Annotated in this window: 46 protein-coding genes (1 of these 46 running past the window's edge); 23 read left to right on the forward strand and 23 right to left on the reverse strand. The window is 38.6% G+C overall.

Translation table 11 applies throughout. The features are described from left to right. From C0430_RS08890 to C0430_RS08910, 5 genes are all read left to right on the forward strand, one after another. Positions 1-2415, forward strand: a 2415-nt coding sequence (locus tag C0430_RS08890) for a hypothetical protein (protein WP_290868393.1), incomplete at its 5' end; no start/stop codon positions are given. Between the two features lie 35 nt (positions 2416-2450). After that, positions 2451-6101, forward strand: coding sequence for a hypothetical protein (locus C0430_RS08895; protein ID WP_290868394.1), 3651 nt, complete (start codon positions 2451-2453; stop codon positions 6099-6101). Between the two features lie 62 nt (positions 6102-6163). Beyond that, complete coding sequence (locus C0430_RS08900) at positions 6164-9295, forward strand: DUF11 domain-containing protein (protein WP_290868397.1); 3132 nt, start codon at positions 6164-6166, stop codon at positions 9293-9295. Between the two features lie 416 nt (positions 9296-9711). Further along, positions 9712-10095, forward strand: coding sequence for an HU family DNA-binding protein (locus tag C0430_RS08905; RefSeq protein ID WP_290868400.1), 384 nt, complete (start codon positions 9712-9714; stop codon positions 10093-10095). A 204-nt stretch (positions 10096-10299) separates the two neighbouring features. After that, the gene (locus C0430_RS08910; protein WP_290868529.1) at positions 10300-10785 is read left to right on the forward strand and encodes a glutathione peroxidase; all 486 of its coding nucleotides are present in this window, start codon (positions 10300-10302) and stop codon (positions 10783-10785) included. A gap of 84 nt (positions 10786-10869) precedes the next feature. On the opposite strand, the gene C0430_RS08915 is transcribed toward C0430_RS08910, so the two are convergent. Continuing rightward, positions 10870-11817 (reverse strand): tRNA-dihydrouridine synthase family protein, encoded by a 948-nt coding sequence (locus C0430_RS08915; RefSeq protein WP_290868402.1) that lies wholly within the window; start codon positions 11815-11817, stop codon positions 10870-10872. A 107-nt stretch (positions 11818-11924) separates the two neighbouring features. Between C0430_RS08915 and C0430_RS08920 the strand changes: the two genes are divergently transcribed. Further along, on the forward strand, positions 11925-12797 hold the full coding sequence (locus C0430_RS08920) for an AraC family transcriptional regulator (RefSeq protein ID WP_290868405.1): 873 nt from the start codon (positions 11925-11927) through the stop codon (positions 12795-12797). Between the two features lie 139 nt (positions 12798-12936). Further along, complete coding sequence (locus C0430_RS08925; protein ID WP_290868407.1) at positions 12937-13542, forward strand: NAD(P)H-dependent oxidoreductase; 606 nt, start codon at positions 12937-12939, stop codon at positions 13540-13542. A 76-nt stretch (positions 13543-13618) separates the two neighbouring features. Here C0430_RS08925 and C0430_RS08930 read toward each other — a convergent pair whose 3' ends face one another. Beyond that, a complete protein-coding gene (locus C0430_RS08930; RefSeq protein WP_290868410.1) occupies positions 13619-14116 on the reverse strand; it encodes a GNAT family N-acetyltransferase in 498 nt (165 codons plus the stop codon). Positions 14117-14252: 136 nt separating this feature from the next. On the opposite strand from C0430_RS08930, the gene menD reads away from it, so the two are divergent. The 3 genes from menD to cydB all read left to right on the forward strand — a co-directional run bounded on the left by menD (position 14253) and on the right by cydB (position 18405). Next, entirely contained in the window at positions 14253-15914 is a 1662-nt protein-coding gene (menD, locus tag C0430_RS08935; RefSeq protein WP_290868413.1) for a 2-succinyl-5-enolpyruvyl-6-hydroxy-3-cyclohexene-1-carboxylic-acid synthase, read from the forward strand. A gap of 91 nt (positions 15915-16005) precedes the next feature. Beyond that, positions 16006-17358, forward strand: coding sequence for a cytochrome ubiquinol oxidase subunit I (locus C0430_RS08940; protein ID WP_290868417.1), 1353 nt, complete (start codon positions 16006-16008; stop codon positions 17356-17358). Positions 17359-17367: 9 nt separating this feature from the next. Beyond that, positions 17368-18405, forward strand: a complete 1038-nt coding sequence (gene cydB / locus C0430_RS08945; RefSeq protein WP_290868419.1) for a cytochrome d ubiquinol oxidase subunit II — start codon at positions 17368-17370, stop codon at positions 18403-18405. A 153-nt stretch (positions 18406-18558) separates the two neighbouring features. On the opposite strand, the gene C0430_RS08950 is transcribed toward cydB, so the two are convergent. Next, the gene (locus C0430_RS08950) at positions 18559-19911 is read right to left on the reverse strand and encodes a M28 family metallopeptidase (protein ID WP_290868421.1); all 1353 of its coding nucleotides are present in this window, start codon (positions 19909-19911) and stop codon (positions 18559-18561) included. Positions 19912-20225: 314 nt separating this feature from the next. On the opposite strand from C0430_RS08950, the gene C0430_RS08955 reads away from it, so the two are divergent. Next, positions 20226-21080 (forward strand): S1-like domain-containing RNA-binding protein, encoded by an 855-nt coding sequence (locus tag C0430_RS08955; RefSeq protein WP_290868424.1) that lies wholly within the window; start codon positions 20226-20228, stop codon positions 21078-21080. A gap of 319 nt (positions 21081-21399) precedes the next feature. Here the strand turns inward: C0430_RS08955 and C0430_RS08960 are convergent, their stop codons facing one another. The 4 genes from C0430_RS08960 to C0430_RS08975 all read right to left on the reverse strand — a co-directional run bounded on the left by C0430_RS08960 (position 21400) and on the right by C0430_RS08975 (position 25874). Then, positions 21400-22398, reverse strand: coding sequence for a virulence RhuM family protein (locus C0430_RS08960; RefSeq protein WP_290868431.1), 999 nt, complete (start codon positions 22396-22398; stop codon positions 21400-21402). Between the two features lie 82 nt (positions 22399-22480). Next, a complete protein-coding gene (locus C0430_RS08965) occupies positions 22481-23254 on the reverse strand; it encodes an HNH endonuclease (RefSeq protein WP_290868435.1) in 774 nt (257 codons plus the stop codon). Positions 23255-24116: 862 nt separating this feature from the next. Then, the gene (locus C0430_RS08970; protein ID WP_290868437.1) at positions 24117-24500 is read right to left on the reverse strand and encodes an HU family DNA-binding protein; all 384 of its coding nucleotides are present in this window, start codon (positions 24498-24500) and stop codon (positions 24117-24119) included. 519 nt (positions 24501-25019) lie between these two features. Continuing rightward, positions 25020-25874, reverse strand: coding sequence for a DUF3943 domain-containing protein (locus tag C0430_RS08975; RefSeq protein ID WP_290868439.1), 855 nt, complete (start codon positions 25872-25874; stop codon positions 25020-25022). A gap of 255 nt (positions 25875-26129) precedes the next feature. On the opposite strand from C0430_RS08975, the gene C0430_RS08980 reads away from it, so the two are divergent. From C0430_RS08980 to C0430_RS09010, 7 genes are all read left to right on the forward strand, one after another. Continuing rightward, the gene (locus tag C0430_RS08980; RefSeq protein WP_290868441.1) at positions 26130-26960 is read left to right on the forward strand and encodes a 1,4-dihydroxy-2-naphthoyl-CoA synthase; all 831 of its coding nucleotides are present in this window, start codon (positions 26130-26132) and stop codon (positions 26958-26960) included. A gap of 98 nt (positions 26961-27058) precedes the next feature. Continuing rightward, entirely contained in the window at positions 27059-28018 is a 960-nt protein-coding gene (gene menA, locus C0430_RS08985; protein ID WP_290868444.1) for a 1,4-dihydroxy-2-naphthoate octaprenyltransferase, read from the forward strand. 105 nt (positions 28019-28123) lie between these two features. Next, positions 28124-28801, forward strand: a complete 678-nt coding sequence (locus C0430_RS08990) for a metal-dependent hydrolase (protein ID WP_290868447.1) — start codon at positions 28124-28126, stop codon at positions 28799-28801. 287 nt (positions 28802-29088) lie between these two features. Continuing rightward, complete coding sequence (locus tag C0430_RS08995; protein WP_290868451.1) at positions 29089-30297, forward strand: hypothetical protein; 1209 nt, start codon at positions 29089-29091, stop codon at positions 30295-30297. A 47-nt stretch (positions 30298-30344) separates the two neighbouring features. Further along, positions 30345-30755, forward strand: a complete 411-nt coding sequence (locus tag C0430_RS09000) for a hypothetical protein (protein ID WP_290868454.1) — start codon at positions 30345-30347, stop codon at positions 30753-30755. Positions 30756-30767: 12 nt separating this feature from the next. Continuing rightward, the gene (locus C0430_RS09005; protein ID WP_290868457.1) at positions 30768-31820 is read left to right on the forward strand and encodes an o-succinylbenzoate synthase; all 1053 of its coding nucleotides are present in this window, start codon (positions 30768-30770) and stop codon (positions 31818-31820) included. Between the two features lie 125 nt (positions 31821-31945). Further along, positions 31946-32896: an LD-carboxypeptidase gene (locus C0430_RS09010; RefSeq protein ID WP_290868460.1), complete on the forward strand. Its 951-nt coding sequence runs from the start codon at positions 31946-31948 to the stop codon at positions 32894-32896. A 17-nt stretch (positions 32897-32913) separates the two neighbouring features. Here the strand turns inward: C0430_RS09010 and C0430_RS09015 are convergent, their stop codons facing one another. The 9 genes from C0430_RS09015 to C0430_RS09055 form a co-directional block, all read right to left on the reverse strand. After that, positions 32914-33996 carry an AI-2E family transporter gene (locus C0430_RS09015; RefSeq protein WP_290868463.1) on the reverse strand — a complete coding sequence of 361 codons (1083 nt, stop codon included), beginning with the start codon at positions 33994-33996 and terminating at the stop codon, positions 32914-32916. Between the two features lie 202 nt (positions 33997-34198). Next, positions 34199-39511 carry a PAS domain S-box protein gene (locus C0430_RS09020; RefSeq protein WP_290868466.1) on the reverse strand — a complete coding sequence of 1771 codons (5313 nt, stop codon included), beginning with the start codon at positions 39509-39511 and terminating at the stop codon, positions 34199-34201. 176 nt (positions 39512-39687) lie between these two features. Further along, a complete protein-coding gene (locus tag C0430_RS09025) occupies positions 39688-39984 on the reverse strand; it encodes a hypothetical protein (protein ID WP_290868468.1) in 297 nt (98 codons plus the stop codon). A 295-nt stretch (positions 39985-40279) separates the two neighbouring features. Continuing rightward, positions 40280-40756 carry a nuclear transport factor 2 family protein gene (locus C0430_RS09030; protein WP_290868471.1) on the reverse strand — a complete coding sequence of 159 codons (477 nt, stop codon included), beginning with the start codon at positions 40754-40756 and terminating at the stop codon, positions 40280-40282. Between the two features lie 94 nt (positions 40757-40850). Continuing rightward, a complete protein-coding gene (locus C0430_RS09035) occupies positions 40851-41528 on the reverse strand; it encodes a peptidoglycan DD-metalloendopeptidase family protein (RefSeq protein ID WP_290868474.1) in 678 nt (225 codons plus the stop codon). Between the two features lie 23 nt (positions 41529-41551). Next, positions 41552-43342 carry a chloride channel protein gene (locus tag C0430_RS09040; RefSeq protein ID WP_290868477.1) on the reverse strand — a complete coding sequence of 597 codons (1791 nt, stop codon included), beginning with the start codon at positions 43340-43342 and terminating at the stop codon, positions 41552-41554. Between the two features lie 41 nt (positions 43343-43383). Further along, a complete protein-coding gene (locus C0430_RS09045; protein WP_290868480.1) occupies positions 43384-44052 on the reverse strand; it encodes a DNA alkylation repair protein in 669 nt (222 codons plus the stop codon). Positions 44053-44073: 21 nt separating this feature from the next. Further along, positions 44074-45759 carry a gamma-glutamyltransferase gene (ggt, locus tag C0430_RS09050; protein ID WP_290868482.1) on the reverse strand — a complete coding sequence of 562 codons (1686 nt, stop codon included), beginning with the start codon at positions 45757-45759 and terminating at the stop codon, positions 44074-44076. Then, positions 45756-46340 (reverse strand): acyl carrier protein phosphodiesterase, encoded by a 585-nt coding sequence (locus C0430_RS09055; RefSeq protein WP_290868486.1) that lies wholly within the window; start codon positions 46338-46340, stop codon positions 45756-45758. Before C0430_RS09055 ends, ggt begins: the two co-directional genes overlap by 4 nt. Positions 46341-46574: 234 nt before the next feature. On the opposite strand from C0430_RS09055, the gene glmM reads away from it, so the two are divergent. Together glmM and C0430_RS09065 are read left to right on the forward strand one after the other, a co-directional pair. Further along, positions 46575-47969 (forward strand): phosphoglucosamine mutase, encoded by a 1395-nt coding sequence (glmM, locus tag C0430_RS09060; RefSeq protein ID WP_290868489.1) that lies wholly within the window; start codon positions 46575-46577, stop codon positions 47967-47969. 180 nt (positions 47970-48149) lie between these two features. Beyond that, a complete protein-coding gene (locus C0430_RS09065; RefSeq protein ID WP_290868493.1) occupies positions 48150-48923 on the forward strand; it encodes a membrane metalloprotease in 774 nt (257 codons plus the stop codon). 54 nt (positions 48924-48977) lie between these two features. Here the strand turns inward: C0430_RS09065 and C0430_RS09070 are convergent, their stop codons facing one another. The 3 genes from C0430_RS09070 to C0430_RS09080 all read right to left on the reverse strand — a co-directional run bounded on the left by C0430_RS09070 (position 48978) and on the right by C0430_RS09080 (position 51361). Next, entirely contained in the window at positions 48978-49256 is a 279-nt protein-coding gene (locus C0430_RS09070; protein ID WP_290868496.1) for a hypothetical protein, read from the reverse strand. Positions 49257-49337: 81 nt separating this feature from the next. After that, entirely contained in the window at positions 49338-50816 is a 1479-nt protein-coding gene (locus C0430_RS09075; RefSeq protein WP_290868499.1) for a pyridoxal-dependent decarboxylase, read from the reverse strand. Between the two features lie 338 nt (positions 50817-51154). Then, positions 51155-51361: a hypothetical protein gene (locus C0430_RS09080; protein WP_290868502.1), complete on the reverse strand. Its 207-nt coding sequence runs from the start codon at positions 51359-51361 to the stop codon at positions 51155-51157. A 253-nt stretch (positions 51362-51614) separates the two neighbouring features. Between C0430_RS09080 and C0430_RS09085 the strand changes: the two genes are divergently transcribed. Further along, entirely contained in the window at positions 51615-53099 is a 1485-nt protein-coding gene (locus tag C0430_RS09085) for an aminotransferase class V-fold PLP-dependent enzyme (protein ID WP_290868505.1), read from the forward strand. Between the two features lie 51 nt (positions 53100-53150). On the opposite strand, the gene C0430_RS09090 is transcribed toward C0430_RS09085, so the two are convergent. Continuing rightward, complete coding sequence (locus tag C0430_RS09090; RefSeq protein WP_290868508.1) at positions 53151-54020, reverse strand: lysophospholipid acyltransferase family protein; 870 nt, start codon at positions 54018-54020, stop codon at positions 53151-53153. Positions 54021-54147: 127 nt separating this feature from the next. Here C0430_RS09090 and C0430_RS09095 point away from each other — a divergent pair, with 127 nt between their 5' ends. Beyond that, positions 54148-54789 carry a rhomboid family intramembrane serine protease gene (locus tag C0430_RS09095; protein ID WP_290868511.1) on the forward strand — a complete coding sequence of 214 codons (642 nt, stop codon included), beginning with the start codon at positions 54148-54150 and terminating at the stop codon, positions 54787-54789. 51 nt (positions 54790-54840) lie between these two features. Continuing rightward, positions 54841-55527, forward strand: a complete 687-nt coding sequence (locus C0430_RS09100) for an SIMPL domain-containing protein (protein WP_290868514.1) — start codon at positions 54841-54843, stop codon at positions 55525-55527. Positions 55528-55694: 167 nt separating this feature from the next. Here C0430_RS09100 and C0430_RS09105 read toward each other — a convergent pair whose 3' ends face one another. The 3 genes from C0430_RS09105 to C0430_RS09110 all read right to left on the reverse strand — a co-directional run. After that, complete coding sequence (locus C0430_RS09105) at positions 55695-56804, reverse strand: Fic family protein (RefSeq protein WP_290868518.1); 1110 nt, start codon at positions 56802-56804, stop codon at positions 55695-55697. Between the two features lie 172 nt (positions 56805-56976). Beyond that, positions 56977-57201: a Kiwa anti-phage protein KwaB-like domain-containing protein gene (locus C0430_RS13405; protein WP_366559329.1), complete on the reverse strand. Its 225-nt coding sequence runs from the start codon at positions 57199-57201 to the stop codon at positions 56977-56979. A 441-nt stretch (positions 57202-57642) separates the two neighbouring features. Beyond that, positions 57643-57671, reverse strand: partial view of a hypothetical protein gene (locus C0430_RS09110; protein WP_290868521.1) — the 3' end only. The gene runs 109 nt beyond the window's last position; 29 of the gene's 138 nt are visible here — the last part of the coding sequence; its start codon lies off the right edge, out of view; it ends in the stop codon at positions 57643-57645.

A 57671-nucleotide genomic window follows, 5' to 3' on the forward strand; every position in this document is an offset into this window, starting at 1 on the left:
AGATTGGCAAACGATGCTACATTGGCCACAAGTGTAACAACAGAAAAAAGCAGAGCGATTCTTGCAGAAGGAACTTTGACTACTGGTTTAGCTTCAGAAATTACCAGAGCTACAACAGCCGAAAATGCGAATGCCACTGCCATAACAGCAGAAACCACCAGAGCAACCGCAGCAGAATTAACCAAAGAAAATGCAGCCAACAAGAGCACGGACGGAACATTTGCATTGAATTCAGATGAAAAATTCCCAACAGAGAAAGCCACAAAAACGTATGTTGATAGCAAAGCTACATCAGCTTCGTCAGCTTTAAGTTCTGAAACGGACAGAGCCACTGCAGCAGAAGACGTATTGACTACCGATTTGGCCGCAGAAGCCGCAACAAGATTGGCAAACGATGCTACATTGGCCACAAGTGTAACAACAGAAAAAAGCAGAGCGATTCTTGCAGAAGGAACTTTGACTACTGGTTTAGCTTCAGAAATTACCAGAGCTACAACAGCCGAAAATGCGAATGCCACTGCCATAACAGCAGAAACCACCAGAGCAACCGCAGCAGAATTAACCAAAGAAAATGCAGCCAACAAGAGCACGGACGGAACATTTGCATTGAATTCAGATGAAAAATTTCCAACAGAAAAAGCTACCAAAACTTATGTAGATGGAAAAGCCACGGCAGTTTCAACAGCCTTGACTTCTGAAACGGAAAGAGCTACAGCCGCAGAAGGCGTTTTGACTAGCGATTTGGCCGCAGAAGCCGCAACGAGATTGGCAAATGACACTACCTTGGCCACAAGCATAACAACAGAAAAAGACAGAGCCATTCTAGCCGAAGGAACTTTGACTACCAATTTGAATGCAGAAGCCACAACCAGGGCAGCAGCCGATGTAGTTTTAACAGATGACTTGGCAGCAGAAGTAAGCAGGGCTACAACAGCTGAAGGAACTTTGACCACTAATTTGGCGAACGAAGTTTCCAGAGCAACAGCTGCGGAAGCCACTAAAGAATTATTGGCCAACAAAAGTACCAGTGTGAGCGCAGATGGTTTATCTGACGATAAATATTCAAGTGTTAAATCGGTGAAGACGTATGTTGATGCGAGTACGTCTGCAGCGAGTACGTCCTTGGCATCGGAAACAGCAGCAAGAATAGCCGCTGACAACACATTGACGACTAATTTAAATTCGGAAATTTCAACAAGAACAACAGCAGTCAGCACGGTAACCACCAACTTGGCATCGGAAGCAGCAACACGATTGGCGGCCGACAATACCTTGACCAATAATTTGGCAGCAGAAGTGTTGACTAGAGCATCAGCCGTGTCTTTGTTGACCACAAATCTTGAAAACGAAATTACAAGAGCTACAAATGCAGAAGTTACCTTGACGACAAACCTTGGATTAGAAAAAACTAGAGCGATGGGAGTGGAAGCGACCAAGGAAAATGCTGCAAACAAGAGTGTAGATGGTACTTTGGCATCAAATTCTGATGTGAAATTTCCAACAGAGCAAGCGGTAAAAACTTATGTTGATAATGCCGTGGCTGGTACAACCGATGCTTTGGCGTTGATTGCTGCTGAAACGGCAAGAGCCAAATCAGCCGAGAACACCATTACGTCAAATTTGAATACTGAAAAATCGAATAGAATTCTTGCTGATAATACCTTGACGACAAATTTGCAAACGGAAGTGGATCGTGCAATTGAAGCGGAAGCTACAAAAGAAGATTTAATAAATAAAAGTTACAGTGTTACTACTGACGGTGCTTCAAATATAAAATACCCAACGGTTAAATCGGTTAAAACTTATGTTGATACTGAAATTGCAGTTATCAATGCCTTGGCAGACGGAAAAATCTATTTAGGAAACGCCAGTGGCGTGGCCACGGAAGTTGCTTTGTCAGGAGAAGCCACAATGAATAACTCGGGAAGCGTTACTTTAAATAACGCGGCAGTCATCAATAAAGTATTGACTGGTTTTACGACTGCAACAGGAGCAGTTGTTGCCACTGATTCTGTTTTGGGAGCGATTCAAAAAATAGAAGGAAATAAATCTACCGATGTTTTTGCAGATAAACTTTCGGATATAAAATACCCAAGTGCAAAAGCGGTGAAGACGTATGTAGATACCTACTCAACAATAAACGCCATAAGTACGATAACGGCTAATTATACAGCATTAATAACGGATTACACTATTTTATCTAATGGTACTGCAGGTGGATTTACCCTAACATTGCCAAACGCTTCTACAGCTACCGGTAAAGTTTATGTTATTCGCAAAACGGATGAGACAACCAATTTGTTAAGTTTTAGTCCTGCTTTAAAGCTGACGGAAACCACAACGATTTCTTCCATAAACTATCCCAAAACAATCAGAGTTCAGTCCAACGGTACTTCATGGTACGTAATTGACTAATTAGATTATATTTTAAAAAATAAAAACAAAATAATATGAGTCCTAATACATTTTTAAAAAGCGTAGTCTTCACATTAATTCTTTGGTTTTCCACAGATATTGTTTCAGCGCAAGTGACCCAGAAAATAGGGGGGAATCCTTATAGTATAGACCCTAAAGCTGTTTTGGAATTAGAAAGTACCACCAAGGGATTTTTGCTTCCTCGAATGACAAATGCACAAATGACGGCCATAACAACACCCACGGAAGGTATGATGGTGTATTGCACCGATTGTGGCGTGGGAACTGATGGTGAGTTGAGAATAGCATACAATAGCGTCTGGCAAACTTTTAAAGGAAATTTGACGGGAAATATAACGGGTAATGCTGCCACAGTTACGACTAATTCAAATTTAACAGGACCAATTACAAGTACAGGAAATACCACGGCCGTGGCTTCTCAAACAGGAACGGGATCTAAATTTGTAATGGATACGGCACCTACTTTGGTCACGCCAGTATTGGGAGTGGCAACAGCAACGAGCGTTAATGGCACTTCTATTCCAACCTCAAAAACGCTAGTGGTAACTACTGATAAATTGAGTGCGCTGTCAGCGACTACATCAGCTGAATTAGCCGGGGTTGTTTCGGACGAAACAGGAACAGGATCGGTAGTTTTAGCAGTATCACCGGCCTTGACGGGAACTCCAACTGCTCCAACAGCAACAGTAGGAACTAATACAACACAACTTGCCACTACAGCTTTTGTAGCTGCAGCAAATGCAACCAATGCCAATTTAACTGGGCCAATTACAAGTATTGGCAATGCGACATCCGTAGCTTCTCAAACAGGAACGGGATCTAAATTTGTTATGGATACGGCTCCAACTTTGGTTACACCAGATTTGGGTGTGGCAACAGCTACTTCAATTAATAAAGTGACTATAACCGCTCCTACAACCAGTGCCACTTTAACATTGGCAAATGGAAGTACTTTAGCAACATCAGGAGCTTTTTCGCAAACATTAACGGCAACGGGAGCTACCAATGTTACCTTACCTACAACAGGAACTTTAGCTACTTTGGCTGGAACAGAAACATTGACCAATAAAACCTTAACAGCACCTGTAATGACAACACCTGTTCTCGGTACACCGGCTTCTGGAACTTTAACTAATGCCACTGGATTGCCTCTTACATCTGGAGTAGTTGGAATTTTGCCAATTGCAAATGGTGGAACAGGTTCTGCCACTCAGAACTTTGTGGATTTGACCACTGCACAAACTATTGCTGGCACTAAAACATTTAGCAGTGATGCCATTGTTCATGGAATAACTGTTGGTACTGGTACTGACACAGCTGATAGTACAGTTTTAGGTAATTTAGCTCTTTCTAGCAATACCACAGGTACTCGTAATACAGCTATTGGATTAGGTGCTCTTAAGTCAAATACCACAGGTACGCAAAATACAGCAAATGGGTTTTTAGCCCTTAATTCGAATACTACTGGTATTAATAATGCGGCTTTTGGTGCACAATCTATCCAATTGAATACCATTGGCTCCAATAACGCGGCAAATGGATATTTATCTCTTAGTAAAAATACATCAGGTGGTTTTAACACAGCTGTGGGGACTAAATCTCTTTTTGAAAGTTTAACGGGAAGCTATAATGCAGCTATTGGTAACAATGCTTTATTGTCAAACACCTCTGGAATAGGAAATTCTGCTTTAGGGTCTGGAGCCGATGTAGATTCTGGAGATTTAACCAATGCTACCGCCATTGGATATAATTCTTTAGTTTTAGCCAGTAACACCATTCAATTGGGAAGTACGAGTGTAACAAATGTGAATACAAGCGGAACTTTGACTGCAAAAGACGTTACCTATCCAAATACTCACGGAACTAGCGGACAGGTATTATCGACTACGGGAATTGGAACATTGACTTGGATAACACCTAGTACTACTGCTACGGCTTATAGTGGTGTTTTGCCAGTGGCAAACGGAGGTACTGGAGTCACTACTTCAACAGGAACAGGGAATGTGGTATTATCGAATTCGCCTACTCTTGTTACACCAACATTAGGGGCAGCTTCAGCTTCAAGTATTTCTTTCGTTGGAAGTACTTATGGTACAACAACATTAGTTGCCAATGCCAATGCCGGAAACTCAACCTTGACACTACCAAATGATGGCGTATTGGCGACCATTGAGGGTGCTGAAAAACTTACAAGCAAAACCATCAATGGTGTAACCCCTACAGCTTTAATAGATGGATTTACCTTGGCAGGAGGAACTACTTCCAAATTACTTACAGTTAGTGATGATGCAACTGTTTCTGGTATCAATTCTGGCGATCAGACGATTACATTGACTGGAGATGTTACAGGTAGTGGCAAAGGAAGCTTTCCTGCGACCTTGTCTAATTCAGGTGTAACGGCAGCAACTTATGGTAGCGCCACAAGCGTGCCGGTATTTACTGTTGACGCCAAGGGAAGGGTAACTGGCGTGACCAATACCACAATATCAGGTGCTACGCCAATTGGATCCGCACTAACCAGCGCACAAATTATAGTTGGTAATGGTTCAAACCTTGCTGCAGCCGTGGCGATGAGCGGCGATGTAACCATCAACAATGCTGGAGTAACAACTATTGGGGCTGGTAAAGTAAGCAATGCGATGTTGGCAGGAGGTATAGACCTTACAACAAAAGTTACGGGAGTTTTACCTGTAGCCAATGGAGGTACAGGTGCAAGCAATGCAACTGATGCAAGAGCCAATCTAGGTTTAGGAACAGCAGCAATTTTAAATACAGGAACTTCTTCTGGAAATATTCCAGTTTTGGATATTAATGGTAAAATTCCAAATACTCTGATAAATGTGTCTGGACTTACCTATAAAGGAAGTATAAGTTTGTCTGGGGGTGTTGCTGTACCTTATTTACCGGCAGGTAGCTACTATATTATTTCAGGTGCAGGAAAAGAAACACAAACTAATACAGATTTCAATGTTGGAGACTGGATGATTTCTTCTACTACTACTGAACCATTAACTACTTGGCAAAAAATATCACAAACTTCAACTGTTTCAAGTGTGGCAGGAAAAACGGGTATCGTAACATTAGCCACTTCTGATCTTACGGATGTTACTTTAACAGGTATTGCAACAGGAAAGGTTTTGACATGGAACGGAACCCAATGGGCACCTGCCAACGTGAGTGCAGGAACTATCACTAGTGTAACGGCAGCATCTCCTCTTCTTAGTTCAGGAGGATCAACACCACAAATCTCGATGCCTGTTGCTACAACTTCTGCCGATGGTTATTTGTCTTCTACTGATTGGACTACTTTTAACAACAAGGCAGCAGTAGCTTCGCCAACTTTTACTGGTGTACCAGCTGCTCCCACTGCTTCGGCAGGAACTAATACCACTCAAATAGCCACGACAGCTTTTGTAACAACGGCTTTATCTACTGCTGGTGTTAGAGATGTAACAGATGAATTTACGGCTACTGTTTCTCAAACAGTGTTTACTTTAACACAAACAAAATCAGTAAACAGTAAAGTGAAAATGTATATCAATGGTGTCCGCATCAGTAATACGGCATACAGTGTTAGTGGGACAACATTAACTTATGTACCAGCAAACAATACGGCGTACACTTTAACCGCGGGTGATAGAATTCAATTTGACTATTTTTATTAATCTAAGTAGTATAATAAATTATTGAGATGAGAATATCCAAGATTATAATTTTTTCGTTCTTTATGGCTCTCTGTTCAATCCGGGGTTTTGCACAATTAAGTGATTTGCATTATCTACCACCGTTGAAGCAGAGTTCAGGTTCAATTTCAGGAGCAAGTGCTGCAATCGTCGAACAAGTAATTTACGTGTCGACACCAGAAACTAGCCCATTTACCGTAAATGTATATCGAGGAAACAGTACTTCGATATTGACCACATTAACCGTTTCAAAAGCTGCAAGTACAAGCTATACTTTACCTTCTGGAGAAAATGATATTGCTATAGTTTCGTCCGTAAATACGGGTATTGTGTTAAGTAACAGTGGATTGCGATTTGTTTCGCCAGGAGGTCAAAAATTTTATGTAAACTATCGCGGTAAATCAGCCAATCAAGCTTCTTCCCTGACTTCTAAGGGAAGGGCTGCTCTTGGAAAAGCTTTTAAATGGGGTGGTGTTCCAAATAAAGGGACAAACTATGCCATACTCAATTCGACTTTGGGAATAATGGCCACAGAAGACAATACTACTTTTAGGATATTTGGATATAATCCGAATTGTACTTTTAGGTTGGGTACAAATGCTACAGGCATAACAGATGATGCCTTGACAATTACCTTAAATGCGGGCCAATCGTATGTTCTAGAAGCTACCATTGCTGCGGCAAATTCCCCAAATGTGGATGGTTGGCTCGGAGCATCCATTACTTCTGATAAAAATATTGCTGTCAGTTTTGGAGAACTCCATTATCAGCCATCAACTCTTGCGAACCAGGACTGTGCCATCGACCAGATTATTCCAGAAAACACCTTGGGAAGAGAGTATGTCTTCGTAAGAGGAAACGGAGTGGATTTACTTGAGTTTCCTGTAATTGTGGCCACTCAAAACGACACAAAAATATATGTTAATGGAGGGGAAACTCCCATAGCAACAATAAACAATGGGGATTATTACAGTATTCCGTCGACTTATTATTCCTCCTCGTCAACCACTTCATCGGTACCTGGTGCTAATATGTATGTGTATACTTCAAAAGAGGCTTATGCATTCCAATCTTTGGCGGGAAGTAATGGAACTCAAACCGGTGACATCAATTTTATTGCTCCGGTAAACTGTTTGTTAAGTAGTCAGGTAGACGGTATTCCGGATATCACTAATATGGCTGGAGTCACTATTTCGGGAGGTGTTACAATCATTGCTTCCACTGCAGTTGCAGATGCAGACATTATCGTTAAATACGGTGCTAATCAGGTTAGTTATGCCACAATACTGGCAGCCAAAAAAACAGTGTCCGGGAGTACTAATTGGAAAACCTATTTTTTACCCGGTTTATCAGGTAACGTTTCGGTATCAGCCAATGGTCCAATTGCTGTTGGTTTTTTTGGATATAATGGAGCTCTTGGTGCCTCAGGTTATTTCTCGGGCTTTGAAACCATTCCAACCATCCAGTTGACTAAAGTAGGAGACGGCTGTTTGCCTTCTACCATCTTGACAGCTACTCCAGGTTTTACCTCTTATGACTGGTACAAAGACGGAATATTAATTCCAGGGGTAACTTCTAATTCATACACTCCAACAACTGTAGGTAATTTCAAAGTTGTAGTGTCACAAGGCACATGTACTTATGAATCTTCATTTGAACCAGTGAACGACTGCCATCCAGAATTAGTGTTTAGCGTAACTGCAGATAACAATACCGTGGCGAGCAATTCAACTGTCACTTTCAAGGTCAAGGTAAAATATTACGGTTATGATAAAGTGGATAATGTGTTAATTAGCAACACATTACCTGGCGTGGTTACACTCGCCAATGCAACGCCAACTTTTGGAAGCTGGAATGCAACCACCAAACAATGGACTATTGGAACGATGTATCCTGGAGAAGAACATATTCTAACAGTACAGGCAACTGTAAATTCGGTGGTTACGCCAACAAATGGGACTTATACTATTTCAAGTACCCAAACTTTCTCAGGAACTGAAGGAAATTCAATTCCAGATGATTTGTCAGAAACCATTACTGCCGTGGCTGCATTGACAAGTCCAGGATTGAGTAATTTTTCATTTCAGAATAAAAAATATTTTGATAATGATTTTACCATCCCTCCACCAACATCCAATAGTTCCGGTGCGATTACCTATACTAGCAGCAATCCAAGCGTGGCAACCGTTAAAGGGAACGTTATTTCGATACATGGATCCGGAACATCTTCCATAGTGGCAAGTCAAGCGGCAAATGGCAGTTATTATTCAGGAACCATTGCGGCAACACTTACGGTAACAGATGTAAGCGTATTGACTAGTTTTGGCAGGATCGTAAATAATTTACCTAATTATGTAAACAAAAACGGTGCCATAGGCGCCAGTCAAATGGTTGATTCTAAAGGAAAGACTATTTCTTTGAAATCAAATGATGGCTCATCGTCATCATCAGCTGGAACAAGCGCACTACAAATAAAGACAGATTTTCCATCCTCTGTTGATGGGGTTTATTGGATTGATTTACCAAATGTTGGTCCCACCCAAATTTATTGTATAATGGACAGTAATTATGATGGAGGTGGATGGATGCTTGCAATGAAAGCTGCTGCTGCCGGAACCACTTTTAATTACAGTGCAACTTATTGGACAACGGCAAACACCTTAAATCCAACCGATGTTACCAGAAATGCAGGAGATGCTAAATACGAAACGATGAATAATTTTCAATCTAAAGATTTGATGGCTATTTGGCCAGATATTTCAAACATTGCTACAGAAAGTGGAAGTATTGATGGTTTGACTAAATGGACCTGGCTTCAAAATAATTTTCATGGTAGCGGATTGAGAACTACACTTATTTCAAAGTTCGCAGGAAGCCAAGATACTTATTATACTTCAAACAATGGAACGATGACTTTCTCAGGTTTTAATACCAGTGTTTTCACTGCACAACAAGGTTTTACTTTCTATGGAATCAATTATTCAGGATATGCAAGTGCTAAAGTTCGATGGGGATTTGGATGGAACAATGAAGCAGATCAACTTTCGAACGATGTTTCTGGAGGTATTGGATTATCTTCTAATTATGGTAATTATTCTGCAGGAGATTATTATTGGACTGGAGCTTCTTCCACAGGGATTAGTAGATCAGCAAGAGTGGAGATTTATATAAGATAACCAGCTTTATGTTAAAGAGTCACAAGTAGGATTAAACCCTGATAGGAGTCGCTAATAATTTATAGAATATAAAAGAAAATTTTATACCAATATCAAATAGGATATTACATTCATTTTCATAGTTTATCTACACCATCAAACAAAGACTTCACTTAAATGCTGAAGTCTTTGTTGTTTTATAAGGACCCGCAAACAGGTTTGTCATTGCCCTGTTTTTATCGAGTAAGTTTGAAGCAATAAAAAGATATATATGTTTGTTTATAAAACATATATATCTTTTTATTAAAACATATTTAAATTTATTTAACTTTGTAAGTGCTGGATTGGAACACAATGACTTTCGGCGCTAAATTCAATACCGATTTTGTAAAATACCAACAAAGCCTTTATTTAAATAATTCAATAATAGTAGTAGTATGGCCGTACAATTTAAAATGGTGCCCAAGAAAAACATCTTGGTTTCACCTCCCCAAATCAAATATTATCCTTGTGCGATCCATAAAGGCGAAGAAGATTTATATAGTCTTGCCGAAATGGTCGCTTCGCGGTCCACGGTCAGCAAAGCTGATTGTTACGCCGTAATCATAGGGCTTACAGAAGTAATCTCCGAAACATTGGCCGCTGGAAGTATAGCGCGAATTGACAATTTGGGTTCGTTTCAAATAACAGTCCAAGGCACTCCTGCCGATACACTGGAAGAATTGGGAACAGCCAACATAAAAGGGGCCAAAATTAAATTTAATCCCTCCAAAAGGATGAAATCAAAACTCAAAAATCTGGTTTTTAAAAGAGTGAGATAAACTACGCATTCTTTAAAAATCGATTCTTGATGCAACAAAACCAATATTATAAAAACTTTAGGAATCGTTCCAGCGTTTAAAAAATCATTTTGACTAATTTTATAAAAAATTAAACCAATGAAAAACCTATTGATGTGTGCCTTTGCAATGTTTCTTTTTTGGAGTTGCCAAGGCCAAAACAAACAAGTTAAAACCGAAACCACTATGCCAAAACTAACCATTTACCAATTCAAGGTGGAAGACTTATCAGGAAAAGAATTTGATTTTGCTTCCTTGAAAGGCAAAAAAATCATGATTGTCAACACGGCATCCAAATGTGGATTGACGCCACAATACAAGGAATTGGAAGCCTTGTACAAAGAATACGCTTCAAAAGGTTTCGTGATCGTGGGCTTTCCAGCCAATAATTTTGCGGGTCAAGAACCGGGAACCAACGAAGAAATTGCCGCTTTCTGCCAATTGAATTACGGCGTAACTTTTCCGATGATGGACAAAGTTTCCGTAAAAGGGGATGATATGTGTGCAGTGTACCAATTCCTGACCCAAAAATCCAAAAACGGATTGCAGGACAGTCAAGTGGAATGGAATTTCCAGAAATACCTTCTGAACGAAAAAGGCGAATTGGAAAAAGTAATTTCTCCAAGAACTTTGCCCAACGACCCGGAAGTCTTGAATTGGATTAAGGGGTAATATTTTTTAGTTTTTTACCAAATAAGGCATATAAGTTCATATAAGAGTATTGCTTAAATGAACTTATATGCCTTATTTGGTTAATTATTTCTCGTTTTTGAAAATGGCTTCCACGGCGGCTTCATAATTGCGGATACTCTGCGCTTTCTTGATTTGTTTCAACACCTTGTGCGGATTCGAAAAAGTGACTGAAAAGTACTCCCATAAATGATACATCTTCAACAAAATATGGGTTTGACCCGATAGCGATTCACTGTAAATGGCATATAAAGTGTCGTGAAATTCACGGAACAAATCCATTTTGTTTTCGGGATATTCTGGGCTGTTGTTTCGTATCATGCTGGGCAAAAAAGGATCGGAAATCAATCCGCGTCCTATCATCCAATGGTCTATTGTCGGGAAACGTTCCTGCATTTCCTTGAATTTGGCCACCGAAGTAATGTCGCCATTGTAATAGAGTTTATGTTTGGTATTGTCGATGCAGTGTTGGAATGCATCCAAGTGGACGCCGCCTTTGTACAATTGTTTGCCAATTCGGGCGTGAATGGCGATATTTTTTAATGGATAGTGGTCCAAAATAGGCAAAACATCCAGAATTTCTTCGGTCGTATCATAACCCAAACGCATTTTCATCGAAACCAGAATATCGGTCTCGGAATGTGCCCTTTCCAGAATATGGTTGATTTTTTCGGTGTTCTTGATCAAGCCGGAACCCATCCCGGATTTGGTCACCATAGGATACGGACAACCCAAATTCCAGTTCAATTCTTTGTAACCCAGTTCCCGAACATATTTGGCAACGAACAAAAACTCCTCGGCATCATTCGTGATTACTTGCGGTATGACTTCTAAATCCAGATTGTTTTCAGGCAGTAAATCTCGCTCATACGAAGCTTTGATTTCCAGTTTTCCATTCAACCGAATATAAGGCGAATAGAAAGTGTCGATTCCGCCAAAAAGCCTGTTTTGGGCATTCCTGAAACGAAAATCGGTAAATCCTTGTAGGGGAGAAGAAAGAAGGGTAAAGTCCATATTGTTTGTAAAGTTGCAAATATAAGTCATTCGATTTTAGAAATTGTCGTCTGCTACTTTACAAATGGAAGGAAATTATAAAAAAGATAAATGTGTAACTTTGTCAAATGAAAAATTTCTCGGATTTTAAAACGTATAATGAATATCTTGGGTTGGACAAACCATTGGACAATGATATTGATGTTGGTTATTACGACCCACCAAATATGTTGTCTTCATCTGAACCGATTACGGTTGACTTTTACAGAATTTCCATAAAAATAAATGTTGTAAATAGGACAATACCCAAAAGTGAACCGATTACGGCCGTGTTTTTCAACAGTCCAAATTTAATTGTTCCGACAGGCTGGGATGTGGAACCCAATTATAAAGGAATGTATCTGCAACTTTCAAAAAAAATCATTGAAGAAAATCGGTACTTGTTCAAAACCTATCTCGATTACGGGCAACACGAAGCCTTGTATTTAACGGATGAAGAGGTGGAAGAAATAGAAGCTGTTTTCAAATTGATGATGAAATATTATCAAAACGAAAGACGAAATTTCAATGTGTTGTTGTCGTACGTAAATGTGCTGGTTTCTTTGGTGGAAGCATTTTATAAAAGACGGTTTTCAACTGACCCAAAAGAATACAATCGTATTGTATTGGATTTTCAACAAAGTTTAAACGATTATTATAGTCAACCGGTACGCCAACTTCCAAGTGTTCAGTATTTTGCAGACAAATTGGGTTTGACCGCCAATTATTTGGGCGACATTGTAAAACATTTTACCAACAAATCAGCTCTTGAAAATATCCACGATTTTGTGATTAAAAAAGCCAAAGAATTATTGGTGGAAAACAAAAACTTAAACACCACCGAAGTAGCATATGAATTGGGGTTTGAATATCCCAATTACTTTTCCAAATTCTTCAAAAAACAGGTGAATCTCACGCCAAAAGAATATCGATTGCAAGCCATCAGCAAAAAAATAATATAATGAAACATCTTTAATCAAGGCGTTTTTTTGTTATAAGTAATTTGTTTCTTTTTTAGTGGTAGTCTGTTTCCTTTTTTGGCAATATTAGTTTTTACTTTTGTGGAGTAAAAAAAGTGAAAAAATAACAACAAATACTACGATGGAAAAACCAAAAAAAGTATTACTCATCAATACACATTTAACCTATCCAAATTGGACGGAAGGAACTCTTAATAATTCTTTTATTCAGAAAGCAAAAGACTTTTTTGTAGCAAAAGGATTTGAAATTTTAGAAACAAAAGTAGAAGAAGGCTACAATCCAGAAGAAGAAGTCGGAAAACACATGGAAGCCGACATCATTATCTTGCAAACACCTGTAAACTGGTTTGGTGCTCCTTGGATTTACAAAAAATATGTGGACGAAGTGTTTAACAGCGGATTGAACAGTCAAAAATTTCTTTCGGGAGATGGGCGAACAAGAGAAGACACAACCAAGCAATATGGGACGGGCGGGAAAATGCAAGGCAAAAAATTTATGGTTTGTGCCACTTTTAATGCACCGGCAGAAGCATTTGACAATCCTTCACAAATGCTGATGCAAGGAAAAGGAACAGCCGATTTATTCCTGCCTATTACCAGTAATTATCGTTTTTGCGGTGTTGAAATTGCTACTGATTACAATTGTTTCGATATTTTTAAAGATGGAAACATAGCGGAAGTTCTTGAAAATTATCCAGCACATCTTGCAAAAGTGTTTGACTTGTAAATAAAAATCAAATATAATTTGACACAGATTTCGCTAATTAATCGGTGAAAATCGGTGCAATCTGTGTCAGATTTTTTTATTCCAATAGCAACTGCATGAAAACCGAATCCAGCCAACGGTCAAATTTATAGCCTGATTCCTTGATGATGCCCACGGTTTGGAAACCAAATTTCTCGTGAAATGCCACGCTGCCTTGATTTTCGGCATCAATTACGGCAATCATGGTGTGGAGTTTTTGTTTTTTGGCCAAAGAAATTAATTCCTGAAGCAATTGGTGGCCAATGCCTTGGTCGTGAAAAGCTTCATTCACGTAAACGGAATGTTCGACCGTAAACTTGTACGCTTCCCGAAACCGAAACTCGCTGTACATTCCAAAACCAGCCACTTGCCCGTCGAGTTCGGCAACAATCACGGGGAAGTTTTTGCTAATTTTTTCTTCCAAAAGGTTTTTCTGCTGCTCAAAAGTTCGGATGTTGTAATCGTACAAAGCCGTCGAATGCAATATATTGTGGTTGATGATGTCCAAGATAGCTTGGGTGTCCTTGGTTTGGTAGGGTCTAATTTGGATTTCCATTTTTTTAAATATTTCTCTCCAAAAGTAAGAAAAAGTTGTTCGAATTTAAGGAATTCGGTTGCCAAGTTTGTAACTTTGCCTTTCAGGTCAGGATGGTAAAAAGTCCAACCTCTAACGTCTAATTTCCAACTTTAAAATGATTTATCCCAAAATACCTTTAGCGCAAAGCATCATTGAAATTTGTCTTGCCAAGGGAATCAAAAACATCATCATCTCTCCAGGTTCGCGAAATGCCCCTTTAACCATAGGTTTTGTAAACAATCCCGAGTTCAATTGCTACAGCATTGCCGATGAGCGTTGCGCCGCTTTTTTTGCCCTTGGTATTGCACAACAAACCCAAAAACCAGCCGTGGTGGTTTGCACCTCCGGTTCGGCATTGTTGAATTATTATCCTGCTTTTGCCGAGGCATTTTATAGCCAGATTCCCTTAATCGTGATTTCTGCCGACAGGCCGCAGGGCAAAATCGACATTGGCGACGGCCAAACCATTCGCCAGGAAAATGTTTTCAAAAATCATTCGCTTTACAATGCCAATTTAACCGAGGAAGTTTCGGTCAAAAACGATTTGAAAATCAACAAGGCCATCAACAAGGCTTTTACCAAAAAAGGTCCCGTGCATATCAACGCCCCTTTTGAAGAACCTTTGTACCAAACGGTTTCCAAATTGGATGTAGATGTCACGATTTCGGCTTTTGCCAAGGTAAACCATAAAATTTCTATTGATGAAATCGTGGAGTTTACCAATATTTGGAACAAATCCAAAAAGAAGTTAATCCTCGTGGGCGAAAACAAACCCAATGAAATCGACGCTGCAATTATTGAATCCTTGGCCAAGGATGATTCGGTTGTCGTGATGACGGAGAATACCTCAAACCTGCACCATCCTTCTTTTTTGAATAATATTGACACCATAATTACGCCTTTTGCCAAGAAAGAATTCAAAGAATTGCAACCCGATATTCTGGTAACTTTTGGCGGGATGGTGGTTTCCAAAAGGATAAAAGCTTTTTTGAGAAGCTACAAACCGAAGCATCATTGGCATATTGATACTTTGAGGGCTTATGACACTTTTGGTTGTTTGACGCATCATTTCAAAGTCAATCCCAATCAATTTTTTCATCAGTTCTTGCGCTTTACCATTCCCATAAAAAGTAAGTATCGTTCCATTCATCAAGATATTGCGGCTTTGAGGGCCAGTAAACACAAAGAATATTTGTCCAAGATACCTTTTTCGGATTTCAAGGCTTTCGAAAAGATAATTCCTTCCTTGCCCAAGGATTCGATGTTGCATTTAAGCAACAGTTCGGCCATTAGATATGCCCAATTGATTGCCGTGGTTGCTTCCGTGGAAGTTTTTTGCAATCGCGGAACCAGCGGCATCGACGGCAGTACTTCCACGGCAATTGGTGCGGCTGTGGCCAATGCAAAACCCACCGTTTTGATTGCGGGAGACATTGGTTTTCTGTACGACAGCAACGCTTTGTGGAACGCCTACACGCCCAAAAACTTCAAGATTATTTTAATCAACAATGGAGGAGGAGGTATTTTCAGGATTTTGCCCGGACACGAGGAAACTACGGTTTTCAATACTTTTTTCGAGACTTCGCATTGCCTGACCGCCGAGCAATTGGCGAAAATGTACGGTTTTGAATACAGCATTGCCAGCGACGAAGCAAGTTTGGAAAGTAGTTTGAAAAACTTGTACGCCCAAAACGACAAACCAAGCATTCTGGAAATTTTCACGCCCACATTGGAAAACAACAAGATTTTGTTGCAGTATTTTAAAGAGTTGGCGTAGTATCGATTTTATTGTTTTCATTGAAAAATGAGCTGGCATACGTCACCAGGCTTTTATTGGATAACCTATATTTTAAATAAAAATTTTTATTATGGATGTTGAAATATTGGCACGAATACAATTTGCTTTTACCATAGCTTTCCATTACATCTATCCGCCGTTAAGTATCGGTATCGGGTTGATAATGGTGATTTTTGAAGGACTTTATCTGAAGACGGGAAACAAGGATTACGAAATCCTGACCCGTTTTTGGATTAAAATATTCGCCTTGACTTTTGGAATAGGCGTGGCAACCGGAATTATAATGGAGTTTGAATTTGGAACCAATTGGGCGGTGTATTCCCGTTACGTCGGCGATATTTTCGGAAGCGCATTGGCCGCCGAGGGCTTGTTTGCCTTTGGCTTGGAAAGCACTTTTCTTGGCATATTACTTTTTGGATGGAATCGCGTAAAACCTTGGGTGCATTTTGTCTCCACTTTGGGCGTGTTTCTGGGTTCGATGTTCTCTGCCGTTTGGATTGTGGTGGCCAATTCTTGGCAACAAACACCGGCGGGCTACCATATAGTGGGAACCGGATTGCACGCTCGTGCCGAAGTAACCGATTTTTGGGCCATGGTGTTCAATCCTTCCAGCGTCGATCGAATTATCCATACTTGGCAAGGCGCTATTTTGGCGGGAGCCTTCTTGGTTTTGAGTGTGCATGCTTATTACATCAGGAAAGGACGTTATGTCGAAATATCCAAAAAAGCATTCCAGATTACTTTGGTCGTGGCTACCATTTTTTCACTCACCCAATTGCTCTCCGGACACAGTTCCGCCGATGGCGTTGCGGTAAACCAGCCCGCAAAACTGGCCACGATGGAAGGCCATTTCCAGAAAAATTCCCCTGCTGATTTGTATCTCTTGGGTTGGGTGGACAAGGAAAAACAAACCGTTACCGGGCTGGGTATTCCGGGTGGATTATCCTTTTTGGTACACCAAGATTTCAAGGCTCCCATAAAAGGCTTGAACGATTTTCCGGTCGAGGACAGGCCGAGTCAAATCAATGCCGTTTTCCAGTTTTACCACATCATGATAGCCATAGGAATGGCCTTGATTGGACTCACGCTTTATGCCAGTTTTTTGTGGTGGCGCGGCAAATTATTCGAAACCAAATGGCTGATGTGGATTTTTCCCTTTTCCGTCATTTTACCCCAAATCGCCAATCAAGTGGGCTGGTTTACGGCCGAAATGGGCAGGCAGCCTTGGGTGGTTTATGGTTTGCTACGAACGAATAAAGCGTTTTCCCAAGAAGTGTCTTCCCACCAAATTTTGTTTTCACTGGTCTTGTTCACCTTTGTCTATTCGCTCTTGTTGCTGTTGTTTTTATACTCGGTCAATAAAAAAATAAAACACGGTCCGTACGATGAATTGCAAAAAACGTCAGAAATAAATTTTTTATAACTTAGGCTTATGGAAACTTTTTTGGGAATAGATTATCCAACCTTGTGGTATTTGGTCATCGGATTGTTGTTTTCGGGTTACGCCATTTTGGAAGGTTTTGATTTTGGAGCCGGGGCTTGGCATTTGTTTTTCAGGAAAGACCTGAGCCGCCGTATTGCCATCAACGCCATTGGGCCAATATGGGACGCCAACCAAGTTTGGTTGGTCATAGGTGGTGGCGCATTGTTCGCTGGATTTCCGGTGATGTATGCCACGATGTTGTCGGCCATGTACATTCCGTTCATGCTGTTTTTGATGTTCAATGTACTCCGCGCGGCGGCAATAAAATTTAGAAGTGCCGAAGAAATGACTTGGTGGAGAACCGCTTGGGACATTACCTACAGTGTTTCCTGCATCATGATTGCCTTTTTGTTGGGTGTGGTTTTGGGAAATATATTGCAGGGTTTTGCCTTGGGACCTAATTTTACCTATCACGGCGGCATCTTTTTTTCATTCTTGAACCCTTATGCCATAATGGTTGGGCTGACCACGCTTTCCATTTTCATGACCCAGGGAGCCATCTTTCTGCTATTGAAAACCGAAGGAAGATTGCACGATCGATTGACTTTTTTGCTTCAAAAAGGGATGATATTTTTTATCATTAGTTTTGGTATAACAACGCTGTACACCTTGATTTTTATACCCGAAGTGACGGCCAATTTTAGGGAGAATCCACACTATTTTGTGGTTCCTGTTTTGTCCTTTTTGGCTGTGGCCAATGTGCCTCGTTTGGTCTCCAAAAAGAAATACATGTTGGCTTTGGTGTTTTCGTCCTTGACTATGGCTTTTTTGTTGGTTCTCGTGGCTTTGCAATTGTATCCAACACTGTTGATTTCGACCATCGATCCTAAATACAGTGTCACCATTTACAATGCCGCTTCCTCCCAAAAATCATTGGGAATCATGCTGACGATTGTGGCCATTGGAGCACCCTTGTTGGGAGCCTATTTTTTCTTCCTGTACCGAACTTTCAATGGAAAAGTGCAGTTGGACGACACGAGTTATTAGGTTGGTTTGACATAACAGTGTCATCGCCAATTCAAATGCAATTTCCGCATCAAATGGATTTTTACATTGACAAGACAATGTATTGTTTTTTTTTGCCGTATGTCAAGGAATTGATGTAATTTCAATTAACCCGTTATCCTACATATTATTAGTTTATCGAATTGGAACCGGAAATACCGGCAAACTGGCGTGACCCAATTCATCGACGGATTGCACGGCAAAGAAATAGTTGTCTTTTGAAAAAGGAATGGTTGCCCTGGTGTCTTTCACGAAAATTGTTTTTTCCCAATGCGGGGATGAAGTTTCCCGGATTAAAATTTGGTAGCCATAAGGAACTTTTCCTTGGGGAGCTTGCCAGACAAGGGTTGAAAAATTAGAAAGTTCCTTGACTTCGATGCCAACGGATAAAGGAGCTTCGGGAGACCAAGCCAGGTTGCTTAAAGTGGCCAAATTGGAAGCGGCATTTTTTCTGAGGTATTCAAAGTCCATAAACTCGGGCAAATCACCATACTGGATGTTGTTTTCCATTCTCACGTCTTGGTGTTGTTGGTTGAAGTTTTCGTTTTTCTCGCAAAAGCGAACCGCAGTAAAACCATTTTGGAGGAAAGGAGTGTGATCGCCTCCTCTCAAAAAGCGGTCGTTTCGATACACCAAGTCAATGTCCAATTGGTCTACATATTGATTGGTAACCGTTTTTATGTAACGCGCCAATTGTCTGGAAGGGCTGTCGTTGTCGCGATTGGTCGATTTGCGCATTTTGGCTTCGTCTTCGGTTTCCAAGTAAGGAATGGTTTCACTGAAAACCCGCACTCGAGTGTTGTCTCTCAAATTCGTGCCGCTGGACAAGCTGTTGCCTATCATGTCGTTGTTGAGCATTGCCGTAACTTTCCAACCGGCTACTTTTGCCGAATCGGCTAAGTGTCTTGCGCCAAGTAATCCTTGTTCTTCACCGGTTACGGCGACAAAAATGATGGTACAAGGAAATGTTCTTTTGCTCATTATGCGGGACAATTCCATCATGGCGGCAACTCCCGATGCATCGTCGTTGGCTCCAGGCGCATCGATTTTCGAATTCATGACGTCACTCGCTCGAGAATCCATATGTCCGCTAATGATTAGTACGCGTTCGTCTTTTGGGTCAGTTCCTTTTAAAACTGCCATCACATTGGCCAGTTTGCTGTCTGTTGTAATTCGTTTTCCATCGGCTTTAACCCAGTAATAATCAATGCTGGATGTCAATCTGCCACCTGATTCTTTGGCATGTTTGTCAAATTCGGATTTGATCCATCGTTGTGCGGCACCAACACCTCTCAAGTCACTTTTGGTATCACTGACCGAATGGCGTGTTCCAAAAGAAACCAGTTTTCGAACTATTGATTCCAATTTGTCGGCTTTGATTTCCAGAATCATTTTTTTGATTTCCGGATCGTCAACCGTGGTCTGGGAAAATAAAACAGGCGACAATAAAAGGGCTGCAAGTAAATATACTGTTGAAATGGATTTCATTTTTATGAGAAATAAGTTGTATTCAAAACTAATCAAAAATTGGAATCAATTCTAATAAACTTAATAGGAATGTGCTAAATACGGGCCAAGTCTTTTTTTGCCACTGATTTGTTTCGCCAGTCGCTATCGCTCGAGTCACAGATTAACACAGATTCTATGCGTGCTTTTAAAGAAATCTGTGAAAATCTTTTGAATCTGTGGCTAATTTTTCGCTTTGGTATAAGCAACGGATATTCATAAAACTTAATATTGATTTTTGCTTCAAAAATCTTCTTCAAAATCTTCGTACCTTTGCACTTTAGAAAAAGAAGAAAATGATTGAAATAGGAAAATACAACACGCTCACCATACTGCGTGACACCAAGGTAGGCTTGTTTTTGGGAAATCCCGAACAAGACCCCGAAGGAATCCACGACATACTGTTGCCCAATAAATACGTACCCCGAGAATGGGAAATAGGCGAGGAAATCATCGTTTTTGTTTATCTCGACCACGAAGAACGTCCCGTTGCCACAACATTGGAACCTTATATTTTATTGAATGAATTTGCGCTGTTGCGTGTGAACTACGTCAACCAAGTGGGGGCTTTTATGGATTGGGGAATGGAAAAAGACATTCTCGTGCCGTTCAAGGAGCAAGCCCGTCCGATGGAAAAAGGAAAACGTTACTTGGTGTACCTTTATATGGACGAAAAAACCAAACGTTTGGTGGCTTCCAGCAAAACCAACCAGTTTTTGAACAACGATCATCTAACGGTCGAAAAAGGGGAGGAAGTCGATTTGATTGTTTCCCACATCACCGAATTGGGCATCAACGTCATCATCAACGAGCAACACAAAGGGTTATTGTACAAAGACGAAGTCTATGACGACGCCATTCGCACGGGCGACCGATTGCGAGGCTACATCAAGAACATTCGTCCCGACCATAAAATCGATGTTTCGCTCCAAATCCAGGGCTATCAAAACATCGAACCCAATGCCGAGAAAATTCTCGACGAACTTCGCGCCAGTCGTGGCTTCCTGCGCCTGACGGACAATTCCCATCCCGAAGACATCAAGACGGTCTTGAAAATGAGCAAGAAAACCTTCAAGAAAGCCATTGGCACACTCTACAAGGAAAGGCTTATCGAAATCAAGGAAGACGGAATTTATTTGGTGAAAGAGTAAATGAACGCTCTCGTTCCTAACAACCCTGTCAGAGTTTCAAACTCTGACAGAGTTGTTTTTTATAATGTGATTGTGAGTGGAATGCGGCAATCTCCACCACAATCGACCTGTCATTGCGAGCGAGCAATGTGATTATGTTAAGGATTAATACACTATGGACTTGTCATTTCGACCAACGGGAGACTCGAGCGATAGTGAACAGGCGAAGCAAATCACATAACGAGAGCAACTTGCCTGATGGCCGCAAACAAATAGCTTTAACTTGAAGATATTGTCAACGCGGCAATCTGTTCACGCCGCCGCAATCAAACTCAAGCACTCATTTCTTCAGTTTTTTGATATCCGCTTCGATTTCTTTCAAGCTCTGTTCTTTCTCGATTGATTTCCTGTTTTCTATGTATTTTTCAAATTCACCGGAAGATTTGTCCATAGCCATTTGATGACTTATTTTTCCAGCGTGGGTCAATAGTTCTCTTCCGTTTAATTGCAAGATCGAATCGAGTCGCTCTGCCCAATCTTTCATGTACATCGGAGTGTTTTGTTGAGCCATTGTTTCGGCAAAAGCCAAATATTGCTCCACCAATAAGCCCAAAAGTTTTATTTCGTCTTCATTGAGATAATTTTTGGCTATGCTTACATCGGTTTTCTGAACCGACTTCTCCTCTTTTTTGTCAAAAGATTGCATACCCAAAAGGGGAAGAGAAGCATCTACGCGACGGTAAACCAATTCGGCTGCCGTGTTTTGGGAAATGGCCCAAAGGAGTTTGTTTTGGATGATTTTAAAAAAAGCAATGGTTTGTTCGTCCTTGGGATTGTAGTCGATGCTTGTAGTGTAGATGTCTTTTATTTTTTGATAGAAAAAGCGTTCCGACAATCGAATCTCTCGAATGCGTTGTTGTAATTCGTTGAAATAATTCATTGAATTCCCCGATTTGAAACGGTCGTCATTCAAGGCAAAACCCTTTACAATGTATTCTTTCAAACGTTGTGTCGCCCAAATACGGAATTGGGTGCCTTGCAGGGATTTTACCCTGTAACCTACTGAAATAATTACATCGAGGTTGTAATGTTCGACTTCCCGTTCAACTTCTCTTGTGCCTTCTTTTTGAACTAGTCGGAATTTCCGACAGGTTCGATTTTGTTCTAATTCCCCTTCAATAAAAACATTTTGGATGTGTTCCGTTATGGTAGTTCTCCCTTTGCCAAAAAGCAAGGCGATTTGGGCTTGTGTCAACCAAACCGTTTCTTCTTCAAGCCGAACATCAATCTTGATGCTGCCTTCCTGATTTTGGTAAATAAGTATTTCGCCAGTATTCATATTTGTATCTTCTTTTTATTGGTAATTGTTTATTGAAAAAAACAATTTGTTGCCCGTCATTTCGAGTACAGTGCGGCAATGGTTATTTTTCAAAAATACTGTCCAAATGATATTCCAGAAATTCTTTCCTTGGCATATACTTTATTGGGTTAGTAATCTTTAGATTTTCAATGGAGGCAAAATGGTTTTGATAAAAAGGGCTGTCTTTTTTCTTTTTTAAATCCGCAGACAATATCACTTGATAATTTTGATTGATGCCAATTAATCCCTTATCAAAAGCTTTGTCGTAAAGTGCCGAGAGACAAATGCCATTCTCTGGATTTAATCTTTCATTTTCGTTTTTTGACCAAGGAACAATATGACTGGCTAAAAGCAGTTCAGGAATATCAATTCCTGTTATCGCACATTTAGTGGTATAATTAGTTAAAACCATTTGTCTGAAAACCGATTGGTTTACTCTTGTTTTTACTTCCCTGATTACGGTTTCTCCTTTTAATCCCTTTAGGTCTAAAAGAATATTTTGATATTTGTTTTCAATGGAAGTATTTTCTTTTTGGGCTAGGATTTGTTCACTTAGAAAAACAAGTTCCTCTTGGTTATTGAAGAATTCATCCCAAATAGGTTTTACTTGATTCATTCCTCCTTTTAATCCTCCAACGCCTCTTTCCTGATGATAAGGGTCAACGCTCGCAAAATTTCCCAAGCGCATACCAATGGAACTCGGAGTTCTGCCTAAAAGATTGGCCAGTTCTATAATCTCTGGAGTACGTTTGTGCATTTTGCCAAAAGGTAACTTCAAATACAAGTTGAATGCAAGTATTAGTTCTTCACGAGTCCAGAGGTTTTTTTGTGCCATTTAATAAAGTATAATCAATTTATAATCATTAATTTGTTGAAATTTATTTATATCAAATTTAACCAAAATCAACACTAATAAAAGTATTACAAATAATACTTTGTTAACAAAATTCATTAACAAAAATGAGCAAAAAAATTATCTTAATTTACGGTTTTCCACATTAGCCCCTATTTTTTATTCAACGTTTTGCAATCTCATTATAGTTTCAGGTTGCACGACTTTCCAATTTTCATTTTGGCATAAACTTTACCATAAAAACACTTCAAAAAAATCGTTTTAAAATAATTGAAATAGATACAGTCAATATTAATCGGTTTTTTCTTATTCAAAAAACTACGTTCGTTGATAAGTTATCCCTTTTAAAGCCAGCAGTACCAACGATTTTAATGACTTTTCAACATAGTAGTTAGAAGTTATTTAAATATCTTTTATATTTACCTCACAATTCGAAAACGAATAGCGGGAACTATTCGAGGCTTTCGAACATTTAAATTTGCTCAAAAAGACGGGTTACTAGCTGCTTTTTTTGAGCTTTTTTTATGCCAAAAATGTACTAAAAGGAGTATAAAACAATCTTGTTTTACCAAAAAAAACATCAATTCTTTTCCTTATTTTGTGCTTTTGTGCTCCAAAAAAAACCTTTAGTAAGTCCAATTTTCTCTCTTTTGAAGTAATTTTCAATTCGTCCTGACCGTTCATTTAGTTCGTCAGGACGAGTTTTTTGGTTCGTCAGGACGAAACAAAAGTTTCGTCGGGACGAATTGAAGAAAAGTTTCGTGAAAAAAGGACAAAAAAAAACCTCGAGTGCGGGAACACTCGAGGCTTTCGGACATTTAGATTTGATCTAAACGGCGGGTTACTAGCTCGCTTTTTGGTAACTTAAATTACCCAGTAAATTGCGCAATTTTTTTCCAGGTCGGAAAAGAATTCTGCTTTTAGTTACATCGGCAGCCGTTACCTCCTCAGGAGTCACTTTACCTTCTGAACTAATACTCACTTGGAAATTACCCAAGCTACCTAATTTAACGATTCTGCCCTGTTTTAGCTCATTGATGATGTTGTATTCCAACGATCTCAATACTGCATAACAGTCAGTATCTGTTAATGTACTCTGATAGGCAATCATCTCGGCGAGTGCTTCCATATCAGTTTCGCCGTTGCTTACTGCTGCGGCATAGAATTTTTCAGGGGCAGTCAGGTCCTGAGGATTCTTTCTGGACTGCGTTTTAATTTTAATTCCCATTTTTTTATGGTATTAAATTAAGTAATTAAAAACTTTGTCTTAGTACTCTGTAAATCAAAGCCTTTTTGACAATTCCAAAGATAAACTGCTTTACTTGTTAAAAAAAGCCAAACTTATCCACAATTGGCTTGAGTTTTGAACAAAAATTAACAATTCAACTTTTTTACACAATATTTAAGTTATTGTATTTCAATGTGTTAAAAAACACAATATGCTCTTAGGTGCTTTAAAACATAGGATTCGTAAAATAAATATTTTGGTATTTTCAACTTAGTTTGACAAAAAAATATCCATTTACTTTTAATTTTAGGAGAATAAAAGTATTTCGTCTGTTTGAGTGATTTTTTAAGCCAGATGAATGTTGATGAAATAAAAAAGGGTAGTGCTGTAAATATGGTTTCGAGAACCGTATTAATCAAAATACCTCTCAATACCATTTTGAATAGTAAAGCAGTCGAAATAACTATTCAAAATCAAAGAGACGATTTGAATGCTAGAACATAAAAAAAATATATTGGTCTAAAAACTCGCCGAGAAATTCACTCCCCAAACCATTTTATGGGAACTTGGGTCAAATCCCACCGGTGCAATATTCATTTGGGTTTTGACCTTTTCTTGATAACCAAATCCGTCCAAAACTGTATTGAATGGATCGATGACAAACAGGCTTGTTATCCCCAGGAATCGTGAATTCCATACTTTTTTGTCGTGTTTGACAATTTTTTTCTTGGTGATAAAAAATAGTTCTCCCACTACTGACCCCAAGATTGGCGTAAAAATAAGGTCTTGAACGGAAGGCAATTCGGCAAAAGCTTCGATACCGTATTCCCAAAAGAAAGTGGACATGATTACGGAATAAGAAAAAGATTCTAAAACAGTGAAACCACTACTTCTTGCCGTCATGTAATACACGCCACCACAATAAGGATGAGCCAAATAATTCATGGCGAAATTGTCTCCATCCCAGACGGGTCCTGCTTTGACGTTTTCTTTCCATTTATAAAACATCCCTTTTTCTTTCATCGCTTGTTTGTCCCAATGCGTGAAGCTTTCCGGCATGGCCCAAAGTCCGCCAAAAGTAATCACGGCAGCTCCAGCATAAAGCACGCTATTGTAGCCCAATCTTCTATAATCCTTAAATTTTGGTGGATAAGCAATGGAATCCTCCTTTTGGAGTGGAGCAATAGAATCGGTTTTGGTTATTATGGTGTCACCAGAACCCTCTTTTGCTGCCGATGGATGGACTAAAGTTGTGTCGGCAACTATTGGGGCAACTAGGTTTTCTGAATAATTAGTGTCGGACTTTTGTGCAAAAGCGACAGTGCAAACAAGGAGGAAAAGAAAGTGGTAAAAAAGCTTCTTTGTTCGTATCATGACTAAGTGAAAAAATTTAAATTACACTTTTTTAATTTTAAGAATCTGCATTTGATTTGATACCACAAAAGCTAAAAAAAATAGTGACGATAAATTTTTAATATTTGGTTTCTATAATAATAGAGGCCAAATGTAGTCATATATAACTCTTTATGAAAATATTTGTTCAAAAAATCCCCTTTGATTTAATTTCGGATTTGATGGGAAAATATAAAAAATCCTCTATTTTTACACTGATAATTTAAAACGAATATAATGGATTGGATAACCGTAAAAGAATACGAAGATATAACTTATAAAAAATGCAATGGCGTGGCCAGAATCGCGTTCAACAGACCCAATGTGAGAAATGCTTTTCGTCCCAAAACGACCTCAGAATTGTATCAAGCTTTTTACGATGCACAGGAAGACACTTCGATAGGCGTTGTTTTGCTTTCGGCAGAAGGACCGTCGAGCAAGGATGGAATTTATTCTTTTTGCAGCGGAGGAGACCAAAATGCCCGTGGCCATCAAGGCTATGTGGGAGACGATGGCCAGCATCGTTTGAATATTCTCGAAGTGCAACGTTTAATCCGCTTTATGCCAAAGGTCGTGATTGCCGTGGTTCCCGGTTGGGCAGTGGGAGGAGGACACAGTTTGCATGTGGTTTGCGACATGACCTTGGCCAGCAAGGAACACGCTATTTTCAAACAAACCGATGCCGACGTGACCAGTTTTGACGGCGGTTATGGTTCCGCTTATTTGGCCAAAATGGTCGGACAGAAAAAAGCTCGAGAGATTTTCTTCTTGGGGCGCAATTATTCCGCCCAAGAAGCCATGGACATGGGGATGGTCAATGCAGTGATTCCTCACGCCGAGTTAGAAGACACCGCTTATGAATGGGCGCAGGAAATATTGCAAAAATCACCAACATCCATCAAAATGCTGAAATTTGCCATGAACCTGACCGATGACGGAATGGTGGGACAACAAGTTTTTGCAGGCGAAGCCACAAGATTGGCCTACATGACCGAAGAAGCTAAAGAAGGCAGAAATGCTTTCCTCGAAAAACGAAAACCCAACTTCGAAAAGAAATGGTTGCCTTAAAAACGGGTTTTTAGGTCTTGGGTTTTAGGTTCTGTGTGTAGAACTATAACCCAAGACCTAAAAACTAAAACCCAAAATCAAAACCTAAAACAAAAAAAATGAAACATTGGATTGAAGCCGCACGATTAAGAACATTGCCTTTATCGGTTTCGGGAATAATTGTGGGAAGCATGTATGCGCTCAGGCCAACGGATACGATTGAAACTCCAACGGAAGTTTTTAGTTGGAAAATATTTGCCCTTGCCATGTTGACCACGCTTGGTTTACAAATTTTATCCAATTTTGCCAACGATTATGGCGATGGGATGAAAGGAACCGACAATGCCGATAGAGTGGGACCCAAACGCGCCATCCAGAGCGGCGTAATTTCTCCTGCAGCGATGAAACAAGCCATTGTCATTACCTCGATTTTGACTTTGATTTCTTCTATATTGTTGATTTATGAAGCTTTTAAAGACACCAATATTGGCTATTCGTTGTTTTATTTGGTGTTGGGAATCTTGGCCATTGCTTCGGCAATTCGGTATACCGTAGGAAACACGGCTTATGGATATAGAGGTTTTGGCGATATATTCGTGTTCGTGTTCTTTGGATTGGTAAGTACCTTGGGGGTCAATTTTTTATATTCCAAACAATTGGATTTTGATTTATTCTTGCCGGCAACCGCCATCGGATTATTGAGTGTGGGAGTGTTGAATCTCAACAACATGAGAGACGAAGCATCAGACAGGAAATCCAACAAGAATACCATCGTGGTTAAAATTGGCGGAGCAAAAGCCAAAAAATACCATTACTTCTTGATTGTTTTGGCAATGGTTTTGGTCGTTACTTTTGCGGTATTGAGTGACTATCGTCTGGATCAATACCTGTTTTTGTTGGCCTACATTCCTTTGACCAAACATTTAATTACCGTGCATAAAAATCAAGAGCCAAGAGCGTTGGACCCGGAATTAAAAAAATTGGCGGTAAGCACTTTTGCACTTTCGGTACTGTTGGCATTGTGCATGGTTTCGCTCATTCAGGACATTATCGTGAATCTCTTTATGGGAGGAAGATAAAACGGGATTTTAATTTGATTTAAAATAAAACATCGAAATGGTTCATATTCAAAGAGAGCTGGTTGTGGGTGTTTCTTTGGCCAATAAAACAATAAATAGAAACAGATGAAAATAACATTCTACGGTCATTCTTCATTGGGAATCGAGCTGGACGGCAAGCATATTTTGGTCGATCCATATATTTCTGCCAATCCAAATGCCTCACACATCAACATCAACGAATTAGAAGCCGATTACATACTGATTACCCACGCCCACGGCGACCATGTTCTTGATGTGGAATACATTGCCAGCCGAACCAACGCCGTTATCGTGTCCAACTTTGAAGTGGCCACGCATTACGGAAACAAAGGTTTCAAAAACCATCCGTTGAACCACGGCGGAAGCTGGGTTTTCGACTTCGGGAAAGTGAAATACGTAAACGCAGTGCATTCCAGTTCCTTTCCTGATGGGAGCTACGGAGGGAATCCAGGCGGTTTTGTCATCGAAGGCGAGCATAAAAACATCTACATTTCTGGCGACACGGCCTTGAATATGGACATGAAATTGATTCCTTTGCGAACCAAACTCGATTTGGCCATTTTCCCAATTGGCGGCAATTTCACCATGGATGTCGAAGATGCCATTGTGGCTTCTGATTTTGTCGAATGCGACAAGATTTTGGGCGTGCATTACGATACTTTTGGTTACATCGTCATCAATCACGAAGAGGCAATTCGCCGGTTTTTCGATAAAGGAAAAGATTTGATGTTGCTTAAAATTGGCGAAAGCATCGAGTTATAATGGCATTGCGAGGAACGTGACAATCTGGAGCTTTTTCCTTCACTCGTCAGTTCGAGTGATTTTTAAAGCCAGATAAATGTGTATTGAATTAAAACGTAGTGCTTTAAAAATTGTATCGAGAACCCTACTGGTCAAAAGCTTCTCGATACAATTTTGAATGGTAAAGCTGTCGCATTAGCATTCAAAATCACTCGAAGAGACGGATGGTTTTAAATAAATTGAAAAAGGACAATCGCTCGAAGAGAAGACTACAGTTTACATAATGATGAATTTGAAACATCTAAAAAATGAATATAAATAAAATACTTTTCATTCTACTAATTTACTTTTCCGTCAACTCCATTTTTGCACAAAAAGATGGCTATTGGGACAAAGAAAGGGCATTCAAAAAAGAAATCGTCGTTTCGGCAAGGGAAAGAATCGTCATAAAAACCGAAGATTTGCCTGTGGGAACCACCGAAGTCGTTTATAGGATCACGCTTTTGGACGAAAACCAGCAATTGGCCAGTAGTTTGGTTTCGGTATTGAAATCCATTCCCGATCCAACGGGAATCAGTCAAGGTTCGGCTGGAGCGGTTTTCCTGCTGTCTAAAATTTCGGGTGACGACAAATGCAAATACGCCATTTTTTCAAATGAGGCTTTGGCTTCCCAATACCAAAAAAGTGGCGCCACGGAAAAGGCTTGCTATGAGCAAAATATGGCAGTCAGCAAAGATGCCAAATTGTTGTCTATTGATAAATCGCTATGTATTTTGCCTAATTCCAATGCGATGTGGTTTGGTTTCGAAAGCAAGAATTGGATAATGAACCAAAAAATTGTTATCGAAGTCGTGCCTTGGGTCAACAACAGATTGAGCAGGGGATGGACTTTGGAAAACCGAAAAGTCATCATCAACCAATGCAAAACATCGGAAATGGCGAAATCACTCATCAATTCCGACGATTTTTGCGTTTGCGTGCTGGACAAAGTGCAAAAAGAATACAAATTTCAGGAATTCCAGAAACTGCTGGCCATCGAAAAATCGAAAGCCTTCAAGGATTATGGTAACGCTTGTTTTAAAGAAACGGGCGCTTCTAACACGATGTATTCGGATTTACGCAAACAAGCAAATGATTTGGTCAAACAAGGGCAATATGGCGCTGCCATTGACAAATTATTGAACATCGTCATCAATGGCCAGTCGAAGATAGAAGATTACAACACGCTTGGTTCTGCCTACATCATGACCAAACAATACGGAAAAGCGATTAAATTCCTCAAGGAAGGCGAGCGACTTGACGATTCTGAATTGTTGATCCAAATGAATCTGGCGCACGCGTATTTGTTTAATAAAGACTTCAAATCAGCCAAAACCATTTACAAAAAATACCAATCACAAAACGTGACCAATGCCTTGAGTTGGACCCAAAAAGTAAAACAGGATTTTGAAACCTTTCAAAAAGCAGGATTGCCTAGCGGGGATTTTAACCGGGTTTTGAGGTTGTTGGGGGATTAATTAGTACACAGATTAAGCGGATTGACACGGATTTTACGAATTATTTTATGAAAAAACAGCTATTAGTTTTTGCAATTTTATTATTTACAAATCACATTATGTCTCAAGAATATTCAGAAAAGGATATTGTGGGCAAATGGAAGGTGGTTAAAGTATTGAAAAAACCAGAGGGTCCCAATTTTACAGATATAATTAAGAGTTTTAGTTCGGCAACATTCCAATTTGAAGAAAATGCGGATTTTAAAATAACAACTTTGGACAAAACTAAATTGTTTGCCATGTTGACGGATATTACAATTGATGCTAAATGGAGATTGAATAATAACAAATATGCCATTAGTATTGGTAATGATTCCAACAAATATTCTATTTTAAAAATAATTTTAGTTGAAGTTGATGACAAAATGATTTTTCATTTAGACGAGACAGAACTTGATTTAGAAGTAGTAAAAGAATAATCCAACACAACATTGAAAGCAACCTACCACAAATACATCCTACATTTTAAACGACCTTCGGGAACGTCTCGAGGCGTGATGACCGAGAAAGAAACCTGGTTTATCGTCTTGGAAAAAGACGGCAAAAAAGGAATAGGCGAGTGCGGCATCTTGAGAGGATTAAGCGCTGACGATCGACCGGATTATGAAGCCAAATTGCGTTGGACTTGCGACAATATCCATCTTGGCAAAAACCAACTTTGGGAAGCCTTAATCGAGTTTCCTTCCATGCAATTTGGAGTGGAAATGGCGTTCCAATCATTGGAGAGTGAAAGTCCTTTTTTACTCTTTCCTTCGGCGTTTGCCAATGGTGAAAAAAGCATCGTAATTAACGGTTTGGTTTGGATGGGCGAGGAGTCGTTCATGAAGCAACAAATTGAGGAAAAACTGGCGGCGGGTTTTCGTTGTGTCAAACTCAAAATTGGAGCGATAGATTTCGATAAAGAACTGCAATTATTGGGTTATATTCGGCAACATTTCAGTCCGGAGCAAGTTGAAATCAGGGTCGATGCCAACGGTGCTTTTGATAAAACTTTGGCTTTAGATAAATTAAATCAATTGTCTGGTTTTCATTTACATAGCATAGAGCAACCTATTCAAAAAAACAACACTGACAGTATGGCAGAACTGTGTAAATTGACTCCAATTCCCATTGCTTTGGACGAAGAGTTGATTGGCGTGTTTTCATTGGAAGAAAAAGAAGCTTTACTGCAAAAAATCAAGCCGCAATACATCATCTTGAAACCAAGTTTTGTGGGTGGTTTTCGAGGCACGAAAGAGTGGATTTCGTTGGCCGAAAAACATAATATTGGTTGGTGGATTACCTCGGCTTTGGAGTCCAATATTGGACTGAATGCCATCGCGCAATGGACGTTTTTGCAACACAATTCCATGCCGCAAGGATTGGGAACCGGTGCTTTGTATACCAACAATTTTGATTGCCCTTTAGAAGTCTCCGAAGGTCAATTATGGTACAAAAAAGAACGTGATTGGGCATTTGATTTTCGAGACATTTTTAACTTGTAGCAATACTATTTATTGATTTTTTTATGACAAAACAACCCATTCAATACCAAAAAAGATTTTTTGTAATTTGTGTTCAAGTGCTTATTTTAGTCTTTTTTGTGCAATGTAAAACAAACTATCAAAAGATGCAACACACGATTTCAGCCAGTCAATATCAAGATAATTCCAAGTCTATCAAATATAAAAAACCTCCCTATTTGAAAAAAGGAGATACCATCATGATTGTGGCTCCGGCAGGTTTTGTCTTGGATTCCACGGAACTGGATCCAGGAATTGCATTGGCCAAAAGTTGGGGATTGGAAGTGGTTTTGGGGAAACACGTTTTCAGTAGGCACAATCATTTTGCAGGAACCGATGAGGAACGTACCGCGGATTTGCAATTAGCGCTCGACAACAAGAATGTCAAGGCCATTTGGTGTTCAAGAGGTGGTTATGGAACGGTTCGCATTATCGACCAATTGGATTTTACGGCTTTTGAGAAAAATCCCAAATGGGTTGTGGGATTTTCTGATATAACCACATTGCACAGCCACATTCACAACCTTGGTATGGCAACCATTCATGCCACAATGCCCGGCGGAATGAAATCAGCTTCGGCGGAAGCGAAACAAACTTTGTATAAAGCCTTATTTGGCTACGGTTACGGATTTGAAATTCCGACAAATGTGTTGAATAAAAAAGGAAGTGGCAAAGGTGTTTTGGTTGGTGGGAACCTCTCCATCATCAATTCGATGATTGGAAGTAATTCTGAGGTCAACAATTACGGAAAAATACTCTTCATGGAAGACGTGGGCGAAGACTTGTACCGTGTGGACAGAATGATGTATACTTTGAAACGCAGAGGAGCGCTTAAAAATCTAAAAGGATTAATTGTAGGGGATTTTGATTATAATGTCGAGAAAGACACTTTGTTTGGAGGGACACAAAGAGAAATCATTTTAAATGCCGTAAAAGAGTATAGTTTCCCCGTAATTTTTGATTTCCCGGCGGGACACATAAGGGATAATCGGGCTTTGATTTTTGGAAAGGAAATAAACATTGAAGTAAATGACACAACTTCAAAAATCAGTTATTGATGCAAGATTGATTTTCCTTATTCTTTTTTGACTTCTCCGTTGCCCAAAAGCAGGGATAATGTTTTGAGGCTTGCTGTTCTGTCAGCGATTAATTTTGCAATGCTGATAAACGGAATGAATAAAATCATTCCGGCGGGTCCCCATAAAATGCCGCCGATGATGATCACCAAAATAATAATCAAGGTATTTATTTTTAAACGGCTTCCCACGGCATACGGAAAAATGATGTAGGCTTCTAAAATTTGCACAATGCTGAAAACCATAATAACGCCTATTGGATACCAAATGGAATTAAAGGTTATCCAGGAAACGGTAATTGGCAAAAGCGAAGAAATAAAAATGCCCACATAAGGAATAAAGGTCAGGATTGAGGCTATGAAACCAAACAGGAATGGATGTGGAATGCCAATAATGTATAGTCCAAGACTGTTTAATATCCCAACTATTAAATAAACCAAAAGCATTCCTTTGATAAAATTATAATAGGCATGGATTGTTTCTACAAGGATTTCTCGAATAACTGCCTTTTTTTCGGAACGGAACACATGATAAAGCACATTTGTCAGCATTCGTCTATAATAGAGAATCAGGAAGGAATAAACAGGGATAATCAACAAGTAAAAAACGGTTTCTGAAATAGAATATGCGGTAATTTTAAGCAGGGAAATGGCTTGTGTTCCCGAATTGTCGATGGCATTTTCAATAAAACTTGTCTGTTTCTCGGAACTTACGTCAAATCGCTCGGCAATCAAAACACTCAATTGGCTCACTGTTTCCGTTAATTTTTCCTTGAATGTTTGCCATTCATTGGAGAATGCGACCACTTGCGTAAAAAGCAAATAAAGAACCGCTCCAAAAAAAAGCATGACGCCAAAAATAGCCATAAAAATGGCAATGCCTTTACTTATTCCTTTTTGTTCCATCCACTTGCATATGGGATAAAGAATAAAGCTGATAAGCATTGAAAAACTCAATGGAATAAAAAGAGTTTTTCCAAAATAAAGCAAAATACAAGCCAACACCGTGAATTGGAGAATTTCAAGAACAGTGAACTTCTTGTTGGCATGAAGTGAAACGGTTGTTTTTAAATTAGGCAGCATCAGAATCTAGAATTGTAACGATTATACTTTTTGTAATGGGTAGTAATCCTTCTTGATGATTTCAAGTATTTTTCAGTCAAATAATTGTTTATAAATGCTTTACATTAATTTGTTTCAACAATAAGATGATGTCGTTTGTTTGGGCATTTCGCTATGGTTCGAGTTTGAATTTACCTTTGTTGAAATGGCAAAACATAGTTATTTATTTTTTGAAATACGTCTCTATTAACCCACTCAACGATGTGATATTTATGGGTTTCGAAATATAATCCGTGCATCCTGCCGCTAGTGCATTGTCTCTATCACCTTGCATTCCATTGGCGGTTTGTGCTATGATTATTATGTCTTTGTTGAATTCCCGAATTTGTTTCGTTGCTTCATACCCACCCATTTCGGGCATGTTGATATCCATCATTACGAGATCAATGTCGGGATTATTGCGACAGGCTTCTATGGCTTCATAGCCGGTGCTCACTTTTAAAATTTCTTTGCTAAAAGGTTTAACGGCGATGGTTACCAGTAATTTTGAAATGGCATCGTCCTCGACAATCAATACTTTAAGGTCTTTGACTTTGTTTAGGTCTTTTGTATTGACCGAATCCGTTTTTCCGACATCTATTGCATGTTTGGGGTTGTATTCATGTTCCGATTGGAATGGAAGCGTAAAATAAAAAGTGCTTCCTTTTCCTTTTTCGCTTTGGACCCATATTTTACCGCCCAACATTTCTACATAGGCTTTTGAAATGGCCAATCCTAGTCCTGATCCTTCATGAGAACGGCTGATGGTTTCATTGGCTTGCCTAAATCGTTCGAAAATTATTTTTTTCTGCGACTTGGATATACCCAATCCAGAATCTTTTACAAAAAATTCCAAATTTTTTCCTTTTTTCTCACAACCAAATTCTATGGTGCCTTCATTGGTAAATTTGATGGCATTTTTGACAAGATTGGTAAGAATGGCATAGACTTTTTCCTTGTCGGTTAGTGTAAAGCTTTTTTCTAATGGCAACTCATTTGAAAGAATGAGTTGAATTCCTTTTTGTTTTGCTTCGGGTTTAAAGAAGGTATGGATATATTTTAGTTGTTCATTGATATCTGTTTCAGAAAGGACAATTTCTATTTGCCCTGATTCCACTTTTGAAATACTGATGATGTCATTGATGATATTGAGCATTCGTTTTCCGCTTTTTTCAATGATTTCAATATATTGCTGTTGTTCTTCCCCGGTTAGTTTGGGTTCTTTCAAAAGTTCGGTGAAACCCAAAATACCGTTCATGGGTGTGCGAATTTCGTGACTCATATTGGCAAGGAAAGCCAGTTTTAAACGATCGCTTTCTTCGGCACGTTCTTTTGATTTGACTAATTCTTTTTCTACATTTTTTCGGGATGTGATATCTTCTTTGATGGCAATGTAGTGTGTTGTTTCCCCATTTTCATTTAAAATTGGTGAAATCGTGGCCGATTCCCAGTAAAGGGTTCCATCTTTTTTCCTGTTGTGAAATTCTCCGTGCCACTCTTTTCCGGTAGCCAGAGTTTGCCATAATTCGTCATATTCTTTATTAGTGGTATAACCTGATTTTAAAATACGGGGATTTTGATTCATTATTTCTTCAAGAGAATACCCAGTTGTTTCGATAAATTTTGGATTTGCGTACTCAATTTCACCTTTCGTGTTTGTAATTACAATTGTTACGGGACTTTGCTCCACAGCTTGTGAGAGTTGGCGAATTTTTTCTTCCGTGCGTTTTCGATCCTCTTCGATTAGAATGGCTTCAAGGGCAAAAGATATGTTTTGTATGATTTTTTCAAGTAATGAAATTTCTTCTTCTGAGGAAAAAAAGTTTTTTTCGTTAGAATACAAGTTGAAAGTGCCAATTGTTTTATTACGAACAATTATAGGAATCGATATTGAAGAATGATAGCCTCGCTCTAAAGCAGCATCACGCCATAATTCCATAATGGGATCCTTTGCGATATTGTTGCAAATCACTGTTCTTCCTTCTCTCATCGCAATACCCGTGGGGCCTTTTCCTCCTGGTGTGTCCTCTAATACTGAAATACTTCTTTTTGAAAAATAACCATTTTCATATCCAGCAATGGCCGTAGTCACAATTAGATTGTGTTCATTCAATAGCCCAATCCAACTCATGCGGAATTTTCCAAAAGTAACGGCGATGTTGCATATTTCTTGAAATAGTTCTTCTCTATTGGTTGTTCTAATGATTAAATTATTGATTTGGCTAATCAGCGCATAAACCCTATTGATTTTATTCAATTCCAAAGAGGCTTGCTTACGACTGCTGATATCGTGAATAATGACTTGAATTGCAGGTTGGTGGTCATAAATTGTTGGGATTGCTTTGATCTCTGCATCGATGGGATTACCTTCTAAATTGATGAATTTTTCTTCAACGGTTTCTGATGAATTTGAATCTAAAACCACTTCTTCCATTCTTTTGATAATGCTCTCTAAACTGTCTGGATGAACGAATTCCAAAACAGATCTGCCTATTAGTTCTTCCTTGTTTTTTGCCGCCACCATTCGGATGCCTTCTTCGTTTATGAAAACAATTTTTCCGTCGATATAGATGACTACTGCATCGGGAGAATTTTCGACTAGACCTCGGTATTTTTCTTCGCTTTCGCGCAAAGATTCTTCGTTTTCTTTTAGACCGGTGATGTCAAACATTACACCACGTAACCATCGGGGTTCTCCATCTTCGACGATGACATTTACAATATCTCTCAACCAAAAGGCTTTGCCATTTTTTGCAATAAAGCGATAGGTGAAATCGTGCGATTTCATTTCTTTAGTAAAGGAAACGCATTTTTTCACAGCTTTTTCTTTGTCTTCAGGATGTATGTGATTTTCCCAAAATCCTTCGGTATACCATTCTTGTTCTGAAAAACCAAAAAGCCTTTCAGCTTCCTTGCTTACATAGGTAAAATTAAAAGTCACCGCATCAGCTTCCCATACAATTCCTCCTGTTGAGTTTACTAAGTCCTGAAATTTTTCGGAAGATAATTTTAATTTTTCTTCAATTTTTTTACGTTCCGTTATGTTTTCGTGTGCCACAACAATTCGTGAATCGCCTTCTTGCGGAAAACGGGTTACTCGAACATTGAACCATCTTCTTTCTGTTGGAGAGTGGCAAGGATATTCGAGTGAAAATTCATTATTTTCTCCATTCATCACAGAACGAATTCCTGATATCATCGCCGAAGCTTCATCAGCATACAGTCCTTCTGAAGTTTCACAAACGGATAGATAGTTGATGCCTTCACTAATTTTTATGGGGACTCCTTCAGGAGTGTTGGACTCCATAAATTTGCGCCAGGCAAGATTTACCGAAAGGATGATGCCATTCTCGTCTATAATGGCAATGTGGGCTGAAAGCGCATCAAATACGGCACGGGCGAACTGCTCGGATTCGTGTATTTTTTTTTCATTCTGTTTGCGCTCGGTAATGTCTTGAATAGAACCAATTAATTGTAAGGGGGTGCCTTCATTGTCGAAAGTCAATTCACCCATTCCGTGAAGCCAGCATTCCTCTTTGCTGTCTGATTTAATAATTTTATATTCTTTATTAAAACTATTTCTTTTGCCGATGACCTCTTCGTGCAAATAATCGTGCATGATTTCTTTCCATTCCGGATGAAGAAGTGATTCCCATCCAGCAGCAGTTCTTTCAAAATCAGCATCTATGCCAAAAATACGGTCAAGAATGGCTGTACTTGTCCATTTTCCGGAAGCAAAATCTAAAGAATAGGAGCCAAGATTGGCAATGATTTGGGTTTGTTTTAAAAAGTTTTCATTGGCAATTAATTTTTCTTCTGCCATTTTGCGTTCCGTAATATCACGTGCAAGAACAATAAAATGTTTGTCTTTAAGATCGCTCTCTTTTATTGTTGAAACAGAAAGTTCAAACCAAAACTTTCCCATGGGCAAGTCAAGTGCATATTGTTTTCCTAAGGACCATCCTTTTTTTGAAGCTTCTTCTAGGGCATCCATACATATTTTTGCTACATCAGCAGGTAAAATATCTTGAAAACGTTTTCCCATAAAAACTTCTTCAGGTACAGCAAGTAAATCAAAATGTTGGTGGGATTGGTAATGGTGAATCAAACCATCTTGGTTCACTTCAAACAGTAAATCTGGAATGGCTTCCAGAATGGTCAGCAGGTTTTCTTGGGCTTTTTTGGCATTGAGTTCTATCTGCTTGAGTTCTGTAATGTCCCGAGTTATGGTCATTACGGCGGGTTTATTCAAGAAATTTATGACAAACACTTCTATTTCTACATTTCTGTATTTCCCATTTTTAGTTTTAATGGTGGTTTCTAGGTTTAACCTGCCATTGGCGAGTAGGGTTTTTATTCTTTGTTTCCTTGTTTTTTTGGATATGGGTTCCAAATCCCTGACGTTCATCTTCATTAATTCTTCCTTGGAATATCCATAAATTGTCGTTGATGCTGCATTTGCTTCAATAAAATTTTCTGCAATTCCCTCCGAATTCAATCTAAAAATGGTGATGCTGTCTCTATTGGAATCGAAAAGGGCACGGTATTTTTCCTCGCTTTCTTTTATGGCTTCCTCAATTTGTAGCCGTTTAGTGATGTTTCTGGCCAATACAGATGCTCCTATTATCTTGTTATTGCTAATAATTGGATTATAGAAACTTTCATAATAAGCAGATTCAATGGCGCCATAGTTTCTAATGCTCGAATGTGATTCTCCTTTTAGAGCAATGTCAATATTTTGCTTGGCAAATTTTCTGTCTTCGTCCAAGGTAATACAATCCAGGACATTCATTCCTGTTTTTATGACTGAATTATAGCTGTTTTTCATTAAATTGCTGTGTACTTTATTGTAAGTCAAGTACCTATAATCAGTGTCGATGGAGAAAATCAGGGTGTCTTTCTGGCTGTCTATGCTGGAATACAACAGCAATTCCGATTTTTTAAGTGCGATTTCCGCTTTTTTGAGTTTGCTGATGTCTATGGCGGTTATCAAGCAATTACCGTTAATCGCAATGCCATTTAGTAATAAGTAGGTGGTTTTTTCGGGCTGGGTAGACAAGGTAATTTCGCAGGTTTCCTTGTTTTGGCTTTTAAAAATTCTGTCTAGAAAGGAATTTAAAATAGATTTGGATTCATCGTCCACAAAAAGACCCAATCGGTTGTTGATTAGGAGAGCTCTTTCTTTGCCAAGCATGTTGGCTCCTTTAAAATTTGTTTTAAGGATTTCTCCATTTTTTGAAAGCGTGAAATACCCAGAAGGCGCAAAATCATATAAATCAACGTATTTTTCGGCAGTTATTTCAACTTGCTCTTTTGCGAGTTTAAGTTCCTCATTCTGCATTTCGAGTTCAACCTGGTGTACATCGAGTTCGTGAATGAGTTTCAGTGTTTCCCCTTGCAAGCATAGTGTGTCTACAACAATTGGTTTGTTTTTTTGTGTTTCATCAGCCTTTTGACGATGAATTTCAGGATTTGAATGTGGCGCTTTGTCTTTCATAAGTGCTTTGTACTTTTGAATTAGATCACTTTTTTATGCTGGCCATTATTACTCTTTTTTGCAGCAATGTAATTCAGTTATTTTTTTGCTTTTTTATCTATAATTTCATGAATGAAGCATTGTATTACTTTAAGATTTTCAACCGAAAACGCTTTGCTAATGAACTCGATATTAATTTAGCGTCCATCGACAGTTTGTATCAGCAAGTCTTGGTATTGAACAAATTTCTTTTGCTGTAATTTAAGAAATTTATCTTTATTGTCGATGATATTTTTAAAAAATCCCACTTTCCAAATCGTTTTTTTAACTAATTCGTCTTTTGCATGACCCGACATTTTAATTAAAAAGGGATTGATTTCCAATATGTTTCCGTTTGTGGCTTCAAGAACAAGAATTCTTTCTTTGGCAGGAGCAAAACGCTGAAGCAAAATTTGACTGGCAAGTGTTTGTACGTTTTCTTCAGATATTGGCATTCTCAAGATTTCTGGTTTTATTTTATTGGTTATCGAAAAGGAACTTGGAAAATCAGGTTGTCCAGTTGGTATCGATTCGGCAGTTCAGTTGAATATTTTTAATTTGTTGTCAAGAATTTGGAAATCCGCTACATCCGTATTTTGGCATACCAAATTTAAACAAAAAATACTAAAATTAGGGGGATATTTAGTACGTTTTTTCGAATAATTGCTTATTCCTGATAAAATTGCCCAAAGAGATGAATTATTTTCTTTGTTTGTGGGAGATATGCAATTCTATATAAGTATTCTGGATTTATTTATCTTTTTGTTCCCAGTACTTTTTTAGTGTCATTCTGGCTTTTTGTTGTATTTTATTTTGAAAAAAACCAGTCCAACCCAGTAGTAATCCTTTGATTCCCAATGCTTGTTTAGACCATTTCCAAATATCAAAATCATCGGTATGTTTTAGGATTAAGCCGTCCTGAAAAACAAATTTAGCCGCAACTGTATTAACCACTTTCCTGTTGGTTTGGCTAAAATTATAGGTTGCCACCCATCGAGCAGAACCCGTGTGTTCATCTGCTTCAACATCGGAAAAGTCAATTTTTAAATTCCCGTTGCTTCTTTCGATTAACATTTTCCACATTTGGCAAACCTCGTTTCCTTTTAACAATCCAAATGCAGGATCACGAAATTGAATATTGGGATGACAGCATTCGCACATTTGTGCTGCATCCAATTTAGCGAAAGCGGTGTAGAATTTTATTATGGTGTTTTCGTTTGGAGTCATTTGAAAAAAGTAAGTAGTAAAAATAAGGATTTTTTTTAATAAAACCTTTTTTTATCGACTAGCATCGAGGAACTTTGCATTTTGGTTTGTACGTTTAATTTATTTTAAGCAATAAATTGGGGTCAGGGCAATTTTCTAAATAATAATCTAAATCTTTTTTGCTGCAAACACCGGGATAATCCCCAATGTAATCCTCTATTTTTTTAATTATTTGAAAATGCAAATGCGGGGAATATCCACCGTTTACTGAAGGATTTCCCAATGTTGCCATTTGTTGTCCTTTCTTGAAAAGGGATCCAATTTCAATTTCGGCAATACTTTCCATTGATAAATGGCCATATAAAGTATAAAAAACATGATTTTCCAGGGAATGTTTCAAGATAATTGTTGGGCCATAATTTCCTTTGCCTGCATTAAAACCAAAACCATGAACCGTCCCGTCCAGCGCTGCCAATATTGGAGTGCCGCTTTTTATCCATAAATCCATCCCGATGTGGATGTTTCGTTCCTCCCGTGCCTCGTCATTAAAAAGTAGACTTGATTTGTATAAATTTCGCACTTCATTGTAGCCACCAAAAGCGACTTTTGCTTCATTTTTCTGTAGGATATTTTCAACATAAGTTTCAAAATCACCGGCATTTTCCATGTCAATTTTTGATAAACCAACATTTGAAACCGATAAATTTATTGGAGTATATTGCAAATAGGAAATGGAGTCATCAATGACTTTGACGCTTTCAAGTCTTGAAAAAAGATTTTCTAATGTTGGCATAATCAGTAATTAATAAATTTGGATTATTCTATCGTCATCGATTTTAGCTTGGTTCGGTAGGCTTCCAGCGCCATTGATTTGGAAATAAAACCATAATATTTCCCGTTTTTTAGTACAGGAAGAAAGGCGGTTTTTGCTTTTTCGAACTTGTTCATTACAATTTCCATACTGTCGGTAGGATAAATGAGATCCACGGGCGTTCTCATTATTTCTTTTATCAAAGTATATTTTACGCGATATTGATTGAAAATTATTTCCCTGATATCATTGAAATGAACGATGCCGAGCATATTTTTTTCCTTGTCCACCACGGCAAAAATAACTTGATTGGAATGCGAAATCAAGTCCACTAATTTCTCCAAGTTTTCTTCGGGCGAAACCGTCAAATAATCGGTTTGAATAATGGAATTGGTGTCTAGTGTCGAAAGTATGTTGGCGTCTTTATTGCTCGTGAAAGCATGTCCTTTTCTGGCCAAATTTTTCACGTCCAACGAATGTTTTTCAAACCGTTTTGAAATTGCAAAACTGATGGAAGCCACAATCATGAGAGGAATCATCAAGTCGTAACCGCCCGTTATCTCTGCAATAAGGAAAATTGCGGTTAATGGAGCGTGAAATAATCCGCTGAGAATTCCCGCCATTCCCACCAAAGTGAAATTGCTGATGGGCAATTTTGTAAGACCGGTTAAATTTAAAAAATTGGAAAAGAAAAACCCGGCGTAAGAACCCAAAAATAGGGAAGGAGCAAAATTTCCCCCGTTTCCTCCACTTCCCAATGTAATGCCTGAGGCAAATACTTTGAGCAACATTGTCATGCCAATGAACAGCAAAAGAACCCAACTGTTGTTTCTAAAATCACTAAAAATGGTGTTTTCAAGTAATTGTCCCGGATCATTTTCGGACAAGGTTTTGATGCTTTCGTAACCTTCGCCAAAAAGAGTTGGAAAAATAAAAATCAACAATGCTAAAATCGAAGCTCCGAAAAATGCTTTTTTGTAAGGCGTAAATTTAAGTTTTGAAAAAAAATGTTCTACCCTTTGAAAATTCCTCGAATAATAAACCGAAATGAGTCCAGTGAACAATCCAAGCATTATATAGTATGCAATATTGTGATAATCAAAGGTTTGTTGTTGTTTAAAAGACAGTAATATGGATTCATCCAAAGCTATTTTGGATACCAAAGCCCCAGTTGCCGCAGCAATCATGATGGGTGTAAAAGCAGCAATGCTGACATCTACCAATAATACCTCAATGGCAAATAAAACTCCGGCAATGGGAGCATTGAAAGCTGCCGCAATTCCAGCCGCAACGCCGCAACCTATGAGAAGTGTCCTGTCTTTATAGCCTAATTTATATCTTTGGGCATAATTTGAACCAAAAGCTGCTCCCGTAATCACGATGGGACTTTCCAATCCTGCGGAACCTCCCAAACCTACAGTGAGCGAACTCGTCATGATTTGGGCATACATTTGTTTTCGGGGAATGATGCTGGCTTTTTTGGCAACGGCATACAAAATCTGCGATGTCCCTTTTTCTATCGAGCCTCCCAGAAATTTTTTGATTACAAAAACGGTAAGCAAAATCCCTATTATTGGCAACATTCCTTTTATAAATCCGTATTTGAAGAGGCTAATATTGGTGACATAAGTGGCAAAAGTAAAAATTTTGTGGGCAAATGTTTTTAAAACGATTACCGCAAAAGCCACTGAAATGCCAACCAATACACTCGACAGGAATATGAATTGTTTGTTGGAGATTTTATGCCTGGACCAAGCAATCCCGTTTTCAAATTTATAGATGTATTTTTTAAGCATTTCGTTTTTTAAGAGAATGTAAAATTAACATTATTTCGAACTCAAAGAATGTTTTTTAAGGCTTCTTTTTTACTTAATGGTTTTAAATTGGTGTTGCAGACAAAGTTTTTTACGGCTTCGGGATTTGTTTTGGCATATTCTCTCAATGCCCATCCTATGGCTTTTTGAATGAAAAACGCGTTGGAATTTTTATGTTTCCCACATTCTGATTTCAGCAATTCGAAATTGGTTTTCTGTTTGTAACCCAGTTGAAAAAGAATTGCGCTTCGGTTGAGCCACATGTTCTCGGAATTCGAAAAACGTTCGATTACATTTTCGGTTTCCAATGGATATTCGAGTAAATATTGACCCAGAATATTTTTCGCAATCGTGTCAACGCTGTCCCACCAAGAATTCGTGATTAGCAGTTTTTCAATGAGTTGAATATCTTCTTTCTTGTAATTTCCTTGGAGTTGTTTTATCAAAATTTCTATGGCGCAATACTGCAATTCCCGTTGGTTTTTTGAATACAATTTCAAGGCAATTTTTCTAGGACTCTCGGCAATTTCCTCTTGATTTTCTTTCCAAATGGCTTTAAAAAGCTGTCTTCTTTCATCCGTTTTTATGCCAAAAAAAGAAAAATGGTTTCGCATGTATTTTGCCATGGCAAATGCATTTTCGGGATTGCTTTTTTTTTGAAAAGCCGTTTCTAAATCAGCAATAAATGACATCAATTTTATTTTCTGGCAAATTTAAAATCCCACTGCTTTATCGTCTCCTCTTTTGTCTGCGCCGCCTTCCAATTTTCCATTCGGCAATACCAAGATAGCGTCAACTTTTCCAATCACTGGAGTTGTTTTCTCATTGATGATGTATCCTTTTGATTTTAGGGCGTCAAGAGTTTTTGTATTGAAAGTATTGGGTTCAAAAGTGATTACGTCCGGCAACCATTGATGGTGAAAACGCGGCGCATTTACGGCATCCTGCACACTCATTTTGTATTGGGAAACATTCAAAATGGTTTGCAAAACCGAGGTGATTATCGTCGAACCGCCCGGTGTTCCCACAACCATAAACAGTTTTCCGTTTTTTACGACAACGGTTGGTGTCATGGCGCTCAACATTCTTTTTTGAGGCGCAATGCTGTTGGCTTCTCCGCCAATGAGTCCAAACATGTTGGGCGTGCCTGGTTTTGCACTAAAATCGTCCATTTCATTGTTCAAGAAAAAGCCCAATTCGTCGCAATAATATTTCGAACCATAACCGTCGTTAAGTGTTGTGGTTGCTGCCACGGCATTGCCAAATTGATCCACAATGGAATAATGCGTGGTTTCCATACTTTCGTTATAATTTACTTTTCCTTCCTTGATTTCAGAAGACAAGGAGGCTTTGTCAAAGCTAAAATTAGCCATTCTTTGTCTTAAATATTTTTCGGAAATCAGTTCTTTCACTGGAATTTTCACAAAATCGGGATCGCCTAGATAAACACTTCTGTCCGCATACGCTCTTCTTTCGGCCTCAACTATTACTTGAATGGCTTCGGTAGAATTATGTCCCATTTTGGCAATATCGTAAGGTTCTGCCATTTTGAGAATTTCGGCAAGACAAAGTCCACCGCTGCTGGGTGGCGGCATCGAAATGATTTTTAAATCTTTGTAATCAAAAGTGATGGGTGTTCTCCATTTGGCTTCATATTTTTCCAAATCTTCCAAAGTGATGATCGCCCCTTTTTGCTGAAGATAATGGACCAATGTTTTGGCAGTTTCGCCTTTGTAAAATTCGTCTCTTCCATTTTTTGAAATTCGTTTCAAGGTGGCTGCCAAAGCCGGATATTTGATGGTGTCATTTTCCTTGAAAACATTGGAAAACAATGATGTGGGTCCGTTTACTTTTACAATGGATTCGTGATAGTTGTGCAATCTGGTCTCTTGTTTTTTGGTAACAATTACGCCTTTTTCTGCCAATGCAATTACGGGTTTCAGGATTTCTTCTATCGGCAATGAACCTAATTTTTCGTGAACCGCAAATACTCCGGCAATGGTTCCGGGAACTCCTATTGCTAAAGCTGTTTCGAGACTTTTTCCTTTAATGACGTTCCCATTTTCGTCCAGAAACATGTCTTTTGACGCTGCCAAGGGTGCTTTTTCGCGATAATCCAACGAGCCAATTTCACCATTGGCTTTTCTGTACACCATAAAACCGCCGCCGCCAATATTTCCGGCAAAGGGAAAAGAAACGGCCAAGGCCAATTCGGTGGCGACCATGGCATCAAAGGCATTGCCGCCTTTTTTCATTATTTCGACACCAATTTTTGAAGCTTCTTCACGGGCTGAAACCACCATCGCTTTTTGGGTGACAAGTCCGGTGGGTTGAGCGGCTTTTTCTGTTGATTTGCAACCTAAAACGGCCAATGCAACGAGCAATAATGTTTTTTTCATAAAGTCTGTATTTTCAAATTCGAATGTACTATTAATTCTTTAAAAAATGCCGTGAATTCTGATTCAAATTCAACATAAAACGTTTTTAACTCTGCAACAGAAAACCGCATGTTCGAATCGTATTTCATTCGAGTGTCCATTCTTGCCAAAACATTTTCTATGTTCTCAATGGTTTGGTAGCTTAATAACCAGTTATGATCGATCATGTAAGGCAGCATTTTTTGGGTTTTTAAGGTCAGCAAATCATGATTGTCTCTTAGAGATTGGTAAAAACGTTCCGAATAATCTTCCAATTTCTCATCGGAATAAGTACTCCAGTTTTTGGCCAAAAAGTGGTCGTAAAAAATGTCCACGATAATGCCGGAATAATGATGGTAATTGGCGTGCAATCGTTTCGTGCTTTGTCGAAAGACAGGATGGGCATCGGTAAAGGTGTCAATGGAACGATGCAAAATAATTCCTTTTTGGATTTCCATGGGAAAAGCGTCAAAGTTTTTTCCGTGAATCCCGTCGGCCATAAAATTGCCAATTTTCATCAAATCGTTGTCTCCGGAAAGGAATATGTGGGCTAAGAAGTTCATTTTAAAGTTTAGATTGCAGATTTTAGATTCTATTTGACATTAAAATAAAGTCTAAAATTTTGTCATTCGATAAAGATATAAAAAAACTCGAATCTTAATTTATTTAAAAGAATTAGTAACTTGGAATTTACTTCTCGATAAAGACATAACTTTTTTATATTTGTCGAAAATATTTCTAAAATAGTAAAGCAGCAATCTGCAATCTAAAATCTGCAATCTAAACTCTAAAATTATATGACTTTAATAAAATCTATATCGGGAATTCGAGGAACCATTGGCGGAAAGGTGGGCGATAATTTAACTCCGGTTGATGCCGTGAAATTTGCTTCGGCTTATGGAACTTGGTTGAAAAACAGCAACGGCAAGGACAACAAGAACTTGAAGGTTGTTGTGGGGCGTGATGCCCGAATTTCGGGACCAATGATCCATAATTTGGTGGTAAATACCTTGATTGGTTTGGGAATTGACGTGGTTGATTTAGGGCTTTCGACAACACCAACTGTCGAAGTCGCCGTTCCTCTGGAAAGTGCCGATGGTGGAATTATTCTGACGGCTTCCCACAATCCAAAACAATGGAATGCCTTGAAATTATTGAACGAAAAAGGTGAATTCCTGAATGGCATTGAAGGAGAAAAAATCCTTCAAATTGCCGAAGCTGAAGCTTTCGACTTTTCGGATGTGGACAGTTTGGGCGCTATCATGGAAAACGATGCGTATATGGACATTCATATCGACGAGGTTTTGAATTTGCCATTGGTAGACATTGAAGCCGTAAAAGCGGCCAAATTCAAGGTAGTTGTTGACGGTGTGAATTCATCGGGAGGAATCATCATCCCAAAATTATTGGAATTAATGGGCGTTGAAGTCGTGAAATTGTATTGCGAGCCTAACGGACATTTTCCCCACAATCCAGAACCTTTGAAAGAACATTTGACAGATATTTCAGCATTGGTTGTCGAAGAAAAAGCCCATTTGGGAATTGTCGTTGATCCAGACGTGGATCGTTTGGCTTTCATTTGCGAAGACGGCGAAATGTTTGGCGAAGAATATACTTTGGTGGCTTGCGCCGACTATGTTTTGAGCAAAACGCCAGGAAATACGGTTTCGAATATGTCGTCTTCCCGTGCTTTGCGTGACGTGACCAATTTGCACAACGGAAGTTACGAAGCCAGCGCAGTGGGCGAGGTGAACGTGGTGGATTTGATGAAGAAAAATAATGCCATCATTGGCGGTGAAGGAAACGGCGGAATCATTTATCCCGAATTGCATTACGGTCGCGATAGTTTGGTGGGAGTGGCTTTGTTCTTGACGCATTTAGCCAACAAAAAAATGAGCGTTTCTGCCTTGAGGGCTTCCTATCCGGAATATTACATGAGCAAAAACAAAATCGAATTGACGCCACAAATTGATGTCGATGCGATTCTTGTGGCAATGACCGAAAAATACAAAAACGAAGACATCACAACCATTGACGGCGTGAAAATCGACTTTGCCGAAAATTGGGTTCACCTTAGAAAATCGAACACGGAACCGATTATTCGAATTTATACCGAAGCGGCCACTCAAGAAAAAGCCGATGCTTTGGCATTACGAATTATTGATGAAATAAAAGCGGTGGCTGGAATTTAAAGCCACAGTTTTTTATAAAATGACCCTTTCAAAACATGGATTTTTGAAAGGGTTTTTTTGTTTTATGGTTTTGGCTTTTATTTTAAAGATCGACTTAAAAATTCAAAAAGTGGAATCGCCAGTATACTAATACCCATTTTTTTGAGTTATTTCTATCATGCAAATCATAAAAATCCTATTTTGAAAAAAATTATTGCCCTTTTATCTATAGGTTTTGTCCTATTCGTTTCCTGTTCGAAAGAGGATGATTTATCAGCAAATACTTATGTTGTAAATCCCAATACCAACAAACAGACGACAGGAAGTTCTTCCAACGATTTGTTGTCGGACAAAAAGTTTACGAGCATCGTTATTGAACTGGTTTATGTCAATGGATTTGAACCATCAGCAACAGCCGTTAATAATATGGTCTCTTTTCTACAGGCGAGAACTTACAAGCCTAATGGGATAACAGTCCAAAAAAGAGCGATTCCATCTCCGGGAAAAGCAACTTTCACCATTGACGAAATCGTAACGATAGAAAATGCCAACAGAACAAAATTTAATACCTCCAATCAAATAGCGGTTTGGGTATTTTTTGCCGATGGAAAATCAGTGACAGACACCAGCACTTCAGTTGTTATGGGGTCGGCTTATTGGAATACGTCTTTGGTAATTTATCAGAAAACGGTTCAGGATTTGAGCGATAGTCCATTGGAACCCAATAGAAGTTTATTGGAGACAACAACTATCAACCATGAAATGGGACACATATTGGGATTGACTAATTTGGGAGCCGCTTTGCAAAGTGCGCATGAAGATACCGCTCATCCCAAACATTGCAATGTGTCCAGTTGTTTGATGTATTGGGCAGCCGAGACAGGACATGGAATTTCAAACATGGTTTCAGGTGGAACAGCAGTTCAGCTGGATGCGCAATGTCTGGCGGATTTGAAAGCGAATGGAGGTAAATAAAAATCTTTGAATTAAGCCAAAAACCTCAATCTTGTCAAATTTATTGGTGGTTTGTTATTTCTTTTTGACTATTTTTCCATCAACGAAGTTTTCTTCATATTCTACTTCATCATTTCTATCATAACGGATAAAATGCCCGTGTTTTATGCTATTTTTGAAATTTCCCACTTGCCATAACTGTCCGGTTTCGCGATAAAAGATCCATTTGCCTTCCATTAAATTATTTTCAAAAATTCCTTTTGCTTTTACTTTTCCGTTTTTGTAGAAATACGTCAAATGATTGCCTTTTTGTTCAGAAACAAGTTGGCCGTTTTTGTAGGTGTTGTTTTCCATTAAAGGTTTTTTCTAGGTTGATTGGAATGTTTTATTAACGGTTGGCCGCTTGGCCGCACAAAAGTTATTTAAAAAGAGTTGTCATTTTCTTTGAAGCATTTCGTGAATTTTTCGTCCTTCGCGAACTATTATGTCAACAATCTCCATAATGTCTTTTCTTGAAGTTCGGAAATTTACGATGCAGCATCTTAAACAATATTTGTCGGCAACAACGGCATTTGACAAAAATACTTCACCTCCTTGTTGCAGCTCATTCAACAATTTTTCATTCAAGGTGTCCAAATAAGTTTCGTCTTGCGTGAAGTCCATAGGGACATATCTCAAAGTGGCAATGCTCAGATTTTGTGTTACTGCTTCAAGTTCCGAATGTTTTTTGGCTTCTTCGAACAACAATTCGGATAGAGCGATGTCTTCCGCAATCATTTCTATGTAGCCATTCTTTCCCACTTGTTGCAAAGCCATCCAAACTTTCAATGCCCTGAATCCTCTTGAATTTTGAAAACCATATTCGTAATAATTCACTGTGGGTTCGTCATCCTGATTGCTAAAGTTGTAATAAACGGGATGAGAACTATAGGTATCAATGAGGTGTTGCGGGTTTTTTATTAAGGTGCAACCTGCTTCAAGGGGTGCGTAAAGCCATTTGTGAGGGTCTAGAGCGATGGAGTCAGCGTCCTGAATTCCGTCAAATAATTTTTTGTATTCTGGAATCACCGCGGCAGGAATTCCATAAGCACCGTCAATATGAAACCATAAATCTTGCGCTTTGCAAATAGCGGCTATTGCCGAAAGATTGTCTACTACGCCTGTGCTGACATCTCCTGCATTTCCAATTACAAGAAAAGGTGTTTTCCCCTGCTGTAAATCGTCGTTAATGGTTCGTGATAGAATTTCCGTATTCATTTTGTTTTCTGCATCGGTGGGTATCCATCTAATGGCTTTTGAACCGTGTCCGAATAATACTGCTGCTTTCTCAATCCAGGTGTGGGTTGCTTTTGAACAATACAAAACCATCTCAGCTTTCGTATTCGTCAAACCGTTTTCTTTTATGCTCTTTGGGGCTTTGGCAGTTCTTGCAGCCAAGAAAGCGGTAAAATTGGCCATATTGCCGCCACTTACCAATATCCCGCCACAGCCGGGAGAAATTCCAATAAATTCGGCCAGCCATTTCACGGTCTGCTTTTCGATTGCGGTCGCCATTGGACTTAAAATATTCGCGCCCACATTGGGGTTGACGACTGAAGCCAACAAATCAGCCAATGCTCCAATTGGTGCCGGTGACGAAGTGATGTATCCAAAAAATTTGGGGTGTCCGTTGAGCAAGGAATGGTTGAGCAATAAATTAGAAGTCCTGGTAAATAATTCTGAAACGGAAGTGCCGTGTTCAGGCAAGGAAGCATTGCCTAAAACGGTTTGTATTTCCTTTGGTGTTTCTCCCGTGGTAACCGGTTTTTCATCAATAGTGTCAATGAAATCAGATAGGGTTTCGATTAATTGATAGCCTATTTTTTTGAACTCTTCTTTGGAAATAGTAATGGGTGTTTCTCTATTGTCTTTCATATCAATATGTATTGTTATTTAGTTTGACAAAATCAATTTCCTGCAGGTATGTTATAACTTTGCACTGTTGACAAGAGTATGACGTATAAAGTTTTGAAGCTTGGGGAGGTTTGGGACTAAATTAAGCCTTATTTTCGGATTTGCCAAATCATCCCAAATACAAAATTAACTTCCCATTAAGCCTAATGCCCACCCGAGGCTGCAAGCCGAACGGACGAAGTAAACCCGTTGTAGCTGTTAACAGTAGTACTGTTACATATTCAGTCCAAAATATATTCTGCTAACTATTGTCACGAGCAATCCTGAGTAGAAATAATTTTTGGATTTTAATTTTTCTGTTAAAGCTCTGTATTTAAAAATTCCGAAAGCAATGGCAATAAAAATAGGGTTACAAACGCAACATTTTCAGTCAACATAACTTTGTTAGAACTTGCTTCAGCGCCTGAACCATGATAAAGAAAGAAAAATAAAATAAGTCCGAAAAATCCATCAACCACAGAAAGCGATTCAATAATAACTAACAGAAAAAATAATCTTAAGTTCATAAAACTGTATTGGATTTCTGGGAATTACCGCTAATTGTTATATAGGTATGAATCTATCAGACTTATCTACCCTTATTTGGGTGGATTTGTACGACAAACGCCATTCTTGTAATTTCTTTCAAATATGTGTCTAATTTACTACAAATAATGAAGAGGTTTTAATTTATATCGGCCATAAACAAAAACGGACTCACTATTTTCAGTTTATAAAATAAATAAAAATAGGTATATTTGAAATCAAATTCAAAACAGAATGACCACCACGACAATGCCAACCCAATTAGAACAATACTTCCAACAGTTTCGCAAGAATATCATAGGAATCAACCAAGAATTTGTATCGCCTTGCGGCAAACAAAAAATCATTTACACGGATTGGACGGCGAGTGGTCGATTGTATCGTCCAATTGAGGAAAAAATGATGAACGAGTTTGGCCCTTTTGTGGCCAATACCCATACCGAAACCACGGTTTCGGGAACGGTAATGACGATGGCGTATCACAAAGCCAGAAATTACATCAAACAGCACGTAAATGCGAGTGAAGACGATGTCCTGATTACTGATGGAACAGGAATGACAGGCGTTGTCAATAAATTTCAGCGTATTCTAGGTTTGAAAATCCCCGAAAACCTAAAAGATTTCATCAACATTCCCGCCGAGAAAAAACCGGTTGTTTTTATTTCGCACATGGAACACCATTCCAACCAAACTTCTTGGCTTGAAACCATTGCCGATGTGGAGGTGATTCCCTCCTGCGAGGAAGGATTGTTCAGTTTGGATAATTTGGTTAAATTATTGGAAAAATATAAAGAAAGGAGTTTTAAAATTGCGTCCATCACCTCGTGTTCCAACGTTACCGGAATCAAGACACCTTATCACGAAGTGGCAAAATTGATGCACGAAAACAACGGACTTTGCTTTGTGGATTTTGCTTGTTCGGGTCCTTATGTGCAAATAAACATGCATCCTGAAGACCCAGAAAGTTTCTTGGATGCCATTTTCTTCTCGCCACACAAGTTTCTTGGCGGTCCGGGAACTTCGGGCGTGTTGGTTTTTAATAAAAAATTATACCAGAATTTAATTCCCGATAATCCCGGTGGCGGAACGGTTTCTTGGACAAATCCTTGGGGCGAACACAAATACATCGACAACATCGAAGACCGGGAAGACGGTGGAACTCCGGGTTTCCTGCAAGTCATAAAAACGGCTTTGGCAATCCAGCTAAAGGAGGAAATGGGGATAGAAAACATCCTGAAACGAGAACACGAACTCGTGGATTATATTTTTTCAAACTTGGGAAATATTCCAAATATCAAGATTTTGGCTGCGCAACACCAAGACAGGCTGGGAGTGATTTCGTTTTATGTTGACGATTTGCATTTTAATTTGGGCGTGAAATTATTGAATGACAAATTCGGAATCCAGACTCGCGGCGGTTGCAGTTGCGCCGGAACTTACGGTCATTTTTTATTGCATGTGGACCAGGAAACTTCGCATCAACTTATTGACGAAATTACCTTGGGGGATTTAATCCGAAAACCGGGTTGGATAAGAATGTCAATTCATCCCACGACCACGAATCAAGAGATTGAGTTCGTTTGCGAAAGCATAAAAGCATTGGCGGAAAACCATAAAGATTGGTCGAAAGACTACAATTACGATAAAAATTCCAACGAATTTATTCATAAAAACGCATTGCCTTTCGAGAAAGAATTGGTGGAAAAATGGTTTAAATAGTTTTCAGTATGCAGTTGTGATATCCTGAAAACTGCGACTGAACACTAAAAACTACCTCTTGTGTTTCCAACGTTTATGGGTCCACAAATAATATTCTGGAGCTTCAAGAATTTGTTGTTCCACTAATTTCAGGAATTGGTCCGTGATTTCGTAGTTGGGCACTTCTTTGGCATTATCCGAAAGCACTTCAAAACTGGCTTGATAATAACCCCGTTTTACTTTTTGTACTTTCAGAAAAATAACATTCATATCGTATTTTTTGGACAACATTTCGGCACCAGTATGCACGGGAACTTCAACTCCCATAAATTTTTGCCAATGATATGCTGATGAAATCCTGGGCGATTGATCGCTTGCAAATCCATAAATGGACAATTCTTTGTTTCGGTTATTGTTGATTATAACCGGAATAGTTTCTTTGGTGGTGATAAGATTGGCCTTGAATCGGGATCGAATATTTCGAACGAGTTTGTCAAAATAAGGATTGGCTATTTTTTTATAAATGGCAAAAGCACTAAAATTTACATAAGCATTCATCGAAATAACCCATTCATAACTTGCATAATGGGCGAGCATCATGGAGATGCTTTTTTCCTGTGCTTCCAGATTTTTGTATACTTCCATATTGGTAAACACAAAACGTTTACTGATTTCTTTATTGGAAATCGTCATTGTTTTGATCATTTCGAGGAACATGTCGCACAAATGGCGAAATGATTTTTTTTCGATGGCCAATCTTTCTTCGGTAGATAAATGGGGCAATGCCAAAGCCAAGTTTTCTCGAACGGTTTTTTTTCGATAACCAATTAAATAATAAACGATTAGATAGGTGAAATCAGAAAACAAGTACAACAATCGGAAAGGCAACATCGAAATGCACCATAAAAACGGGTAAGCTATGAGGTAAACGATAAAACGCATTGGGTAAAATATTTCAACAAATATAATCCAAAAAATCCTTTTGGTTGATAGTTTGTGGTTCGTATGCTGTTTTTATGACCATTATATTAATTAGATTTACACTTTAAAAAAAACTACGCCAGAATTTATGAGCACTATTTTAATTGCAATTATTGCCGTCACCATTTTATTCAGTCTAAAAGGTTTAAATGATGTGGCCTTTTTCAGGAAATTTGAATTTCACATAGGAAGTATTCGAGCAGGAGACCACATCCGAATGGTCACATCGGGTTTTTTGCACGCAGATATGGGACATTTATTTTTCAATATGTTTACCCTTTACATGTTTGCGCCCGTGGTAATTAATTATTTTGGGAGCGCTTCCTTTTTCATGATTTATGTGGCAAGTCTCGTATTTGGTAGCTTGTTGACTTTGTTGATGCACAAAAATGATTACAGTTATCGTGCCATTGGGGCATCAGGAGCCGTAATGGGAGTTTTGTATGCGGCAATTTTGATAGATCCAAGCATGAATTTGTATTTGTTTTTTGTTCCCATTCCCATTCCGGCGTATCTTTTTGGCATTGGGTATTTGTTGTATTCTATTTATGGAATGAAGGCCAAGAATGACAACATAGGCCACACGGCTCATTTTGGAGGCGCAGTTGGCGGTTATTTGATTACATTGCTCAAAGAACCCACAATGCTGGTAGACAACACCGCTATGGTAGTGCTCTTGGCGATTCCCATCATCATTCTTTTTGTGATGTCAAAAATGGGAAAGTTATAATTGGCACAGGTTTTGCCTACAAATAAAAAAACTAACTTAATTTTTTACAACATGAAAAAAGCATTACTGGTTGCAGCGGTCTTATTTATGACGATTTCCTATGCACAAGAACAAAAACAAATTCCATCGATTAATGTTTCCGGGGAAGGAAAAGTAAAAGTGGCTCCCGATCAAGCCTCAATTTCAATTTCCATTGAAACCAAAGGAACCAGGGCTGACGATGTAAAGCGGGAGAATGACAAGAAAATGGATGCCGTATTAAAATTTGTCAAGAAGTCGAATATTGCAAAAGAAGATTACCAAACGCAGCGCGTTTCCTTGAATCCCAATTATGATTACGAGAAAAAGAAACACAATTATGTTGCCACCCAGACGGTTCAAATCTTGTTGAGGGATTTGTCCAGATATGACGTTTTGATGGAAGGTTTGGTCGACGAAGGGATTAACCGAATAGACAATGTCGAGTTCAAATCTTCGAAAATGAAGGAATTGCAATCCGATACACGAAAATTAGCAGTAAAAGACGCAAAAGCAAAAGCCGAAGATTTTGTCTCGGTTCTGGGGCAAAAAGTGGGCAAAGCCATTTTGATTTCCGATAATACACAAACTTATGTTCCGCAACCTAGAATGTATGCCATGAAAGCGGCTTTTGACGCTGAATCAGCTCCTAGAGAAACATTGGCCATTGGAGAAATAGAAATTACGGCAAATGTAAGCGTAAATTTCGTTTTGGAATAAAAAAACGGAAACGGTGTTAAAATAAAAAAGTCCTGAAAATTTCAGGACTTTTTTTTTGTGGCAACAAAGTTTCCAACCAGCTGAAATAAAAAATCCAATAGGTTTTTAATCTTGAGATAAAGTCTGTCTTAAAATTTTTATATGTTTTATGGGATCGAGGTGATTTATCATTTCTTTTCTTGTTTTACTCTCAATACTTCTAACAACTTAAAATTTAGATACAATTTTTCTTTTCCCACTTGTTCGCTTTTCAAGAAACCGTTATTTTCCAATTCCTTTAAATAATTACCTACCGTTTTTAGATTGCCTAATCCTGCATTTTCTAATTGGTTTCTTTTTGTATAGGGTAATCGGAATAGCTCTTCCATAAGGTCTTTTGAATATATTTTTGGTAACTTTTGTTGTATTTCGGTTCCCATTTTATTCATCAGTTTTTCAATCTCGGCTATTTGGCTTCTTCCTTTTAGGGCAGTTTGTTCTACCATATCCAGCATATACATAATCCAATCTTCCCAATTTCCTTCTTCTGTTACTTTTCTAAGAGTGGTGTAGTATTTGTCTTTGTGTTGAATGATATAATTACTTAAATATAGTGCTGGTAAATCAAGTAAGCCCGTCATTTTGAGGTATAATAATAGAATAATTCTTCCTGTACGACCATTTCCATCAAAGAATGGGTGGATTGCTTCAAACTGGTAATGAATAATTGCCATTTTTACTAAGGGGTCAATATCATCTTCTGCATGAATAAAATCTTCTAGGTTTTTTAGCTTTTCTCTAATTACATTTTCTCCTTCTGGTGGTGTATAGACTGCAGCATTTGTTGCTGGGTTTTTTAATTGTGTTCCAGGTGCATTTCTAATACTGGATTGATTTTCTTTTATGATTTGCATTATTGCAATAAATAGATTTGTCGCTAGGATAGGTCGGTTTTCTATTTGTTCTACACCGAACCACAAGGCATCTTTGTAATGCATTACTTCTTTTGTAGCAGGATTATCATTTTTTTTCTCCGCAATTGATGCTTTGAACAGTTCATCTTGTGTTGTGATAATATTTTCAATGGCAGAACTAGCTTGCGCTTCCTGTAAATTGATTGTGTCTATAAATAATATTGGATTGGGTAAATTTGTAATTGCTCCTTTTAGCTCTGATAAAGCTCTACTGGCTGCAATAGTTTTTTTGAGTATTATAGTATTTTCTATTTCCGCTTGTGGAGGTAATAGCGGCAAATCATTGTACGGAATTTCCGGATTATGTTTTATTTTCTTACTCATTTTATAATTTTTAAACGAAGGCATTTATTACCTCTAATTAATGTTCAAGTGTAAATATAGTTAAAATTTACTCTCGTTTGTTTTTTGAGGGTAAATTTCGCCCTTGTTTAATTTTAAATTGCAAAAGGAATAGTTACATCTTGAAAATTAATTGGTATATTTTATCATTACTTTATTCGTCTATTGTTTCTAGAATTTCAATACCATCTTTAGCAAGGCTATCATAAAATAATTTTGTCAATTCAGAAGTTAAAAAATCATCATTCAATAGTTTTACAAATAAGTCTTTAGCTGTTTTCGTGTGTAAATTAATCAAACTTCCATCAGTATTATATTTGATTTTACCTTTTAGAGCAGGATGATTTTTAGTAAAATCAATAATTTGACTGTTAGGAATATTTTTTTACTAATTTGGCAATAATATCAAGTTGTTAGTTTATTAATTTTTGAAAATATTCTTAATTATATCAAAAAGTGATTTTTTTATTTTTTGCAGCTATTTTAAGGTTATCTTCTGTCATTTTAACTTCCTCTTTTTCGGATGCTGTGCGAAGTCTCCCGACTTCGTACCCATTCCTATGTGCAGTTCCAACTTTGTCAAACCTGCTCTCGTTGGGTACTCATTGGAACAGGTGCGAAGTCAGGAGACATTCGCACAGCCCGCACGACAAATTTATTCCTAAAAAGAACTCTTCGAAGAGCTGGTGAGACTTCGCACAGCGTATCCGACTTTGCAAGGATGTTTTCGCTTTAAGGAACACTTCGGAGAGCGGGGTTGTCCTGAAGTCGAAAAAATTTCAGAGATTTGAGTTACTTCGCTTTCTATGAAATCTCTCGTTTAATCTTTTGGTTTATGTATGTGTGGTT

It is taken from the genome of Flavobacterium sp. (genome assembly GCF_013823965.1).
In the GTDB taxonomy this organism is placed as follows: Bacteria; Bacteroidota; Bacteroidia; order Flavobacteriales; family Flavobacteriaceae; genus Flavobacterium.

Coding starts and splice junctions, on each gene's coding strand:
- C0430_RS08895 (WP_290868394.1), top strand. CDS start 2,451: ATGAGTCCTAATACATTTTTAAAAAGCGTAGTCTTCACATTAATTCTT.
- C0430_RS08900 (WP_290868397.1), top strand. CDS start 6,164: ATGGCTCTCTGTTCAATCCGGGGTTTTGCACAATTAAGTGATTTGCAT.
- C0430_RS08905 (WP_290868400.1), top strand. CDS start 9,712: ATGGCCGTACAATTTAAAATGGTGCCCAAGAAAAACATCTTGGTTTCA.
- C0430_RS08910 (WP_290868529.1), top strand. CDS start 10,300: ATGCCAAAACTAACCATTTACCAATTCAAGGTGGAAGACTTATCAGGA.
- C0430_RS08915 (WP_290868402.1), bottom strand. CDS start 11,817: ATGGACTTTACCCTTCTTTCTTCTCCCCTACAAGGATTTACCGATTTT.
- C0430_RS08920 (WP_290868405.1), top strand. CDS start 11,925: ATGAAAAATTTCTCGGATTTTAAAACGTATAATGAATATCTTGGGTTG.
- C0430_RS08925 (WP_290868407.1), top strand. CDS start 12,937: ATGGAAAAACCAAAAAAAGTATTACTCATCAATACACATTTAACCTAT.
- C0430_RS08930 (WP_290868410.1), bottom strand. CDS start 14,116: ATGGAAATCCAAATTAGACCCTACCAAACCAAGGACACCCAAGCTATC.
- menD (WP_290868413.1), top strand. CDS start 14,253: ATGATTTATCCCAAAATACCTTTAGCGCAAAGCATCATTGAAATTTGT.
- C0430_RS08940 (WP_290868417.1), top strand. CDS start 16,006: ATGGATGTTGAAATATTGGCACGAATACAATTTGCTTTTACCATAGCT.
- cydB (WP_290868419.1), top strand. CDS start 17,368: ATGGAAACTTTTTTGGGAATAGATTATCCAACCTTGTGGTATTTGGTC.
- C0430_RS08950 (WP_290868421.1), bottom strand. CDS start 19,911: ATGAAATCCATTTCAACAGTATATTTACTTGCAGCCCTTTTATTGTCG.
- C0430_RS08955 (WP_290868424.1), top strand. CDS start 20,226: ATGATTGAAATAGGAAAATACAACACGCTCACCATACTGCGTGACACC.
- C0430_RS08960 (WP_290868431.1), bottom strand. CDS start 22,398: ATGAATACTGGCGAAATACTTATTTACCAAAATCAGGAAGGCAGCATC.
- C0430_RS08965 (WP_290868435.1), bottom strand. CDS start 23,254: ATGGCACAAAAAAACCTCTGGACTCGTGAAGAACTAATACTTGCATTC.
- C0430_RS08970 (WP_290868437.1), bottom strand. CDS start 24,500: ATGGGAATTAAAATTAAAACGCAGTCCAGAAAGAATCCTCAGGACCTG.
- C0430_RS08975 (WP_290868439.1), bottom strand. CDS start 25,874: ATGATACGAACAAAGAAGCTTTTTTACCACTTTCTTTTCCTCCTTGTT.
- C0430_RS08980 (WP_290868441.1), top strand. CDS start 26,130: ATGGATTGGATAACCGTAAAAGAATACGAAGATATAACTTATAAAAAA.
- menA (WP_290868444.1), top strand. CDS start 27,059: ATGAAACATTGGATTGAAGCCGCACGATTAAGAACATTGCCTTTATCG.
- C0430_RS08990 (WP_290868447.1), top strand. CDS start 28,124: ATGAAAATAACATTCTACGGTCATTCTTCATTGGGAATCGAGCTGGAC.
- C0430_RS08995 (WP_290868451.1), top strand. CDS start 29,089: ATGAATATAAATAAAATACTTTTCATTCTACTAATTTACTTTTCCGTC.
- C0430_RS09000 (WP_290868454.1), top strand. CDS start 30,345: ATGAAAAAACAGCTATTAGTTTTTGCAATTTTATTATTTACAAATCAC.
- C0430_RS09010 (WP_290868460.1), top strand. CDS start 31,946: ATGCAACACACGATTTCAGCCAGTCAATATCAAGATAATTCCAAGTCT.
- C0430_RS09015 (WP_290868463.1), bottom strand. CDS start 33,996: ATGCTGCCTAATTTAAAAACAACCGTTTCACTTCATGCCAACAAGAAG.
- C0430_RS09020 (WP_290868466.1), bottom strand. CDS start 39,511: ATGAAAGACAAAGCGCCACATTCAAATCCTGAAATTCATCGTCAAAAG.
- C0430_RS09025 (WP_290868468.1), bottom strand. CDS start 39,984: ATGCCAATATCTGAAGAAAACGTACAAACACTTGCCAGTCAAATTTTG.
- C0430_RS09030 (WP_290868471.1), bottom strand. CDS start 40,756: ATGACTCCAAACGAAAACACCATAATAAAATTCTACACCGCTTTCGCT.
- C0430_RS09035 (WP_290868474.1), bottom strand. CDS start 41,528: ATGCCAACATTAGAAAATCTTTTTTCAAGACTTGAAAGCGTCAAAGTC.
- C0430_RS09040 (WP_290868477.1), bottom strand. CDS start 43,342: ATGCTTAAAAAATACATCTATAAATTTGAAAACGGGATTGCTTGGTCC.
- C0430_RS09045 (WP_290868480.1), bottom strand. CDS start 44,052: ATGTCATTTATTGCTGATTTAGAAACGGCTTTTCAAAAAAAAAGCAAT.
- ggt (WP_290868482.1), bottom strand. CDS start 45,759: ATGAAAAAAACATTATTGCTCGTTGCATTGGCCGTTTTAGGTTGCAAA.
- C0430_RS09055 (WP_290868486.1), bottom strand. CDS start 46,340: ATGAACTTCTTAGCCCACATATTCCTTTCCGGAGACAACGATTTGATG.
- glmM (WP_290868489.1), top strand. CDS start 46,575: ATGACTTTAATAAAATCTATATCGGGAATTCGAGGAACCATTGGCGGA.
- C0430_RS09070 (WP_290868496.1), bottom strand. CDS start 49,256: ATGGAAAACAACACCTACAAAAACGGCCAACTTGTTTCTGAACAAAAA.
- C0430_RS09075 (WP_290868499.1), bottom strand. CDS start 50,816: ATGAAAGACAATAGAGAAACACCCATTACTATTTCCAAAGAAGAGTTC.
- C0430_RS09080 (WP_290868502.1), bottom strand. CDS start 51,361: ATGAACTTAAGATTATTTTTTCTGTTAGTTATTATTGAATCGCTTTCT.
- C0430_RS09085 (WP_290868505.1), top strand. CDS start 51,615: ATGACCACCACGACAATGCCAACCCAATTAGAACAATACTTCCAACAG.
- C0430_RS09090 (WP_290868508.1), bottom strand. CDS start 54,020: ATGCGTTTTATCGTTTACCTCATAGCTTACCCGTTTTTATGGTGCATT.
- C0430_RS09095 (WP_290868511.1), top strand. CDS start 54,148: ATGAGCACTATTTTAATTGCAATTATTGCCGTCACCATTTTATTCAGT.
- C0430_RS09100 (WP_290868514.1), top strand. CDS start 54,841: ATGAAAAAAGCATTACTGGTTGCAGCGGTCTTATTTATGACGATTTCC.
- C0430_RS09105 (WP_290868518.1), bottom strand. CDS start 56,804: ATGAGTAAGAAAATAAAACATAATCCGGAAATTCCGTACAATGATTTG.